At 64.8% G+C, this 46,395-nt stretch carries 54 protein-coding genes, 4 tRNA genes and 3 pseudogenes; 28 read left to right on the forward strand and 33 right to left on the reverse strand.

The features are described 5' to 3' along the window. On the reverse strand, window positions 1-227 hold a 227-nt coding region (locus QOC76_RS00650), incomplete at its 3' end, for a hypothetical protein (protein WP_526353108.1). 367 nt (window positions 228-594) lie between these two features. Here QOC76_RS00650 and QOC76_RS00655 point away from each other — a divergent pair. Both QOC76_RS00655 and QOC76_RS00660 read left to right on the forward strand, forming a co-directional pair. Continuing rightward, window positions 595-1,629, forward strand: coding sequence for a hypothetical protein (locus QOC76_RS00655; RefSeq protein WP_526353110.1), 1,035 nt, complete (start codon window positions 595-597; stop codon window positions 1,627-1,629). A gap of 209 nt (window positions 1,630-1,838) precedes the next feature. Then, the gene (locus tag QOC76_RS00660) at window positions 1,839-2,027 is read left to right on the forward strand and encodes a hypothetical protein (RefSeq protein ID WP_526353112.1); all 189 of its coding nucleotides are present in this window, start codon (window positions 1,839-1,841) and stop codon (window positions 2,025-2,027) included. Between the two features lie 109 nt (window positions 2,028-2,136). Here the strand turns inward: QOC76_RS00660 and QOC76_RS00665 are convergent, their stop codons facing one another. Both QOC76_RS00665 and QOC76_RS00670 read right to left on the reverse strand, forming a co-directional pair. Continuing rightward, window positions 2,137-2,727, reverse strand: coding sequence for an STAS domain-containing protein (locus tag QOC76_RS00665; RefSeq protein ID WP_526353114.1), 591 nt, complete (start codon window positions 2,725-2,727; stop codon window positions 2,137-2,139). 132 nt (window positions 2,728-2,859) lie between these two features. After that, complete coding sequence (locus QOC76_RS00670) at window positions 2,860-3,864, reverse strand: helix-turn-helix transcriptional regulator (RefSeq protein ID WP_526353116.1); 1,005 nt, start codon at window positions 3,862-3,864, stop codon at window positions 2,860-2,862. Between the two features lie 411 nt (window positions 3,865-4,275). Here QOC76_RS00670 and QOC76_RS00675 point away from each other — a divergent pair, with 411 nt between their 5' ends. Beyond that, window positions 4,276-4,965 (forward strand): ANTAR domain-containing protein, encoded by a 690-nt coding sequence (locus QOC76_RS00675; RefSeq protein WP_526353118.1) that lies wholly within the window; start codon window positions 4,276-4,278, stop codon window positions 4,963-4,965. A 10-nt stretch (window positions 4,966-4,975) separates the two neighbouring features. Then, complete coding sequence (locus QOC76_RS00680; RefSeq protein WP_526353120.1) at window positions 4,976-7,003, forward strand: erythromycin esterase family protein; 2,028 nt, start codon at window positions 4,976-4,978, stop codon at window positions 7,001-7,003. 140 nt (window positions 7,004-7,143) lie between these two features. On the opposite strand, the gene QOC76_RS00685 is transcribed toward QOC76_RS00680, so the two are convergent. Continuing rightward, window positions 7,144-7,941: a YoaK family protein gene (locus QOC76_RS00685; RefSeq protein ID WP_526353122.1), complete on the reverse strand. Its 798-nt coding sequence runs from the start codon at window positions 7,939-7,941 to the stop codon at window positions 7,144-7,146. A gap of 399 nt (window positions 7,942-8,340) precedes the next feature. On the opposite strand from QOC76_RS00685, the gene QOC76_RS00690 reads away from it, so the two are divergent. Further along, entirely contained in the window at window positions 8,341-9,156 is an 816-nt protein-coding gene (locus tag QOC76_RS00690) for a COG4705 family protein (protein WP_526353124.1), read from the forward strand. Window positions 9,157-9,294: 138 nt separating this feature from the next. Here QOC76_RS00690 and QOC76_RS00695 read toward each other — a convergent pair whose 3' ends face one another. The 4 genes from QOC76_RS00695 to QOC76_RS00710 all read right to left on the reverse strand — a co-directional run bounded on the left by QOC76_RS00695 (window position 9,295) and on the right by QOC76_RS00710 (window position 13,418). After that, a complete protein-coding gene (locus QOC76_RS00695) occupies window positions 9,295-11,454 on the reverse strand; it encodes an FUSC family protein (RefSeq protein WP_526353126.1) in 2,160 nt (719 codons plus the stop codon). A 501-nt stretch (window positions 11,455-11,955) separates the two neighbouring features. Further along, on the reverse strand, window positions 11,956-12,171 hold the full coding sequence (locus tag QOC76_RS00700; RefSeq protein ID WP_526353128.1) for a hypothetical protein: 216 nt from the start codon (window positions 12,169-12,171) through the stop codon (window positions 11,956-11,958). 543 nt (window positions 12,172-12,714) lie between these two features. Next, on the reverse strand, window positions 12,715-12,954 hold the full coding sequence (locus tag QOC76_RS00705) for a hypothetical protein (protein ID WP_526353130.1): 240 nt from the start codon (window positions 12,952-12,954) through the stop codon (window positions 12,715-12,717). A 185-nt stretch (window positions 12,955-13,139) separates the two neighbouring features. Then, entirely contained in the window at window positions 13,140-13,418 is a 279-nt protein-coding gene (locus QOC76_RS00710) for a hypothetical protein (RefSeq protein WP_526353132.1), read from the reverse strand. Window positions 13,419-13,787: 369 nt separating this feature from the next. On the opposite strand from QOC76_RS00710, the pseudogene QOC76_RS00715 reads away from it, so the two are divergent. Further along, window positions 13,788-13,931: pseudogene (locus QOC76_RS00715) on the forward strand (hypothetical protein); the annotation flags it as partial. Window positions 13,932-14,250: 319 nt separating this feature from the next. Here the strand turns inward: QOC76_RS00715 and QOC76_RS00720 are convergent. After that, window positions 14,251-14,322, reverse strand: a tRNA-Val gene (locus QOC76_RS00720). A 358-nt stretch (window positions 14,323-14,680) separates the two neighbouring features. Here QOC76_RS00720 and QOC76_RS00725 point away from each other — a divergent pair. The 6 genes from QOC76_RS00725 to QOC76_RS00750 all read left to right on the forward strand — a co-directional run bounded on the left by QOC76_RS00725 (window position 14,681) and on the right by QOC76_RS00750 (window position 16,740). After that, window positions 14,681-14,753 (forward strand) — tRNA-Gly (locus QOC76_RS00725). 27 nt (window positions 14,754-14,780) lie between these two features. Next, window positions 14,781-14,854, forward strand: a tRNA-Cys gene (locus QOC76_RS00730). 5 nt (window positions 14,855-14,859) lie between these two features. After that, window positions 14,860-14,931 (forward strand) — tRNA-Val (locus QOC76_RS00735). 297 nt (window positions 14,932-15,228) lie between these two features. Continuing rightward, window positions 15,229-15,354 (forward strand): hypothetical protein, encoded by a 126-nt coding sequence (locus tag QOC76_RS00740; RefSeq protein WP_526353134.1) that lies wholly within the window; start codon window positions 15,229-15,231, stop codon window positions 15,352-15,354. Then, window positions 15,351-15,716, forward strand: a complete 366-nt coding sequence (locus tag QOC76_RS00745; protein ID WP_526353136.1) for a hypothetical protein — start codon at window positions 15,351-15,353, stop codon at window positions 15,714-15,716. Before QOC76_RS00740 ends, QOC76_RS00745 begins: the two co-directional genes overlap by 4 nt. 829 nt (window positions 15,717-16,545) lie before the next feature. Next, window positions 16,546-16,740, forward strand: a complete 195-nt coding sequence (locus tag QOC76_RS00750) for a hypothetical protein (protein WP_526353138.1) — start codon at window positions 16,546-16,548, stop codon at window positions 16,738-16,740. 333 nt (window positions 16,741-17,073) lie between these two features. Here the strand turns inward: QOC76_RS00750 and QOC76_RS00755 are convergent, their stop codons facing one another. From QOC76_RS00755 to QOC76_RS00815, 13 genes and pseudogenes are all read right to left on the reverse strand, one after another. Further along, the gene (locus tag QOC76_RS00755; protein ID WP_526353140.1) at window positions 17,074-17,415 is read right to left on the reverse strand and encodes an HNH endonuclease signature motif containing protein; all 342 of its coding nucleotides are present in this window, start codon (window positions 17,413-17,415) and stop codon (window positions 17,074-17,076) included. 15 nt (window positions 17,416-17,430) lie between these two features. After that, window positions 17,431-17,487: pseudogene (locus QOC76_RS00760) on the reverse strand (hypothetical protein); the annotation flags it as partial. A gap of 164 nt (window positions 17,488-17,651) precedes the next feature. Then, the gene (locus tag QOC76_RS00765; protein ID WP_526353142.1) at window positions 17,652-17,822 is read right to left on the reverse strand and encodes a hypothetical protein; all 171 of its coding nucleotides are present in this window, start codon (window positions 17,820-17,822) and stop codon (window positions 17,652-17,654) included. Window positions 17,823-17,884: 62 nt separating this feature from the next. Next, window positions 17,885-18,733, reverse strand: a complete 849-nt coding sequence (locus QOC76_RS00770) for a phage major capsid protein (protein WP_526353144.1) — start codon at window positions 18,731-18,733, stop codon at window positions 17,885-17,887. A gap of 149 nt (window positions 18,734-18,882) precedes the next feature. Then, window positions 18,883-19,005 (reverse strand): hypothetical protein, encoded by a 123-nt coding sequence (locus tag QOC76_RS00775; RefSeq protein WP_526353146.1) that lies wholly within the window; start codon window positions 19,003-19,005, stop codon window positions 18,883-18,885. Next, window positions 19,002-19,286, reverse strand: a complete 285-nt coding sequence (locus QOC76_RS00780; protein ID WP_526353148.1) for a hypothetical protein — start codon at window positions 19,284-19,286, stop codon at window positions 19,002-19,004. Before QOC76_RS00780 ends, QOC76_RS00775 begins: the two co-directional genes overlap by 4 nt. Continuing rightward, window positions 19,283-19,426, reverse strand: coding sequence for a hypothetical protein (locus tag QOC76_RS00785; RefSeq protein WP_526353150.1), 144 nt, complete (start codon window positions 19,424-19,426; stop codon window positions 19,283-19,285). The genes QOC76_RS00780 and QOC76_RS00785 overlap by 4 nt, the downstream gene beginning before the upstream one ends. Beyond that, complete coding sequence (locus tag QOC76_RS00790) at window positions 19,423-19,995, reverse strand: DUF3631 domain-containing protein (RefSeq protein ID WP_526353152.1); 573 nt, start codon at window positions 19,993-19,995, stop codon at window positions 19,423-19,425. Before QOC76_RS00790 ends, QOC76_RS00785 begins: the two co-directional genes overlap by 4 nt. Beyond that, the gene (locus QOC76_RS00795; protein WP_526353154.1) at window positions 19,931-20,794 is read right to left on the reverse strand and encodes a DUF3631 domain-containing protein; all 864 of its coding nucleotides are present in this window, start codon (window positions 20,792-20,794) and stop codon (window positions 19,931-19,933) included. The genes QOC76_RS00790 and QOC76_RS00795 overlap by 65 nt, the downstream gene beginning before the upstream one ends. 78 nt (window positions 20,795-20,872) lie before the next feature. Continuing rightward, window positions 20,873-21,079, reverse strand: a complete 207-nt coding sequence (locus QOC76_RS00800; RefSeq protein WP_526353156.1) for an excisionase family DNA-binding protein — start codon at window positions 21,077-21,079, stop codon at window positions 20,873-20,875. Between the two features lie 247 nt (window positions 21,080-21,326). Beyond that, window positions 21,327-21,860: pseudogene (locus QOC76_RS00805) on the reverse strand (site-specific integrase); the annotation flags it as partial. A 510-nt stretch (window positions 21,861-22,370) separates the two neighbouring features. Beyond that, window positions 22,371-22,589, reverse strand: a complete 219-nt coding sequence (locus QOC76_RS00810) for a hypothetical protein (protein ID WP_526353158.1) — start codon at window positions 22,587-22,589, stop codon at window positions 22,371-22,373. A 126-nt stretch (window positions 22,590-22,715) separates the two neighbouring features. Continuing rightward, window positions 22,716-22,979, reverse strand: a complete 264-nt coding sequence (locus QOC76_RS00815; protein WP_526353208.1) for an HNH endonuclease signature motif containing protein — start codon at window positions 22,977-22,979, stop codon at window positions 22,716-22,718. A gap of 512 nt (window positions 22,980-23,491) precedes the next feature. Here QOC76_RS00815 and QOC76_RS00820 point away from each other — a divergent pair. Continuing rightward, complete coding sequence (locus tag QOC76_RS00820) at window positions 23,492-23,764, forward strand: WGxxGxxG family protein (RefSeq protein ID WP_526353160.1); 273 nt, start codon at window positions 23,492-23,494, stop codon at window positions 23,762-23,764. A gap of 644 nt (window positions 23,765-24,408) precedes the next feature. Here QOC76_RS00820 and QOC76_RS00825 read toward each other — a convergent pair. Next, on the reverse strand, window positions 24,409-24,771 hold the full coding sequence (locus QOC76_RS00825) for a hypothetical protein (protein WP_526353162.1): 363 nt from the start codon (window positions 24,769-24,771) through the stop codon (window positions 24,409-24,411). 625 nt (window positions 24,772-25,396) lie between these two features. Here QOC76_RS00825 and QOC76_RS00830 point away from each other — a divergent pair. Continuing rightward, window positions 25,397-26,122 carry an ANTAR domain-containing protein gene (locus tag QOC76_RS00830; RefSeq protein ID WP_526353164.1) on the forward strand — a complete coding sequence of 242 codons (726 nt, stop codon included), beginning with the start codon at window positions 25,397-25,399 and terminating at the stop codon, window positions 26,120-26,122. 30 nt (window positions 26,123-26,152) lie between these two features. On the opposite strand, the gene QOC76_RS00835 is transcribed toward QOC76_RS00830, so the two are convergent. The 3 genes from QOC76_RS00835 to QOC76_RS00845 form a co-directional block, all read right to left on the reverse strand. After that, window positions 26,153-26,326, reverse strand: coding sequence for a hypothetical protein (locus QOC76_RS00835; RefSeq protein ID WP_526353166.1), 174 nt, complete (start codon window positions 26,324-26,326; stop codon window positions 26,153-26,155). Window positions 26,327-26,552: 226 nt separating this feature from the next. Beyond that, entirely contained in the window at window positions 26,553-26,912 is a 360-nt protein-coding gene (locus tag QOC76_RS00840; RefSeq protein ID WP_526353168.1) for a hypothetical protein, read from the reverse strand. Window positions 26,913-27,366: 454 nt separating this feature from the next. Continuing rightward, a complete protein-coding gene (locus QOC76_RS00845) occupies window positions 27,367-27,492 on the reverse strand; it encodes a hypothetical protein (RefSeq protein WP_526353170.1) in 126 nt (41 codons plus the stop codon). Window positions 27,493-27,571: 79 nt separating this feature from the next. Between QOC76_RS00845 and QOC76_RS00850 the strand changes: the two genes are divergently transcribed. Beyond that, window positions 27,572-27,763: a hypothetical protein gene (locus QOC76_RS00850; RefSeq protein WP_526353172.1), complete on the forward strand. Its 192-nt coding sequence runs from the start codon at window positions 27,572-27,574 to the stop codon at window positions 27,761-27,763. A gap of 431 nt (window positions 27,764-28,194) precedes the next feature. On the opposite strand, the gene QOC76_RS00855 is transcribed toward QOC76_RS00850, so the two are convergent. After that, the gene (locus QOC76_RS00855; protein WP_526353174.1) at window positions 28,195-28,527 is read right to left on the reverse strand and encodes a helix-turn-helix transcriptional regulator; all 333 of its coding nucleotides are present in this window, start codon (window positions 28,525-28,527) and stop codon (window positions 28,195-28,197) included. 141 nt (window positions 28,528-28,668) lie between these two features. On the opposite strand from QOC76_RS00855, the gene QOC76_RS00860 reads away from it, so the two are divergent. The 7 genes from QOC76_RS00860 to QOC76_RS00890 all read left to right on the forward strand — a co-directional run bounded on the left by QOC76_RS00860 (window position 28,669) and on the right by QOC76_RS00890 (window position 32,586). After that, window positions 28,669-29,148: an SRPBCC family protein gene (locus tag QOC76_RS00860; protein ID WP_526353176.1), complete on the forward strand. Its 480-nt coding sequence runs from the start codon at window positions 28,669-28,671 to the stop codon at window positions 29,146-29,148. Between the two features lie 50 nt (window positions 29,149-29,198). Continuing rightward, window positions 29,199-29,927, forward strand: a complete 729-nt coding sequence (locus QOC76_RS00865) for a Clp protease N-terminal domain-containing protein (RefSeq protein ID WP_526353178.1) — start codon at window positions 29,199-29,201, stop codon at window positions 29,925-29,927. 41 nt (window positions 29,928-29,968) lie between these two features. Further along, window positions 29,969-30,445 (forward strand): RNA polymerase sigma factor, encoded by a 477-nt coding sequence (locus QOC76_RS00870; protein WP_526353180.1) that lies wholly within the window; start codon window positions 29,969-29,971, stop codon window positions 30,443-30,445. Next, window positions 30,442-31,041 carry a methylated-DNA--[protein]-cysteine S-methyltransferase gene (locus tag QOC76_RS00875; RefSeq protein WP_526353182.1) on the forward strand — a complete coding sequence of 200 codons (600 nt, stop codon included), beginning with the start codon at window positions 30,442-30,444 and terminating at the stop codon, window positions 31,039-31,041. Before QOC76_RS00870 ends, QOC76_RS00875 begins: the two co-directional genes overlap by 4 nt. Before the next feature lie 28 nt (window positions 31,042-31,069). Next, window positions 31,070-31,489: a PPOX class F420-dependent oxidoreductase gene (locus tag QOC76_RS00880; RefSeq protein WP_526353184.1), complete on the forward strand. Its 420-nt coding sequence runs from the start codon at window positions 31,070-31,072 to the stop codon at window positions 31,487-31,489. Between the two features lie 67 nt (window positions 31,490-31,556). Next, a complete protein-coding gene (locus tag QOC76_RS00885) occupies window positions 31,557-32,048 on the forward strand; it encodes a hypothetical protein (protein ID WP_526353186.1) in 492 nt (163 codons plus the stop codon). A gap of 7 nt (window positions 32,049-32,055) precedes the next feature. Further along, window positions 32,056-32,586 carry a GNAT family N-acetyltransferase gene (locus QOC76_RS00890; protein WP_526353188.1) on the forward strand — a complete coding sequence of 177 codons (531 nt, stop codon included), beginning with the start codon at window positions 32,056-32,058 and terminating at the stop codon, window positions 32,584-32,586. Here the strand turns inward: QOC76_RS00890 and zapE are convergent. After that, complete coding sequence (gene zapE, locus QOC76_RS00895) at window positions 32,562-33,635, reverse strand: cell division protein ZapE (protein ID WP_526353190.1); 1,074 nt, start codon at window positions 33,633-33,635, stop codon at window positions 32,562-32,564. The genes QOC76_RS00890 and zapE overlap by 25 nt on opposite strands. Window positions 33,636-33,669: 34 nt before the next feature. Here zapE and QOC76_RS00900 point away from each other — a divergent pair, with 34 nt between their 5' ends. From QOC76_RS00900 to msrB, 4 genes are all read left to right on the forward strand, one after another. Further along, window positions 33,670-34,443, forward strand: coding sequence for a pyrimidine reductase family protein (locus QOC76_RS00900; protein WP_526353192.1), 774 nt, complete (start codon window positions 33,670-33,672; stop codon window positions 34,441-34,443). A gap of 25 nt (window positions 34,444-34,468) precedes the next feature. Next, window positions 34,469-36,037, forward strand: coding sequence for an alpha/beta hydrolase (locus QOC76_RS00905; protein ID WP_526353194.1), 1,569 nt, complete (start codon window positions 34,469-34,471; stop codon window positions 36,035-36,037). A 20-nt stretch (window positions 36,038-36,057) separates the two neighbouring features. Beyond that, on the forward strand, window positions 36,058-37,383 hold the full coding sequence (aftC, locus tag QOC76_RS00910; protein ID WP_526353196.1) for an arabinofuranan 3-O-arabinosyltransferase: 1,326 nt from the start codon (window positions 36,058-36,060) through the stop codon (window positions 37,381-37,383). A 61-nt stretch (window positions 37,384-37,444) separates the two neighbouring features. After that, window positions 37,445-37,861 carry a peptide-methionine (R)-S-oxide reductase MsrB gene (gene msrB, locus QOC76_RS00915; RefSeq protein WP_526353198.1) on the forward strand — a complete coding sequence of 139 codons (417 nt, stop codon included), beginning with the start codon at window positions 37,445-37,447 and terminating at the stop codon, window positions 37,859-37,861. Here the strand turns inward: msrB and QOC76_RS00920 are convergent. From QOC76_RS00920 to hemE, 4 genes are all read right to left on the reverse strand, one after another. Beyond that, on the reverse strand, window positions 37,821-40,196 hold the full coding sequence (locus tag QOC76_RS00920; protein WP_526353200.1) for a putative bifunctional diguanylate cyclase/phosphodiesterase: 2,376 nt from the start codon (window positions 40,194-40,196) through the stop codon (window positions 37,821-37,823). The genes msrB and QOC76_RS00920 overlap by 41 nt on opposite strands. Window positions 40,197-40,391: 195 nt before the next feature. Continuing rightward, on the reverse strand, window positions 40,392-41,087 hold the full coding sequence (gene hemQ, locus QOC76_RS00925) for a hydrogen peroxide-dependent heme synthase (protein ID WP_526353202.1): 696 nt from the start codon (window positions 41,085-41,087) through the stop codon (window positions 40,392-40,394). Window positions 41,088-41,092: 5 nt separating this feature from the next. Continuing rightward, window positions 41,093-42,457 (reverse strand): protoporphyrinogen oxidase, encoded by a 1,365-nt coding sequence (locus QOC76_RS00930; RefSeq protein WP_526353204.1) that lies wholly within the window; start codon window positions 42,455-42,457, stop codon window positions 41,093-41,095. After that, entirely contained in the window at window positions 42,454-43,515 is a 1,062-nt protein-coding gene (gene hemE, locus QOC76_RS00935; protein WP_526353210.1) for a uroporphyrinogen decarboxylase, read from the reverse strand. Before hemE ends, QOC76_RS00930 begins: the two co-directional genes overlap by 4 nt. 71 nt (window positions 43,516-43,586) lie before the next feature. Here hemE and QOC76_RS00940 point away from each other — a divergent pair, with 71 nt between their 5' ends. Further along, window positions 43,587-44,207 carry a DUF3000 family protein gene (locus tag QOC76_RS00940; RefSeq protein WP_526353212.1) on the forward strand — a complete coding sequence of 207 codons (621 nt, stop codon included), beginning with the start codon at window positions 43,587-43,589 and terminating at the stop codon, window positions 44,205-44,207. A gap of 1 nt (window position 44,208) precedes the next feature. Continuing rightward, window positions 44,209-45,471, forward strand: coding sequence for an HRDC domain-containing protein (locus tag QOC76_RS00945; protein WP_526353206.1), 1,263 nt, complete (start codon window positions 44,209-44,211; stop codon window positions 45,469-45,471). Here QOC76_RS00945 and QOC76_RS00950 read toward each other — a convergent pair. After that, the gene (locus tag QOC76_RS00950; RefSeq protein ID WP_526353214.1) at window positions 45,455-46,360 is read right to left on the reverse strand and encodes an alpha/beta fold hydrolase; all 906 of its coding nucleotides are present in this window, start codon (window positions 46,358-46,360) and stop codon (window positions 45,455-45,457) included. The two genes, QOC76_RS00945 and QOC76_RS00950, sit on opposite strands and share 17 nt — an antisense overlap. Window positions 46,361-46,395: the final 35 nt, after the last annotated feature.

Genomic DNA, 46,395 nt, shown 5'->3' on the forward strand with positions numbered 1-46,395 from the left:
GCGCAGAAACACGCCTCCACCCGACACGGCGACACCGTGCCCACCGCCTCGGCAGCCACCCGCAAAATCTCCGTCGCGTCGCGGTCATCCCACTCAATCCGCGACAACGCAGCCAAATTCGACGACAACGCTTCCGCCGCCACCACCCCGTCACCCACACCAGCCGAAACGCCGCTCACACCAACCCCCACCCCGAAAACCGACCCCGACAGCAGCCAAACCGCCACACCACGACGAAGTCTCCGGCATGTCCGGACACGGACCGATATGACCTGGCGGCGGGCGCGCGTTACCACGGGCCACCGGATGGGACATCCCACGCCGCCGACTCATTGCACTACTCGAATTCGCCGTCACTACACACCCCGCACTGCCGTTACCGGCGGTACACAACCATCATCCCACTGCGGACATGGAGATAGCACCCGAAACGACATCGCCGATTCGCCGATCCGCAACGCGACTTGTTGATCGCGGAACAGCGGCGTCCACCGCATCAGCCTGTGCAGACATGTGTCTCCATCGTCCGTTTGAGTGGCGACCCAAAGGGTATGTCGGGCCGGTGGTATCGCATGCCACTGTCAGGAGTCGGCATTGAGCGGACCGGGTCGCACATGCACGGTATTGCTCATCGCCGATCCCGGTGTGCCGGAACGACTGGCCCACTACATAGCCGATTCGCTGCCGGACGAACTCGCCGACCGGCCGAGTTCACCGGTGCGGTGGGAAACCTCCGTTCGGATCGAGCCCTATCTACGTGATGAACAAGCGTCCCTTTCCGAGGTCATTGAATCCGTCGAGCCGTCGAAGGAGGACGCCGACGTCGTCATCTATATGACTGACTTGCCCCGTCGAGACAACACCTTGCCAGTTATCGCCGAAGTCAGCGTGGAGCACCGTTTCGGACTCATCTCCGTTGCCGGCGTCGGCGCCGCGTTTGTCGCGCGCCGCGTGCTTGGCCTGGTCGTACTGGTCATGGCTGTGGTGACGAAACAACCTGAACTTCGACCACGAAGTGCCGCCCGGTTACCCTCGGCAGAGGGCAGCGAAGGAGTCCGCTTCTTCGCCCCACGGGGCTTTCGGCGGCTTCGTCTGCTGGCCGGAATGGTGCGTGCGAATCGGCCGTGGCGGTTGGTGGTTGGACTCTCGAAGGTGCTCGTGGTTGCGCTCGGATCCGGAGCGCTGGGGCTCGCAACCGACACAATTTGGCTGTTCGCCGACACGATGGGACCTTGGCGAATGTGCGCGACCACCATCCTGTCCATCGGAGCAATGGTCGCCTGGCTGATCCTTGATCACGAACTCTGGGAGCGTCCAAAGTCCTCCGCCGAACGCGTCCGGTCAACGCTCTACAACACGGCCACCTTGGTCACGTTGACCATCGGCGTCACTGTGCTTCACGTGGCGCTGTTCCTGTCAATGCTGTTTGCGGCCGGCATCACGCTGATGCCAAAAGTGTTCGCTCAAACACTCGGTCATCCGGTATCTGTTGCCGACTATCTGTCGCTTGCGTGGTTGGTTGCCTCCATCGCTACTGTCGGCGGGGCACTGGGATCCGGACTCGAGGACGACGACGGTGTCAAAGCGGCCGCCTACGGCGTCCGGCAACGTCAGCGGTTCGATGAGTAGCGTCAACAAGACCGTCCCGACGCATGTTCGTTAGACGACGGTTTTCGCTTGAACGGATCGCGGTGCGAAGGCACTTCATCTGTCTCCCAAGGACGATTCGGACGCTGCTTAGTCGTGCCTGCGGGCCGACGACTGCGGCCGGATCGTGCGGCAAGGTACCGAAGGGGCGGGATCGCCGCTCCACAACGGTCTTGGGAAGGAATCTCACCATGACGACACAGGCTGGGCTGGAGAAGAAAGAACGGGATTTTCTGGCGCAGTGCGTAGGTGATGCCTACACGATGCTAGATCTGCTCCCGGGAGTGGATCCGAACGGTCCGGCTTTGGTGTGGCTGGCGGATCAATTCCTGATTCTGCGTCGGGGTGACTGCCCGCCTGCGCATGCGATGACACTGTGATTAGCCTCGCTAAAGTGCGCGCGGCCGCCCGAACCGGCGACGCGGCCCCGGTTCGGAGTAGCTGCTGAAGCTGCGAGGGCGGGAGCCGCCTCCTGAGTCGAACCGCTAGCTACCAGATTTGGTCAGAACCACCCGGACACGGTGCGCGGTCACGGGGGTGTTGCAGCGCTTCGGTGATCGACGAGAAGGTTTGGAACGTCTTCGTCAACTCAACAAGCTTCGGGCAAGTTCGGACTGCGCCCTTCGGCGGGACCACCAAGCAGAATCGGATATCGTCTTCGTCCGCTAGCTCGGCAACTGAATGCAACGCGTCGATGCCATCCGAATCTATCTCGACGGTGTTGGACAGGTTTATCACGAGCAACTCGGGCGTGCCCGTTAGCTGGCCGGCCAGAGTCCTCCGGAGACTGTCGGCAGCATCGCCGCGCAAGTCTCCGCAAACGTGTACGACGGTGGTGTTAGCCGACGACCGCTCCCATTCGATACGGATGTTCCAGGGCTTCTGCGGATCATCGCCGTTTGTCACGTGTCCTTCAGCAAACCGATTCACTTCAGCAGTGAATCGGTTTGCCAAGCCCTGCGATATCCGCGGAGCGGCCAAAACCCATCCATTTTGCGACGGCTCCCGACCATCGGCGCCACTGCAACCGCGGCCAATCCGATCCCGCATGACCAAAACGATCAGCAGGTCGAGTCGCAACCTTCGTGGGTACCTCCGATGAGCAGCTGTAGTCCTCGGCTACGAGCCTGGATACCGGCACTCCGGACCGGCGGGTCGCACGCAAGTTGGATGCATCGAAGCGGACCGGGTGTTTCGGAATTCATCCCTCTGTCACTGAGGCGCTTCCGCGCTCCCGGTGAGCTCGTTTTTAAGCGTTTCCGATGGGCTTTCGCCGAATACTTGGCGATATTGCTCGGCGAAACGACTCAAATGCAGGAATCCCCAGTGACTTGCGACGGCGGTGACCGTGAGCTCGTTCGGGCCATGGGCTGCTAGTTCGGCGTGCGCCTTGTGCAGCCTTAGCCGACGCAGATACGTCATCGGCGGTGGCTGACCGGACCGCTGAAAAGCCTTCTGTAACGCCCTGGCGCTCACCCCGGTGGCGCGGGCGAGGTGGGCGGTGGCCCAGGGTGTTTCGGGATGTGCGTGCATCAAATCGATCGCACGTCTGACCACCGCTGTGCCTGCGCAAGCTTCCTCCTCGGCGAGCGCCTCGGCATAGTTGTGCGGCTGTATGAGCAGCAGGCCCTGGAGCAACAGGTGCTGCAGATTGTCGATGGCCAGTCGATGAGCCAGGATCCCGTCGTCTTGCCCAGCCTCGCGCGCCAGCAGGCGGACCAACCCAAACCAGTCGCTGGCTGCTCGGGCACTTAAGCTCAAGCTGCGGGCAAAGGTGATTCGTTTCCGCACCGGCCGGTTCAACATCGTTTCCAGCTGGCGCTGCATCTGTTCTTCGGTGATCTTGATGCAGATCTCGCGGCAATCGCCAGACCAATTGAGATCGACCGGCATACCCGGCGTGAACACCGCGGCCGAACCGGCCGTGGTCTTTTCCAACCGGCCGTCTCGCCACGAATTCAATGCGGTGCCCGACAATGGTGCCTCGACGTAGTAGGCAGGTACGTCATCTCCGCGGATGCAGACATCCGTGCCGAAATGAAGGTAGCCCGCTGTCAACATCGGAAATTCTTCAGCCTTTAAGTCCATATCCAGCGAATTGGATCCGGCGGGCCGGAGTTTCACCGGCAGATACACGCGCGACAGGACCTCGGTCGCCTCATCGACATCGGTCGTCTGAATACGCGGCGACGCGTCAAAGATGTCCTCTATGGGCATGGCAACCGCTGACTATAGTCGCTTCAAAATCCCTCGGAGTGTAATCACGACCGGTCGTGGGTAGAGGGTGGCCACGCACTGCCGCCCGGGAAATGCCGGCTGAGCATCACAGCGCCAATCCCCCGGGTCGCTAGCGGCAGAACGATCGGCCACCGAGACGAATACGACGGGATCGAACGACTACCAGCCGGCTGCCGCACGGCGTGAGGGCAATGTGCGTAAGTCGGATTGTGGCGCGCTGAACGAGTGACTGCGGCGTCGAGGACGGTCGTGCTGTCAGGACGAATGAGGTTTGCGATTTCTGACCCTCGGGGTGCTCGCGACAACGGCTTCAGATTGCCAGACTCTTGGTCGGGGAGTCAGGGGTGAGGGGTCGGCATGCAGCAATCAGTCGAGGTAGCGGATCAACTGGTGCACGGCGAAACCGGCATTCATGTCGCGATCGCACACTTAATCCAAAACGTGCGCGCGGGAGTCGACGTGTATCCGGGCGCGATATGGGCGCTAACGACTGCAGCTGCACTGAAGCTGCCAGCGGTGGACTACGCCAGCATCATGCTCGTCGGACAGGGAACCGTCGTTCGTACTCTCGCCTCGACCGACGGCTACCCCCGGTACCTCAACAAGCTGCAGCAGCGCTACTGGGAGGGTCCCGGTTTGGACGCGGCGTGCGAACACCAGGCGCGTCGTGTCGACGACCTCGACGGTGAGAAGCGGTGGCCGAACTTCAGTGACGAGGCCGCAGCCATCACACCCATCCGCTCAATTTTGTCCGTGCCGCTGTTCAGCCGCCATCGCTCCAAGACGGCGCTGAACCTGTATGCAGTTCAGCCTTATGCGTTCGGGGCCGAAGGTGAATTGATTGGTCTGGCGTTCGCCAGCGACGCTGAAGCCGTCCTAGAGGTTTGTCGCCGCGAGAAGCGATACCGCAAGGCCGTCAGCAACCGCGAGCTAATCGGACAGGCTAAAGGAATCCTGATGGAGCGTCTCGCCATTGACCCCGTCACGGCGTTCTCGGTGCTGGCTCAGCTATCCAAGGACTGTCGGCAACCAGTGTCGGCCGTCGCAAGAGGACTGGTGAGTAAGGGGTCGGAAGGTTGATTCGGAAACGATGACTCAAACAACGACGCCTCCACGGCGCCGGGTGTTCCGCGATCGCCGCGAGGCCGGCCGCGTGCTCGCCCGGCTGTTGCACGCATACCGCGGCAGGTCCGACGTCGTGGTGCTGGGGTTGCCTCGGGGCGGCATCCCGGTCGCTTGGGAGGTGGCCGCGGCGCTCGGCGTCCCGCTGGACGCTTTCGTCGTCCGCAAGCTGGGAGCCCCCGGACGTGAGGAACTCGCGGTGGGAGCGATGGCGCTCGGCGGTCGCGTCGTGGTCAACGACGACGTGCTGCGGGGCTTGAGCATCACGCCGGACCAACTACGCGTAGTCGCCGAGCGCGAGGGGCGGGAGTTGGTTCGACGCGAGGCGTCCTACCGCGGTGGCCGGCCACCGGCGGACGTGACCGGCAAGACGGTGATTCTTGTCGACGACGGACTGGCCACCGGAGCGAGCATGCTGGCCGCGGTGCAGGCGCTTCGTGAAAGGGAGCCCGCGCAGATCGTTATCGCGGTACCGGCGGCTCCGGAGTCCACGTGGCGGGAGTTCGCTGGACTCGTCGACGACGTCGTATGCGCGTCGATGCCCCACCCGTTCCTCGCGGTCGGCGAATCCTACTGGGAATTCAGCCAAGTCAGCGACGAGGAGGTGCGCGAGCTGCTCGAGACCCCGACGACTCCCGCCCCGCCGACGGCAGTTGTAGAAAGCCCGGCCGATCAGGTTCGCCGCATCGCCGTTGACGCACCCGACGGCATTCCGCCGCTTCAGGTGCTGGATGAGCTCATAGGCGACGCCCGGGTGGTACTTATCGGCGAGAGTTCGCACGGCACGCACGAGTTCTACAAGGCCCGCGCCGAGATCACGAAATGGTTGATCGACCGCAAGGGGTTCCTCGGAGTCGCGGCGGAAGCGGATTGGCCCGACGCGTACAGGGTGAATCGCTTCGTACGCGGCATCGGTCAGGACGAGACGGCCGAGGAGGCGTTGCGGGGATTTGAGCGTTTTCCGACCTGGATGTGGCGCAACACCGTCGTTCGCGACTTCGCCGATTGGTTGCGTGACCGCAATAGCCGGGTGGTGGCGCGGCGGCAGGCGGGTTTTTACGGTCTGGACCTCTATAGCATGCATCGGTCGATGCAAGCTGTGATCACCTACCTGCAGAAGGTGGACCCTGAGGCGGCGGCCCGTGCCCGTCAACGCTATTCGTGCTTCGACCATGCGTCCGCAGCCGACGACGGACAGGCGTACGGATTCGCTGCGGCGTTCGGTGCGGGCCAGTCGTGCGAGCAGCAGGCCGTCGAGCAATTGATGGAGTTCCAGCAGAACTCGGTGGATTACGCGCGCCGCAACGGGCTGCTCGCCGAGGACGAAGCGTTCTACGCCGAGCGTAACGCGCACCTCGTTCGCGACGCCGAGGGCTACTACCGCGCGATGTTCAGCGGTCGAGTCAACTCCTGGAACCTGCGCGACCAGCACATGGCCGACACCCTGGACGCCTTGCTCGAGCACCTGGATCACGAGGATGCTAGGCAATCCCGAATCGTGGTGTGGGCGCACAACTCTCACGTCGGCGACGCCCGTGCCACCGAGGTCTACGCGGACGGCCAAACCACGTTGGGCGCATTGGCGCGCGATCTCTACCCCGGCAAGACGCGCCTGATGGGTTTCAGCACCTACACCGGAACCGTGACAGCGGCCAGCGAATGGGGCGGGATCGCAGAGCGCAAGATCGTCCGACCCGGCCTGCCCAACAGCGTCGAGGAACTGTTCCACGAAACCGACAAGGACGTGTTCTACGTGAAGATGCGCGACGACGGCCGACCAACCGTCGAGCCACTGGATGATATCTGGCTTGGGCGTGCGATCGGGGTGATCTATCTACCCGCGACAGAACGGCAGAGCCACTACTTCCACGTGCGGCCGGCCGACCAATTTGACGCGATGATCCACATCGACAACACGCGCGCCCTCGAGCCCCTCGAGTTGACCAGTGAGTGGACCGCCGGCGAGCTGCACGAGACGTATCCGACGGGCCTCTAGCGCGCGCAAGCTACGGCGCGTTGCAGCTGTCACCGGCTCCGACCGGTCTGGCGTTTCTGTTGCTGTGCCGATCATTTCGACGCCGCGACCAGCTCCCGGGCGCAGGTGTGAGGCACCCGGCGGGACAGTTCAATTTTGGTTCACGCGATTCGCCGCGCACTATGCATGGACCGTCCCATCAGGAGCACCAGGATGGTGAGCACGAGCGGCAGCACGGGGGCGTAGCTGCGCGCGTGCAGGAATAACAATCCGCCCGCGACGGCGCCTACGATCAACCCCAGGAGCACGCCGGCTAGGCGGGGCATCTCGGCCCGTGACCGGGATCCTGTGAAGGTGCCCACAAATGCGACGAGGGTAAAGGTCCCCGCTGTCGTGAATATCCCCTGCACGCCGAGCGATCGAACCGCCGCGGTCTGGATACCCATTGCGAGCGACAACAGGGCGATGAACACGTAGGCAATTTGGGCCGAGGGGTGGTCGGTCGTTGCCAACCACCCGATAAGGAAGAAGGCCTCGGCGACCGCCACGAGACCTAACAAGACCGTCATTGCGGGCGGCCACAATCCGGGTTCTTGGGTACGCCGCGATGTAAACCGCAGGCCGAGGTAGGCGCCCAGGGCGTACATGGACAGCGCGACAAGCACGGGTATTACATCGGGGCCCTCAGTCTCCGCTATCCCGAATCCCAGGAACACAATGTTTCCGGTCATGAACGCGGAGAAGATCTTTCCCAGGCCGAAATAACTGATGGCGTCGACCGCTCCGGAAGCGACCGTCAGCGCTACGAGGAGCACGTCGCGCACGGATTGGCGGTCCGGACTGCTGGCTCCGGAGGTGGTTGACGCGAGCAGGTCTGATTCGTCTTGACGAATTCTTTTAATGTCTAACCGGACCGGCGATGTAGGCGTCACCTCCCCGCCGCGGGCTTTGCTGGCCATGACAACAGTTTGCCGTCTCGGCGTCGAAACGTCGTCACGGCTGTCCCGCATCTGCAGGCCCCGCCAGCCGGAGCGTCACATACCTGCCAGCGTGGGTGGCAACGCTTGCTAATCGGAACCGGCTCTGTACTCCTTTCGAAGAGCCAATTCCTGCAACGCAGCTCTTGAACAGTCGCGAACTGGTGCGAACCAGTCGGATTTCACGGTGGCAGGCAGATGAGGTTCTGGCTCACGGGGGGCCGGAAGTCGTGTCACCGGTGATGGCATCGGTTTGGTGCAACGGAATTCTGAAAGTACCTGCCGTGGCCGAACGGTGGTGTGGACCCCTGCCTGGTTGGACCGCCCGAGGCGCTCCAGCGCCAAACCTGAATCGCCCCATCCGGCGAGCGAGAGGAAAGCATGACGGTCGATAACGAAGTTCGCAGACGACACGAGCCTGTCGCGGCGAAGGTGCCCGAGATAACGGCGACGTTCTGGGTCATCAAGCTGCTGACGACCGCGATGGGTGAAGCAGCATCCGACTACCTGCTCAGCACGATGGGCTTCGTCGGCCTCGGCCTTGGCGCAGCAGGTTTCGCATTCACCCTGTGGGTTCAGTTTCGGACACGACGGTACAACGCCTTCACCTACTGGGCGGCAGTGATGATGATCGCCGTGTTCGGCACCATGGCCGCCGACACCCTCCACCACCAGCTCGGCGTCTCCTTCGGGACGTCCACCCTGGTCTGCGCCCTCGCGGTCGCGGCCACCTTGTGGGCGTGGTATCGCGTTGAGCACACACTGTCTATACACAGCATCACCACACGACGCCGCGAGGTGTTCTATTGGCTGACAGTGTCGTTTACGTTTGCCCTCGGAACCGCCGCCGGCGACCTCACGGCCAGCCAACTGCACTTCGGATTCGTCGGATCGATTGTGCTGTTCGCCGTCGTCATGGCCGTTCCGGCGTTGGGCTGGTGGCGCTTTCGCCTCAACAGCGTCGTCACATTCTGGTGGGCATACCTCATCACCCGGCCGCTTGGTGCCTCTGTCGCGGATTGGCTGAGTAAGCCGATCAAGTCCGGAGGCCTCGCCTACGGCGACGGACCTGTCGCCGCCGTTCTGCTAGCCGTGGCCCTCGTCTTGATCACCTTCGCGGCCATCAGGCGCCCCACCACGGTGGGTGCTTGGCCGGCGAAATCGCCGACTGAATCGGCTCCTACATTCGAACAATGACGCCGACGATCACCGCGCAGTGGGCGGCCCAGGTGCCGGAATTGCGGGCGCGGACTGGCTTCGCCGACGCGTTTCTGCCGGGCGCCAGCGCCCGGGTTCCGGCCGAGCTCCACAACTGGTTGGCGGTGGGCGCCAGACTCATTGAAGTGCGCGTGCGGCAGCGACCGTGGTCGGCGCCGGGTAGATCAGCTCGAGCTCGCCAAGGTTGGCCGCGATTGTCACGAGAGGCAGCGCCGAGTTGACCGCCGCCTCGTCGCCGGTGGACTCCGCGCGCAGCGCGAGCACGAATTCGTCAGTGATCGGACCTCTGGTCTGAGCGGTGATACCGGCAAGTCGGGCCCCGACGGCGTCGGCGTGGGCTTCCAGAACAGCGCGTGCACGCGGATACGTCGACTGCGGCGGCGGGACTTTGATATCAGCGATGATGTCTGCCGTGCTACGCAATCGGACCGTGCGATTGGCCGCCCGTACCACCGGGGAGCGCATGTCGGCTTCGATGCCGGTCTCGGAAAGATAGTGGCGCACAGCGTCGTCGACGGTTCGGCCGACCACCAAGGCGTCGTGGCTCAGAGCAGCGACGTTGTCATCGGTGTCCTCCGAAGCGCCGCGCGTGGCGCGTAACACAGCGGCTCGCAGATAGCGCGAACCGATATCGAGCGCGGCGTCGATGACGGCGTATACCGACGTGGTAGCCCCCCTGGGCCAGAGCAGCAGCGACGCCACCACGGCCACCGCCGCGCCCGCCGTGATGTCTTCGATTCGCAGCACACCCAGCCGCCAACCTGTCGGAGCGATCAGGTTGAGGATGATCAGCACGGTCATCGTGAACGCGGCCTGACCGGCGGCGAACGAGGCCACCCGCGGAACGTAGGCCGCCCCGAAAACCGCTATCGGAAGCAGCGTCCAAAGAACTTCGGGCTTGACACCGACAACTGCGATCAGGGCGGCGCCCAGTGTGACCCCGATAGCGGTACCGGTCACGGCCCGAACAACTTTCGTCCCGGTAGTCAACGCGCTGCTGCCCATCACCACCATCGCGCCGAGCACGACCCAGAATCCGTGCTGCACCGGAAACAAGTGAGTAGCTGCCACAGCCAACGCGAGTCCCACCCCGGTGCGGACCGCATTGCGTGCCGCCACCGACCGGGTCGCGACAAATCCAATGGGGATCGTCCGAACGGCAACGGTTTCCGGGAGCAACCGGTCAGCCGCCCCGGTGGGCGCTAGGCGCAGGCCGAGCGCTCGCGCCCATACCGGGCGCGCGTCGGCCGCCGCGGCGGCGGCGATGACGCGTCCGATCAGGCCAATGGTGGTCGCGATGGTCCGACGGAACAGCAGCGCACGGCCGACAGCGACTGCCGAGGCGTCGGCATACTCGTTGAGTACGGCGCCAATGTCTTCGCGGTATCGCCCGCGCGCCACCACGCGGAGCTCCGTCAGCGCGACGTCCAGTCCGGCATGGTCCACCGCGCGCTCGGAGACGCGGGAAGCATCGAGCACGCGCGCACAACAATGCAACACGGTGACGGCGGGCTCCGTCATTTCTGCAAGGGCAGCGCCGGTGTTCTCGTCGACTCGGTCGGCGACCCACTCCAGATCGTCGACCACCCGCACGAGGGCCCGGCTGCCGGCCGTCAAGCCGACCGGGCGGAAGTCGGCGTCGAAGAAGTTGGCCCGCAGCGCATCCATCGCCCGCGACATATCCGCCGCCGACCCGACGCACTGGAGGCGGTCGGCCAGCGCACCGCACACCTGCGCCGCGTGCCGGCGCAGCTCGCTGTGGTGGCGGGGCGGAAGAAAGAACAGCGCGGCCGGCACGCAGACGACCAGGGCGATTGCCCATCCCAACAGCCGTTCGCCGATGGGTCCGATCGGCGTGCAGACCGGCAGCACGAAGGCCAACAGCGTCACCCGCTGTCCGGCGGCGATCGTCGCGCTCAGAACACCGGCCAGCGTCACCGCCACACCGAGAATTAACATGAGCGTTATCGCCAACCACGGCATAGGAGCCACGAGTGTGCCGAGCGTTATCAGAACGGCCCCATTGAGTCCCACGCCGCAGTGGGCCAGCGCACGGCCCTGCCGGTTCCCCGGAAAGTCGACCAACACCAACAACCAGAACGCGCCGATGATCGTGAACAACGGTGCCTGCGAGCCGCCCACGACGAAAAAACTCACCGCGGCCGCCAGCGGAACGACGACTGCCGCGCGGACAGCACGGCGCAGCGCATCGCCCTCGGGATCGCGCGTTCGCAGTCGCGCGACCGCTCCGCGAATCAAATCGGCCGGCGTCAGCATGACCGGTTGGTAGAAGGTGATGGCAATGGGCTCCAGTCTCCGGAAGCATCCGGCGTGGACGGTCGTTTCGATGCAGTCACCGAGGTCCTTGTCGACGTGCGGTAGTACTTCTGAAGGCCCGTTGCCGAAGCGCGTCGGTCACGCCGTTGAGCAGTTGGCACGAGAGGTCGTCGACAAACAGGTCACGAGCTTGGCCGTCCATCACCAGCGGACCAACGCGCGGGCATGCAGAATTTGACGATCTCCATTCTGGCCGTTCGGCGAACCCCGTCGTCACTGCTCACCCCCAAATCAATTCTCCCGCCAGCCGTATTGTGCTCACGTTCATCTGGGGCTGGGCATCGAAAACGGCGTAATTGGACGACACAGCCGAATCGTCGGCGCACTGCGTAACCCCTCGCCGCACTCGCGGATCGGGCTGCTGGTCGGCAGCACCGACAGCCAGCCGAGAAGCGCAAATTCAGGCTGGCGGGAGTACAGGTCGACGCGACAGTCGCCGCGTCAAAGCAGGAACGCTTCTCCGCCGTAGGGGTAGTAGCTGACGGGCGGAGGGGCGTCGTTGATCTGCGCATTGCCCGGTGACTGGCAGATGGTTCCCGATCCGTCCGCGGAGCACGACTGCCCGGTATCGGCCGCGGCAATTGGCGCGGCGAGAATCGCTACCGCCGCAGCCGCCGTTCCGACTAGCGGTGTGATGTAAGTCAGTTTGATGCGCATGGTGTCCTCACTCGACGACTGGTCATTCTCTGGCTAAATTCCACGATGGCCTTTGGTCGAGCGCTTGTCGGCCCTGCTGACCCCCATTGACGTACCCACTGACTGGAACTTCTTCCTATCGGCTAGCAGCCGGCACCCAAGTGCGTTGACCGCCTTGCCCCACAGCGGTTCACATGAACTCTGGTCCTGATCCGCGTTGCCGTCACGTCGAGCAGCGTCATCGAAGGGTACTTAAAGGGTTGTGGTGAGGTGTCGGCGGTTGACGATGAATCCAGCGATGGCCGCTTGCGGCGTTTGCGGATCGTCCCGGCACTCTGCGGTCGGCGTCGCCATTGTTCTGGCGCTATGCGCCTATCTGGTCCGTGTCCGACGCCAACGGATACTTGGCCGCCGCCCACGTCCACGACGAATGACGCCTCGCCGCGGGGTCCATATGGTCGGAATCTCGTGACCCCGGCAGCGAGAGCTGCTTGCGCACGACCAGAATGAATCCTTCGGACGACAATGGGTTTCTGTCGGCGCATAGGGCTGTCTGAGAGACGCTTAGGTGCCGCCACCTGCGTACGGGAAGTAATCGACCTGCGGAGGCGCGTCGTTGACCTGCACATTGCCGGGCGCCTGGCATTCGCTTTGCGTACCGCCCAAGTTGGTGCAGGACTGTTGAACCTGAGTGGGATCACTCGGAGCCGTCGGTGCGGCGGCGGCCAGAGGCGCAGCGGCGATGGCTACCGCGACAGCTCCAGTCGCCAAAAGCGGTGCGACGTAGCGTAATCCGAGTTGCATGGCTGCTCTCCTTCGATGGCTAGGTGATGTGTATGAATTCCAGAATCGCGACCCGGCAACGGCCTGTCGTCGCAGCTGGCACCACTCAATGCTTCCCGCCAGCGGGAATGCTCTGAGCGGTCATCGCCGAGGGCACCGGCGTGCCAGCAATTGCCAGACCGGCGCCCCCGCAGGGTCATTGACCGTTATCGGTGGCCGCCGCCCTCGTGGAATCCGCCGCCGTAGCCGCCGAGCAGAAAAGCGTCGCCGCCGTAGGGGTAGAAGCTGACGGGCGGAGGCGAGTCGTTGATCTCGTCGTTGCCCGGCGATTGACAAACCGTTCCCGAAGCGCTTGGGCTGCAGGACTGCTGAGCCGCACCCGGCCCAGCAGGGGGCCGCGGCGGCGGCAATCGGTGCGACAGTGATCGCAATGCCCGTAGTTGCCGCACCCACAACGGTGTCATATAACTCAGTTTCAATCGCATGGTTCACTCCTGGGATGATTGGTTGCGTCCGTCCCTGTTTGAAGGTCGTCCTCCGCCGAATCAATGTCGTAGGTGCTGACATCCATCTGCGCCGCCCGCCAACCCGAATATGCGTCTACCCGCCAGCAGGCACCCGCGGCGGTGCGCCGCTTCGGCCCTACGCACCGGACAGCACCAAAAAACAATGGCGGACGCGATATTGGTGATACCACTTCCGCCATCATCATTGATCCCTATCTGCTCAGCCCCACGAGTGCCAGCCCAGCCGTAGTGATTGCCGCGGAATCCGCCGTCGTCGCCGTGAAAGCTGCCGCCGTGGAAGGCGGCGGGTACGACCTGGCCTCTCGTCGCCGCTGTGGACGGGGCGGCCAACAGAGCCACTACTTCAACGTGCGGCCGGCCGACCAATTTGACGCGATGATTGACATCGACAACACGTGCGCCCTCGAGCCGCTCGAGCTGACCAGTGAGTGGACCGCCGGCGAGCTACACGAGACGTATCCGATGGGCCTCAAGCGCTGGAGCTGCGGCGCCTGCAGTTGTCACCGGCTACGACCGGTCTGGCGTTTATGCTGCGGTGCCGATCATTTCGACGCCTCGACCAGCTCCCTGGCGCAGAGCGCCGCGGCCTACCCTCTCGGCCACGAACCAACACATACGCCCGAGCGTTGGCCGGCGACGTCGAGCGCCAACAGCGGCACCCATAGCCTGCGGCGGCCAACTCGGTAGACCGCGGCATCGGCGGAATAGTGGGACAGACATGTGCCGACGAGCGACTCAATTGCTGCCGACTCAGTGGCGAGGAAGCAATCTGATGTGCGTGGATTCTCAGTGGTCCCGACTGGGATCGAACCAGTGACCTTCCGCGTGTGAGGCGGACGCTCTCCCCCTGAGCTACGAGACCGGGGACGACGTCGAAGGTTAGCACGGAGCGGCGCAGGCGAGAGAACTCAGCCACCTCGAGGTTTTCGTCCAGCAGACACACCAAGATCACGTAACGTGCGGCATGAAACGCGTCGATTTCGCTGATGGTGCTGCTCGCAGGTCTCGTAGTGGCCGCGAGCGCACCGGGAGACCTTGCCGTCGCCCGGTGCGCTCGAGCCAGGTCCGATCCGGAAGTCCGGTAGGCCTCTTGGTAGATGATCTGTCGGGGACCTGCGTCGCGGCGCCCTGCTCAGCCGGTCGTTGAAGGGATTTGTGTGGCTACGCTGCAGTGGACTATCGTCGTCCTTCGCGACGGGCGACGAACTCGTTCGTGGCGCGCGGATGTAGCGCAGTTGGTAGCGCATCACCTTGCCAAGGTGAGGGTCGCGGGTTCGAATCCCGTCATCCGCTCGAAGGTGCAGTCGCATCAACCCCAGCGGTGGAGTGGCCGAGTGGTGAGGCAACGGCCTGCAAAGCCGTGCACACGGGTTCGATTCCCGTCTCCACCTCCAAGTAGGCGCGATTAGCTCAGCGGGAGAGCGCTTCCCTGACACGGAAGAGGTCACTGGTTCAATCCCAGTATCGCGCACAAGTTAGTTTGCAGTTCAGGCCCGGTTTTACCGGGCCTTCGCTGTATCCGCGCAATAAACGCGCAATAGCGGTCGGTGAGGGGGCACTTCACCGAGAGGGATGCGAAATGACGCAGACGTTCGACCCAACCGACTACTCGCAGCCACCGGCTGGCGCCGTATCTGTCGACTAGTGGAAAGGTGACGGCCCCGACCGGGGCCGCTACTTCGAGCACGCCACCATCGACATCGGTGACGCCACACTCACCATCCACGGCATCCAGTACGCCCGCGGCACAACCGGCCGCAGCATCCGGATGCGGCTCGACGACGCCATCCAGTCCTACGGAGACGATTTGACGACGCGGGACGCGCGCCGGTTGGCGGCGATGCTTCAGAACCTCGCCGACACATGCGAAATCCTGGACGGAGTCGAGCGATGACCGATCTGCACATTGAGCGCCGCGAGCTGCCCGCCATCCCGGACATGGACCACGGGCCGGTCGACCGTATCGACACCTACGCCGTGGTCACTTCAGGGCACATTCGCGGTGAAGTGGAACGGTTCTGCTACTGGCACCCGAAGGATGAGAATCCGCTCGACGTGGTATTTGAAGTACGGATCTGGGGACTGCCGGAGCACTTCGGAACCGCCGACGTGGCGGTGTCGCATCCGTCCTCGTTGCATGCAGTGGCCGCTGTGTGCGCGCAGCTTGCTGCTCTGTTGGAGGAGGCGCAGACGCGGCCTGATTTGGTGCGTGGATTCTTCCTTGGAGGGAACCGAACGGACATATCGACCGTCTGACCCCTATCGTCTCCCCAATCGGCCCGCCACCAATCACGGTGGCGGGCCGACTCATTTGTCGGTGCGAGCCGATGATCGCCTTAGCCAGGGCGACCGCTCCGCTCGAAGGACGTGTTTGGTCAGGGCTCCCCCATTGTTGGGTGGCTTAAGGCCAATGCCTATGCGGGGCTTGGAAGCCCTACGGGGTCACCGCTCACTGTTGGCTACGGGACTTTCGTTTGGGGGGTCGCCGTGAAGGCGGCGTTATGGCCCGGATACGAGCCCGCCCCGGCAATGTCGGTCACGCCCCAAGTGCCTACTTCGTCAATGTCGGTCATGCTCGTATCGCTGCCGTCAAGCGCGGCTGTGCAGGCACCCTCCGAGGGGTTGACAACCTGTCCCCACTCTGGCCAAAGAGTCGAGGTACTCCCCGGACTGGGAATCCCGTCCAAGATGCACCCTTCGTCGGCAGACGCCACACCCGCAAACGCCCCAAAACCGGCCAAGCTCAACGCCAGGCCGCCTGCTACCAGCATGTTCTTCGTCCTTGTAGCAAACACTTGCGTGTCCCTCCTAGCTGGGAATTAACCCCCGTCCAGCACACAGCGGGTGGTGAACGGTGAGCAGTTACGTCATAACACAAAGCACCCGTGCGCTGGCGAAAATTGACATACTCGTCAAGGTCTATTCTGTCCCCCGGCCTCAGCTGTACCGGCCGGGCCGTTCGCCTCCCACAGGTGGCGGGCGGAGTCACTTCGATGGCACATCGGTCTCAATGGCACATCGGTCGGTCTCTATACGGCGGTGTCAAACCGGCGTACGTTCCACGTATGAGCGCAGGTCAGGCATCATGACGGCCGTTCTGATTCTGGTTGTCGCACTGGCGATCTTGGCGGTGGTGGTCGCGGTGATGGTGCGGATTGACCGTGCGAACCGTCGCCTGCTCGATCGTCGACGCGAAGCCTGGAAAGCTGAGGGCGGCGTAGGACCCGCCCCTGGCGAGTACATGGGCAGCGGCAGCGGCGATGCCGGCATCCAGTTCTGAAGGCCCAGGACTGGGCGCCAGTCATCGGTCCTGTAGGCGCGCGCCTACACGCGCCGTTCCCCCCGCCTGTGCGCACGATACGACTTCATCCGGCACGCATCCGAACACCACCGCCGCTCCCGCCCCGACTCGCTCTCACGCACCCTTATCCCGCACCAACCGCACGGGATAGTCCGCAGCGACCACGACGCGCGACGCGACCTCACCAGCTCAAACTCCCTGAGCGGGGCCGGAACCCGGCGTGCGGTTGAATAGTCCCAGACCCGTACAGACCCCTTTCTGCCGTACCGATTAGGCTTCCGCTGGCCCCGGTCCGGGGGTGGTGGCACCGGGTCATCGAACGAGTCCTGGATGTGGTTCGGGTGTGCGCTTGCTGGTGGTTCGTCGGCGGTTGCGGGCGGCGTCGGCACGGCCACGGTACTCATTGCACGGCCGGCAAGCAGCTCTGCAGTTTGTCGGGTCGAGGGCCAGTTGCGGTGCCTGCGACACCGGGACGATGTGATCAACGGTGTCGGCGTGGCCGAGGCAGACGCTTGGGTGTTGTATCTGGCATCGGTAGTGGTCGCGGTTGAGGACTTTGATTCGGACGGCGCGCCATGCTCGAGTGCTGGTGAGTTTGGATGATGCGGTGCGGTTGGCGGGATTGTCCCAACCTTGGCGTTCCGACTGTTCCAAATTGAACGGTTGACGACGGTGTTGGTCGCAGTGGGCGGTGGGGCGGATGAGTGTGGTGCATCCGGGGTGTGGGCAGTGCCTTGGTGCTTAGGCATCGGTGGTCCCTTCGGTTGTGGTGCGGCGGCAGGGGCGCAGCTACCCGCTCGGGCTCCGGTATCAGGGGAGCTGTCATGGCGGGTGCTTGCCTGGCCGAAAGGAGATAATCACCGGGTTGAACGCCCTGCCGCCGCTGGTCTCTACTTCTTCTCGCTGGTCGGTTCTGCCTTGGTCTTGGCGGGGGTGTCCACGACCACGGACACCCATCCGTGGCGTTCCCAGTACTCGGCGGTGTCGGCGGGCACGTCGGTGAGTGTGCCGCTGCGTTGCTCCCCGTCATGAAACACGAGGTGCGGTTCGACGACTGTCACTGTGACGGAATCGCCTGTGGCCCTCTTTGATTGAGTGCGCTTGCTGCGTGTCGTCATCGTCATTATGTGGTCACGATCTTGACGACGGCGGCCGGGTTCGGGAAGCCGAAGCCTGCCCGCAGAATTGCCCTTACTGCGACTCTATCGGAAGTGAACAGCACAGATCGGTCGCTCTCGACCTGTGCGTCCTGCCGGATGACGAAGTACCCGAATCGCTTAGGGATGGCCCACACCACGTTGTTCGTCGTCGACACGTACGGACTTGTGATTAGCGGTATGCCGAGTATCTGCCGCTGTCCGGGCATGGTCGGGTCGGCGCCGAGTAACGGCATGTTCGATGCACCTGCCGAATACGCTTTGACCTTCGCCAAAGTCATTGCGGTGGAGGGGCTCGTGACGAATGCGGTGATCTCGCCGTTGTGCAGCGCGCTCTGATAAATGGCGTCGGAGAACGGGTCCACGTTGCTGTAGGCGGTGGCGGGACCACTGACGGAGGTCACACCCGAGACACCCGGTAGCCCGCCGGGGCCGTTCGTTGTGGTCGCGGTGAAGAGTGCCTGATCCACCTTGCGAGTGAGGTCGCGGACGATGCCGTCGCCCACGGCCTGCGCGGCGGCCGGCGTGCTGTCATTCGCCAATTCCGAGGAGATGATGCTGAGAGCTGCCAGCTTGGACGGAGTGATGTCGAGCTCGTCGAGCATGGCGTCCGAGGCAGATATTTCGGCGCCCTCCGCCGTCCATGACGCGGCGGGGTCGGCGGTCACCAGCGGCACCCTGTAGGTGTGCGTCGCGATCGGAATAGTCGTGAGAACCTGCCCCGCAACGCTTAGTTGGCTGAGCGGCTGGACGATGAGTTCGCCGACCTGACTCGGTGTCAAAATCGGCGTGAAAGTGCTTGTGGTTGATGCCATTAAACAAACTCCAATATGTGAGCGCGCCAATAGCGCAACGGATTTACATATTCATCCGCAACTCACCGGGAGTTGTGCGGTCGGGCCGCGGGCCCCACTTCGGTTGACGTCGGTCCGGTCCTACCGTCTGCCCGGCGTCAGCATCCATTCTAGCCCTGGAGAACGTCAGACCAGCCGCTGCCACGCATCGGCGCCGGCGGCGAGAACTGCCCGGCGTCCACGGGTGCGCGCCGGGTGCGCTCGTTGTCCGGGTGGCCCAGTGCTGCGGTCATGATGTTGTTTCTCCTTCGGTGGTTGTTGCTGAGCTGGTGGCGTCGTCGTAACTCTTGATCGCGGCGCGCAACCGACTGATGTCACAGGCGTCCAGCGAGTAGGGGCCGAGCTCGAGGTGCCAGCCGCCGCCCTGGTCGTGCACGAGGCGCAGAGGCATCGCGACCCATGAGTCGTTTTCCTCGATGTACGGTTCGACGGCGCCGAAGCTGTCCATGATGAACCGGCCAAGGCTGTTGTTGGCGTACAGGCGTGGTGCGTCGAGTACGGGAAAGTCGGTCATGCGGGTTTCCTTTCGGTGGTGCTCTCCATGGGTTCGGCCTCGGCGCCGCGGCGCGTGAGGGCGAGGAGTTCGTGGCTGACGTACACGGCTTTCAGGCCGCCCTTGAGGTGGACGATTTCGGGGATCAACGGGTCAGTCATCGGGCGACCTTCCGCGTTGCTGTGCAGTCGTCGCGGTGCTCGCCGTTTGTGGTGTAGTAGGTGCCGCACCCAGGACAGAATCCGTTCCTCAGTTCGCCTTTCGGTACGCTTTCCGCCGGGGGGTCGTCTGAAGGCGTCAGACCCGTCAGAAATGGTGCTCTAGCTGGACTTTCGTTCTGACGGGTCATTTCCGTCTGACGGGTCAGAGTGTCAGACGGTTTTCGGGTGTCAGACGGATTTGGCTGCTCACCATCAGTTTCTGACGGGTCTGACGGGGTCTGACGCAGGTATCGCTCAAAAACGTCCGAAAGCGCCTCGCGGCTGTACCCGCGGACATTGCCCGCAGGGTTACGGCCCGGCTTCACGCCAAAGTCCTTCAACCGGAATGCGAGTTTGCTGGGGTTGTAATCGAAGTCGTCCCACGGGGAATCCTCGATGCGGCGCAGTTCCGCGACGAGATCGCCGGAAGACAGGAACGGGGCGTGGAAGTCGTCGAACACTCGCTTAATGTCGGCGAGCAGCTTCACCGCGATCGACTGTTCCTCGTCGGCGTCGTCTGCTTGATCCACCAGCGCCTTGCAGGCCGCGCGGACAGTTGTCGGCCAGTGCCCGCCAGCTGCCGTCGGCGACAGCGACCAACGGCTCCCAGGTGTCGGCCGCCCGGTCCTCAACGGGCATCTCTGGCTCTGCCTTCGCCAACACCTCGAGTTGTTCTGCTGCCCATGCCGCCAGCCGCTCCCGAATCTTCGCGCGGATCGGGCCGTCGCGGCGGGACCGGAATTGCGACACCTTCTCGTCCGCTGTGCGTCGACGCATCCCAGTGTTGATTGCGCGATCTGTGATGGTGTCGGGCATGGTGCCGATTCCGGCGATTGCAGCCATTGTTAAGGTCGAGAACTCTGTCGGCACTTGGCTTGGGCCGACGCAGCGCAGCGCGGGCCGGCCACGTTGATGCCCGGCGTTGAGGAGGGCCCGCAGGTCTTCATTCTGCTCGGCCGTTTTCTTGCTGCCGAAGATGGTGTCGGCCTCGTCGATGATCAACGTGGGCGGCTGCGTGTCACCGATTGACCGGAAGATCGCCGCCACAGTGGCGTTCACACTCACAAGTGGTCGGTGGCATGTGCCGCTGATGATGTCGAGCAGCCGCGACTTGCCGCACCGCTTCTCAGGGCTGGTGACGACGAGCCGCGGCGCACACTCAAAAGCGGGCAGCGTGTGAGTTGTGGCGATCCACAACGCGACCGCTGATGCGGCGTGGTCGTCGGCGAATACTACGTAGCGAGTGAGGACCGCACGTAGGTCGTCGAGCAACTTGTCGCCGTGGCCGTCCATCTCATCGTCACGCGCAAATACTGGATCGTCGAACATGCCGCCGCTCATGAGGAGGTTGGGTGAGGTTCTTCGAGGCGGCTCCGTTGGCGGCGGGGCCGTTTCTTTTTGTTTTCATCAGGCCGCACCGCCGAAAGGCTGCATCGCGGCGTCGAGCTCGTTCAGGTCGACGCGGACCAGGCGATTACCGCTACGGTAACCAGTCAGCCGGCCATCAGCGATCATCTGCCGAATGGTGCGGTCAGTGACGCCAATGTACGTCGCAGCTTCTTTGAGTTTGGCGTAGCGCCGTTGCACAACAGGATGAATTGACTTGGTAGCCAACGGGAATCACACTCCAGCAATAAAGCCTGACGGCTCTTCTTGCTCGGCTCCCGTGACGGGGCTCTCTGCCATCCGGGCAGAACTGGACTCACCGTTAGCGACGATTCAGCGCGAAACTCCAGGCAGGATCAGTCCTATGACAGTGACTGCCGCGCTACCCCGTCGTTAGCTACACCGATGGTGCCACAGAATTCGTCAGTTGCCGCGTAAGCACGCTTAGTTCCGCGTGTCGGGCGCAGCTTCAGAGTTACCGATTCGCTGCCAGTTTCGACAGCAGCGCGGCTATCTCCCGGTCGCGCCCCTTCGCAGCGTGCTGGTAGCGCAGCGCAGCCTGTGGTGTCGAATGCCCAAGGCGCGCCATCAGTTCGGCCAGACTGGCACCCGTCGCAGCTGCTAGCACTGCACCCGAGTGCCGCAGATCATGAACCCTTAGGTCATCACGCTTCGCTTTCGCTTTGGCTTTACCGAATATCCGGTGCATCGCAGACGGGGAAAGATGGCGCTCGGGATCGCCGACCGAGGGAAAGAGCAGCGCGTTCTGGACTTTGAGCACGTGGTCGGCTAGGTGCTTCTCGATGACGGGCAGTAGATGCGGAGGGATGGCGATGTCGCGTATGCCTGCGTCGGATTTCGGTGTCGTGACCTTGAATCCGTCACCAGCGCGGATGACGGCTCGGCGTATGCGGACTACTTCGTCGTCCAAGTCGACGTCTTTGCGGCGCAGTTCGGTGAGTTCTCCGTATCTCATGGCGAGCCATGCAGCCATCAGGACGAATGCTTGGCAGGTCAATTAGTCGTGAACATCAACTCTTCTGACCCCGCAGCCCAGTTCGTGCAGAAGTCCCAACAATTGAACGTCACGATCACCTAGAGGGCCGGTTGACCCTGTGGGGGCTGGTGTCGGGCCTCGTGCAGTCGACTGCCTATCGCGTCGCGTCACCGCTGAAATACCAATGCCGCCTGAAGCGTTGTGCGCTTAACGCCCTCGCGTGTGGGCCCGGTACGACTTCATTCGGCACGCATCCGAACACCAACGCCGCTCCCGACCCGACTCGCTCTCACGCACCCTTTTCCCGCACCAACCGCACGGGATAGTGCGCAGCGACCAAGACGCGCGACGGCTCCTCACCAGTCCAAACCCCTCGAACCAGGCCGGATGAAAGTGTGCGGTTGAAATGTCCCAGAGTCGTACGGAACCTTTCCGCCGTACCGATTCGGCAGAAATGCCCACGGCCCCCGGGGTGGTGGCACCCGGTCCACCGAGTAGTCCTGGATATAGCTCGCGGGTGTATTAGAAGCCCTTGGGTTTCTTTGCCTTCACGGGCGGGGTCGCGAGCGTGGTCTGCGGTGTCAGCACCGGTGTCGACGAGGTGGTGGTAGCCCCGGTAGACATGGTTCCCGTTGCGGTCGTTGTCTGTTCTTGGCCGATTGCTTCGACTAGTGCGCCGATAGCCACGATGCCGCACGCCGCTATCGCTGCGACTCGCCACTTGAGCGTTTGGCTTTCCATTTTTATCCCCTTGTTCAGGTCCTTCGCTGGTTCGCCCCCTGACGAACCGGTGCTTTGTTATTAGGTCCCGACCCACATAGGGTTGTACGCTCCGACCGCTGAAATACCGCTGAGAACGCAGGTGCATCAACACAGTCCTGGGTGCAGTGGTGTGGGTCGTTGTGTGCGGCGTCGTCGTCGGGCTGCTGCTCCTTCGGCTGATGCCTTGCGGGCGTTGCATGGCGCGCAGCTGCTCGCACAGTTGGCAGGGTCTAGCTCGGCTCCGCCGTTGGCCACGTTATTGATGTGGTCGACCTCGGTTGCATGACCAGTGCATGCGGGACCGCGGAGTTGGCATCGGTAGTGGTCGCGGTTGAGTACTTCGAGCCTCAGTCGTTTCCATGCTGCGATGTTGGTGACGCTGCTACTGCGGGTTCGCTGCTGGCCAAGACTTCGATGCGTGCTCGGCGCAGTACTTGGTGTGAGTGATCAACGTCGTGCATCCGTTGTGTGGGAGTGCCGTGGTGCTTTGGGCATCGGCGGTCCTTCGGATTTGGTAGTGCGGCGGCCGGGGCGCAGCTACACGCTCGAGCTTCGTATCTCAGCTGTCGTGGCGGTGCTTGCCCAGCCGAAAGGAGATAACACCGGGTTGCACGCCGTGGCCGCCGCTGGCCTACTTCTCGCCGGTCGGTTTGGGTTCTACGGATAGCGGATGCGACGGCGGGTGACAGCGACCCGCCACCTGCTTGTGACATGTGTCGCAGTTAATGCTCCTAGGTTTCAGAGCCCTTTCATTGGGCATCTACCTTTTGCGAGTTGAGGGCTGAGCGCAGAAGTAACGCTGTGGCCCCAGACAGACTAGAGATCACTGGTCCGCACACCCCTTCACTGGTCGCCATCGACCAATATCTCCAGGAGCAAACATGCGCAAAACACTAGGCATCACCTTGACCACCGCCGCCCTTCTGTTCGGTGGCGCAGGCGTGGCGACTGCCGCACCCAGCACGCCGATGCCGTCATCGACCACGACGACATTGGCCGACGACGCCACCACCGACCACGACAGTGACAAGACGGGTCTGTGGGGGCTCGTTGGCCTGCTCGGCCTGCTGGGCCTTACCGGCCTGAAGCGGCGCAACGACCCCGCGGCGGTCGCTCCCGGGGCGCCCGGCTACGGAACAGCACCTCGCGCGTAACAGGTCTAAAAAAGCGCGGCAGGAGGTCGGCCCGTCATCCTCAAGGGGTTGCGGGCCGACTCTCGTCGGGAGTTGGTGGCCACCAGTGTTTCTCCCCGGTCATGTGAAGACTAATGACCTACCTACTCTCTGAAGTGCGTTTGCTGCCGGTCCGACGGGGTGTTTCAAAGGCGCCCCGGGGAAGAGGGCGCGAACGTGGTCGACCGTTCGCGCACCAAAGGTATCGCTGGTGCTGCCCCGCGAGTCGTGCCCATCGGCCGCCCGTGCGCAAAGGTCGTCGTATTCGATCTTGGGTATCACCGTGATCCCGTGTTGTGCCAGAACGATCTTGGCCTGATTGAGGGTCAGCTGTGCCATGAATCAGCCCGCCAGTCCGGTGATCTTGCGAATGGCACCGGGCACCGGGATTGCGAATGCCGGGACGGCATAGGACTGGATGAGCCCCTTGCACGCTTCGCGTATCGGAGGTTTTGTCGATGCGCCCACCACAACCGCGACGTCGCGAAACGAGTCCTGCTTGTCGGGCTCAATAACTGCTGTCGATGAGTTATCGGGAACGGGAACCGACTCCGGCTAGCCGCCGGGCGACACATACAGTTCGGCCCGCCACCTGCTGGTGACGGGCCGACTGATGGCTAGTGGATTCAGTTTATTGCGGTTGCGACCGGCACGTTGCGGACCACCGGCGACTTCTTGGGCGTCTGGGTCACGGGGGCCAGGACGCCGCCAGTCTGTGGCTGCTGCGCGCCGACGCCGCCGGCCTTGAGGCTGACCGTGATCGTTCCACCGCTGCACGAGACGGTCTTCCCGTCGACCAAGACAGACTGGCCGTCGTCGATCGGGATGTCGTAACCGTCCTTGTCGGTGTAGTGGCATCCGCCACCGCTACCGCCACCGACGGGTTGCGCGTGAGCGATCGCCGGGGCCAAAGCAAAAGCGGCCATGGCGCCGAGGAGCGTGGCTGCGTACTTGAAGCGGGTCAGGTTGCGGGCGGTTGAATCGTTCATCATGGTTCCTCTCGTTGGGGTGTTGAGAGAAACAATGCCGATTCAGGGGGTGCTTCCGTAATGGCCCACAAGCCAGATTCCACCGTTGAAAGGAAAGGGTTTCCTTGCCGCGAGGCAAGGCGCTGATGCCGCACTATCGAGACCTGCGGCCGCATCTTTTGCGCTGTGCCAGGTGCTGCCCGGGGATACGTCGATCGCGACGACCGCAGCGTATGCCGGTGCAGCCAGATGTGCCTGTCTGGGTCGCGTGCCCGAACCGCAGCGTCCGACGCATTGTTTTTACTCGGGCCGGCTTGAACTTCGAAACGTCGCGGGCCCCGGCGTAGTCCGAATGTGACCAAGAACGCTCCGAAGTTTGCCATTTCTGCGCGCGCTGTGGGTATAAGGCTGATGTGCAGGTTCATCTTCTCCTCGAGGCCTTAGCTGGAGTCGTTGGGTTCGCGGCGGCAGCGGCGGTCGGAGTGTGCATGGTCTTTTGTGCCCGCAGCCATTTCACCCAGGTGTGGGATCACGTCCGACGTTTCCTGAACGAATAACCACGACAGCGCGCCGACCGGTGATGGAAAGCGGACGAAGGCCTCACATTCCCGACGCGGTTCGCGAACGTGGCCTTTATATTTTCTCCATGACCGACAACCCAGCTATTCGGCGACGCTCTTCATTTGTGCAGGCGTCGGAGTTTGGATCCCCCACCGGTACCGACGGGTACGTCCCGGGCCCGTTAGACAAGGCGCTGCTGGGTGGCGCGCCTCAGCGCGTGGGCACATTCGAATACCGCTATGAGACTGACACATGGTCGTGGTCGGACACAGTCGCTGAGCTGCACGGCTATGAGCCGGGCGGCTCGGTGCAGCCGACTACCGACCTCGTCTTGAGCCACAAGCATCCAGACGATGTGGCCCAGGTGAAGGGCTTACTCAAGCAGTCGGCCGCCCCCTTCAGCAGTCGCCACCGCATATATACGACGACCGGCGAAGAACGGAAGGTCGTCGTGGTCGGCGACGCCGTCTTCGGAGAGGATGACCAGATCGTAGCTACCCGCGGCTTCTACATCGATATCACCGCAGTTACCGAAGCCGAAGTCCAGGATGCGATCAGTGAAGAGCTTGAAGCGATCGTTTCCAACCGTGAAGTGATCGAGCAGGCGAAGGGCATGCTCATGGCGCTTTACGAACTCGATGCCGACGCGGCGTTCGCCGTTCTTCGCTGGCGATCACAGCAGCTCAACGTCAAGCTGCATACAGTTGCCGCCGACCTGGTTCGGGAGCTACCGCAGTTAGTTCAACTCACCTCGGAAGATCGCAGAGCGGCTGACCACTACCTGATAACAGCTCCCGCGCCAGACGCGTAAGCGCAAGACTGCAACCGAACTTCTCAGCCTTCAGCCGTTCTTGGTCAGCGACATCCGCATGGATTGTTCGTTCGGGCACACGTTTTCCAGGACGCTGCCGTTGCCATCCAGGGTGATCGTGCACGGCGAACCATTCCAGTCATAGCGTGCGACCCAAGCAGTGCCTTGCAGGTGCAAGTCGATCGCCTGGCTCGGCGTCTTCATGTGAGTACAGTCCGGACCGCAGGGGACGAAATTCAGGCTTACCGGCTTCGGATTCAGGACCTCTCCAGTGCCATCTATCAAGATGCCGTTGTAGGACCCGCTGGCGGTTCTGCGGAAGCGGGGCTGGCCAATCCGACTGCGGTGCAGGCCGTTAGAGCAGCGACGGTTATTCCGAGAGTGATCCTCATCAGTGTTCTGTGCTTGCTCATCGAGCCAAGGCCTTCGCTCATGTTGTCTTGGTCAGGCCGATAACGACTGGGGGGTTCCCGTTCGCGTATTGGAATGTGAGAACCAGGGTGTTGTCGTCGAGTGTTCGTGTGGTGTCGCCTTCGGTGCCGGTCCATGTCGCGCCTTGTCGGTGCAAATCGAATCCAGGTCCGCCCGTTTGCACGTGGGTGCAATCCTGACCGCACGGGCTCAAGGTCCAGATCGTCGTAGACCCGATCTGTTTACCGCTCGCTCCCGCATCGAGCATGGTGGCGGTGTACGGCCCCTCAGCTGGGTCTGCCGCTGCCGGGCCGGCAAAACCGACCGCAGCGCCGGCAAGGATGGCGGCTGCGGCCAGCCCCCTGGTGATGGTTGTCATCTTCTGCTCCTTCTCGATGCCCCGGACCCATCGCCGGACTGGGGCCAATACTGCTGTTTGCTGCCGCAGTGAGGCTGCGTAGTCGACTACTCCTTTCGCTTCGCGCCTTCGGGGGCGAGGCGCCCCCGGCGATGTTGACCGCCACGCTTTACCGTCGTACCCGCGTGACGCTGTCAGAGCATCAGGCTGCCGACGCCCCCCGAACTCACCCGCGCAGCGACCGATTTGATACCACAGCCACCTCGATTTCTGGTCTGCGGACCGACAATGCCGTCGTCGTTGAGTGGGCTATGACTGCAAGCGCTAAGCGCTTCTTGTGCGTGCTTCACGGCTTCGCCCTTTTCCAGGTGCGCAACCGAAGAACACGGGTACCGAACCACTCCAGTTCGACTTATCACCAAGGGATTTGCCGTAGCAATTGAATTCGCGGACGCCACCTCGTGGATCAAATTCACTATCGTTGCGCGCAGAACGCCAGCGACCGCGAGATCTTCGCTGAGACCTTCGCGTCGATGAGTTCCGAGATCGTCGACAGCCGAGACGGAATCGGCTGACAGTTCGCGAAGGGCGCTACCGGCAAGGTCGGACGCTAGGCATCTGAAAGTTCGTACGCAACGCGCGGCCGGGAAAAACCCGGCTTTCGCGGCTACTGTCTAGCCATGGGACGCGTCATAGTCATCATTGTGGGCGTTGTTGTCGCCCTCTTCGGCCTGCTGTTCGCGCTACAGGGCTTCGGGGTGGTGGGGGGCAGCCCAATGAGCAACACCGCCACTTGGTCGATCCTGGGTCCCATCATCGCGCTGGTCGGAATCGCGATCGCCGCCGGCGCGGCCCGCAGGCGCAAGTCCTAGCGGCGGTCGCCGGCTGGCGATCCGCTCGTCGAGCAACTCATCGATGAGCGCAGTCGACGGCCTTCCGCCGAGACGGCGGATCGACGAGCTCACGGCAGCCAGAAGTGACAGCTGGCGATCGATGGCGCTGACGTCGCGGTGTTTCACTACTCCCCAATCACCGGTAACCCGGATGCGGCAATCGATCGTAGGCGCCGAAACGTCGCTTCGCCGGTATTGGATCCGGCGTGCCGACGACATATCCGCGTCCCCATGCCGATCCTGCGACATTCCAAGTCCTGCAAGGCGCTTACGGACGCGACAACACTAGCGTCTACTACTTCGACCGGCCGATCGCCAACGCGCGCCTGTCGCCGTTCCGAGCGCTCGACGGCCCGAGTGCAAACGACTCCTCGCGGGTCGATTCGTCAATATCACTCGCGCAGTAGCGCTTACGCCGGATAGGCCCGCAACGTGTCGCTCGGCGCGGTGCCGAACGCCGCCTTATAGGCCAGGCTGAAGCGGCCGGCGTGGCTGAACCCCCATCGACCCGCGATCGCCGTGACGGTGTCATTGGTCGGGTCGGCGGCTTTCAGATCGCGATGCGCCCGATCGAGACGCACGCGCCGCAGGTACTCCAACGGAGTCGTGCCCAGATTCCGGCGGAACGCGTATTGAACCGACCGCGGTGACACGTTCACGGCCGCTGCGATGTCCTCCAGACCGATGTCGGCGTCCGCGTTGTCCTGAATGAAGGCGACCGCATTCCGCAAGATGGGCGGCATCCCCCGCCCGTTTATGTGACCAGCCACTACCCGCGCACTCCCCTGTTCGGTTGGTCAAACAAAACGTTGTGGTGCGTATACCCGATGCCAACCCGCCGAAAACAAGCGCGGCAAAGCCCTGTCGCCTGACAGGATCAACCCATGACCGAACGCATGGAGGTCCAGCGCACCATCGCTGCGCCGGCCGCCGATATCTTCGCCGTACTGTGCGACCCGCACGGCCACGTCGCCATCGACGCATCCGGCATGCTGCAGGACGCCGACGGCGAGCCCGCCAAGGCCGCCGGGGACTGCTTCGTCATCCACATGGATCGCGAGTCCCTCAACGACTTTCCGATGGGCAAATACGACGTGACAGTCGAGATCCGCGATTTCGAGATGGACCGGCTCATCGCGTGGACGATCCTCGGCCAGATCCGCCCGCAGATCGGCCATGTCTACGGGTACCGCCTCCAGCCGGCCGAAGCCGCCGGGACCGTCGTCACCTCGTTTTACGACTGGTCGGACATCGATCCCGAGTGGCGCAAGGCCAACATCTTCCCCGTCATTCCCGAAACCGCGCTGCGAGCGACGCTGGGCATCCTCGACCGCACCGTGCGGCGCGGCTATCCGCGCGGATAGCGTCAACGGTGGGTTGACGATTGACATAACGTCAACCTAGAGTTGACGGCATGACCGAGCCGGCCAAGATCGCCCACCCCGTCCGCCTCGATGACCTCATCGACGTCATCAAGACAGTGCACGCCGAACCTCTCGAACAACTCACCGACGCGGTATTGGCGGCCGAGTCCCTCGGGGAGATCGCCGACCATTTGATCGGCCACTTCGTCGACCAGGCCCGACGCTCGGGAGCGTCATGGACCGATATCGGCAAATCCATGGGCGTCAGCAAACAGGCCGCGCAGAAACGATTCGTGCCCAAGGTGCCCGACTTCGAATCCGCAACCCTCGATCCCAACGCCGGGTTCGGCCGGTTCACCCCGCGCGCACGCAATGTCGTGGTCGTCGCTCAGAACAAGGCGCAGAAGGCCGGCAATCACGAGATCACCCCGAACCATCTGCTGCTCGCGCTCTTCGACGATCCGGACGGGCTCGCGGCCAAACTTCTTGCCGGGCAGGGCATCGATGGCGACACCGTCGCGGATGCCGTCACATTGCCGCCGCGCGCAGACGGTGAGATGCCGACCCTGATCCCGTTCAACGGGCCTGCGAAAAAAGCGCTCGAACTGACCTTCCGGCAGGCACTTCGATTGGGCCACAACTACGTCGGGACCGAGCACATCGCGCTCGCACTCTACGAAGACGAAGACGACGACGGCCCGCTGCACCGGCTTGGCGTCGACCGAAACCGCTTCGAGAGCGAGCTCGTCACCGCGCTGGAGCAGTTCACCAAGAACTGATCTCACACACATACTCGCCGCGGCGTCTTCATGATGTGAGGGTGCGACCGTTCGAAGACGTGGTAGCCGAGCACGGTGCGACCGTGCTGCGGGTGTGCCGCGCGGTCGTCGGCCCCCTCGACGCCGAGGACGCGTGGTCGGAGACCTTCCTATCGGCGCTGCGGGCCTATCCCGAACTGCCCGCCGACGCGAACGTCGAGGCGTGGCTGGTCACCATCGCGCACCGGCGCGCTCTCGACGTCGGCCGCGCACGAACCCGTCGCGCGATCCCGGTCGAATCTCCGCCGGACCGTCCGTCGGCGCGCGCCGATCCCGCCGCCCGCTATCCGGACCTGTGGGCGGCGCTGCAACGCCTGCCCGACAAGCAGCGTCTGGCAGTGGCCTACCACCACATCGCCGGGCTGCCGTTCGCCGAGATCGCCGTCCTGCTCGGCAACTCCCCCGACGCCGCCCGCCGTGCCGCCGCCGACGGCATAAAGACTCTCCGCAGACTCTATCCCGAGGACGAAACAGCATGAGCATCAACCTTTTCGACGATTTGCACTCCGACGACGAGACGCTGGCCCGGCTTCATCAACGGCTCGAACAGGACGCCGCGACCGACGAACTTCTCGACGTCGCCTACCGCACCGTCGACAGCCCCGTCGGCACCCTGCTACTTGCCGCTACCGCCGTCGGGTTGGTCCGCGTCGCCTACGACGTCGAAGACCACGACGCGGTGCTGACGAAGCTGGCCGCCGCGGTGAGCCCACGGGTGCTGCGTGCGCCGGCCCGGTTGGACGCCACCGCCCGTCAACTCGACGAGTACTTCGCCAAGCGGCGCACCGCCTTCGATGTGCCGGTCGATCTCCGACTCGCCGAGGGCTTCCGCCGCAGTGTCATCGAGCACCTGCGCGACATCGACTACGGCCGCCGCCAGAGTTACGCCGAGGTGGCCGCCGCCGTCGGCAGTCCCCGCGCTGTGCGCGCCGTCGGCACCGCGTGCGCCCATAACCCGTTGCCCGTCGTGATCCCGTGTCACCGCGTGGTTCGCTCCGACGGGTCGACGGGCCAGTACGTCGGGGGGGCCGCGGCCAAGTCGGCGCTGCTCGGCCTGGAGACCACCGGGGAATGAAACGGTTCGTGCGGCGGTAGAACAACGCATGAAGCTCAACGACGCGGCACGTGAATTCATCGGCGAGGGCGTTGACGCCACGCTTGTGACGATCAATCCCGACGGCAGTCCGCAGGCGACGGTCGTGTGGGTGGCGTTGGAGTCGACGCCCGGCGGCGACGAACTCGTCTCGGCACATCTGGCCGAGTACCGCAAGACCCGCAACGTGCGCCGTGATCCGCGTGTTGCGGTAACCATCGTCAGGCCCACCCCTGGTGAGCAGGCGCCCTACCTCGCCGTCAGCGGGACGGCACGCATCACCGAGGGCGGCGCTCCCGAACTGCTCAAGAAGCTGGCGAAGGTGATGCTCGGCTCCGACGAGCACTTTCCGCCGCCGAATTCGCCGCCGGGACTGCTCACCCGTATCCGGATCGACAAGGTGGGCGGAAACGGCCCCTGGACCGCCTGACGGCCAACCCTCTGTCCGCCGTGGCGGCCATGTGCCATCATGCGAGACGACACGGAGGGGATTTCACATGCGTCGCTGGTTGGTCCTGCTGTTCTCCGCTTTGACCATGTCCGGTGCCGTGCTGGCCGGGCCTGCTTCTGCGGTTGATGCACCGATCGGCCGCCTCGGTGAAACGCTTCGCGTCGAACTCATGGGCGTCGTCGCCGACGTGACCGTGCACGACGTCCTGCCCTCCGATGTCCCGCCGGGATTCGGGTATCCGCCGCGTGCACCGCGCTATCAGGTGTACCGCGCCAACGTCACGATCCACGTCGTCGAGACACCCGCCCCGTACGCGGTCGGCATCGCCTTCTCGTTCAAGGGCGTCACCCCGACAGGGGATGCGTACGAGCCGCGGAACTCCGACGCTCCCGACGCGCTGCAGTCCACCATGCTGAACGCGCCCGCCGGAGCGACGGTCAACGGCGGCGTGTGGTGGGACTGCTACCGCGACCTGGTGTCCAACGTGGTGCTCGTCGACAGGAAGACCGGCTTTCACCTCGCCCAGTGGAACGTGTAGGGGGCCGGTGACGCTCGAAGTCGCCGCCGCCGCCGCCGCGGACCTACCCGAACTCGCCGACGTCGCCGCCCAAACCTTTCCGTTGGCGTGCCCGCCGTCGGTGACGCACGAGAACATTGCTGCGTTCATCGCCGAGAACCTGACACAGGAACACTTCGCCGGCTACCTGACCGATGGCGATCGACTGGTCCTCGTCGCGCGTCGGGACGGCCGAATGATCGGATACGCCGTGCTGATTCGCGGTGTCCCCGACGACGACGATGTCAACCGAGCGGTCACCGCCCGGCCGGCAGTGGAGATCTCCAAGATGTACGTGCTGTCCGACGATCACGGTGCCGGCGCCTCCGCCGCGCTGATGTTCGAGGCGATTCGGCTGGCGCAGGAACTCGACGCCAAAAGTGTGTGGCTTGGCGTCAATCAACGAAACCAACGTGCACAGCGCTTCTACGCCAAGCACGGCTTCACGATCAACGGCACCAAGACATTCCGGCTCGGCACCCGCATCGAGAATGACTACGTGATGGTGCGCCCGGTCTGACCGGCCGTCGTCAGGGCGAGCAGCCGCGACGTGGCCCGCAGGTACTTCTTGCGGAATCCGCCCGCCAACATCTCCTCGCCGAAGACGGTGTCGAGCTTCGATCCCGACGCCACCACCGGGACACCCGCGTCGTAGAGGCGATCGGTGAGCGATACCAGCCGCAGCGCGACGTTCTGGTCGTCGATCTGGTGCACGCCGGTGAGGAACACCTCCGAAACGCCTTCGATCAACGTCAGGTATCGCGACGGATGCATCGTTGCCAAGTGCGCACAGAGATCGTCGAAGTCGTCGAGGGTGGCACCGGGCACCTCTGCGGCGCGGGCGGTGACCTCCGTGTCCGACAGTGGCTCCGGCGCCGGCGGCAGGTCGCGGTGACGGTAGTCCGGCCCTTCGATGCGCACGGTCTTGAAAATCGCTGCGAGCGTGTTGATTTCGCGCAAGAAATCCTGCGCGGCGAACCGGCCCTCCCCCAGCTGTTCGGGCAGCGTGTTCGACGTGGCGGCGATTGAAACGCCGCGTTCGACCAGTTGCGAGAGCAGCCGTGAGATCAGCGTGGTGTTGCCGGGGTCGTCCAGCTCGAACTCGTCGATGCACACCACCGCGTAGTCGGCCAGCAGGTCGATGCATTCGACGAAACCGAAGACGCTTGCCAGCTGCGTGAGTTCACCGAACGTCGCGAACGCCGTAGGCGCCGACGACGCGGCCGAGATCCGGTAGTAGCTCGACGCCAGCAGGTGGGTCTTGCCGACGCCGAAGCCGCCGTCGAGGTAGAGCCCGACGCCCGGCAGCACCTCGCGCTTGCCGAACAACTTCTTCCTGCCCGCCCGCCGCGCCACCGCGTCGTCGCAGAACTGCATGCACGACTGCACTGCCGCCGACTGCGACGGCTCGGCCGGATCCGGCTGATAGCTCTCGAAGCTCACGTCGGCGAATGTCGGCGGCGGGTGAAGCTGGGCGATCAACCGCTCCGAGGTGACGCGTGGATGCCGATCGACGAGACGTCCGACACCACCGGCAGAACTGCTCCTCCCGTGCGCGGCGGACTGCATGCACGAACTCTAGCGACGTGCTGAGATCGTGCCCATGCCCGACGACGCTGCTGGGGTCCGATACACCGTGCTCGATTCCACCGACTCAGTCGACGAGAGCCGGTTATCGGACTTCTATGCCTATCCCGACAACCTGCAGTCGTGTTGGCTGCGCGGCAACATGATCGCCAGCGTCGACGGCGGTGCGACCGCCGACGGCAAATCGGGAAGTCTGGCCGGGCCCGGCGACCGCGCGGTGTTCGCGGAGATGCGCCAGCTCGCCGATGTCATCCTGGTCGGTGCGGGCACCGTCCGTAGCGAGAACTATTCGGGCGCACAGTTGAGCCCCGCGCAGCGCCAGGCCAGGCAGCGCCGGGGCCAGGCCGAGCTGCCGCCCATCGCCGTCGTCACGAACAGAGCCGCGCTCGACCACGACGCCAGAATCTTCACCCGCACGGAGGTGGCCCCGCTCATCCTCACCTCCGCCGAGGCGGTCGCCGACGCCCAGAGCAGGCTGGGATCGGTCGCCGAGATCATCGACGCATCCGGTCCCTATCCGGATGGGGTCGACGCCGCAACCGTTCTGAAGATCCTTGCCGAGCGCCGGCTTCTGCGGGTACTCGCCGAGGGCGGCCCGCAGTTCCTCGGCTCGCTGATCGAACAAGACCTGCTCGACGAGTTGTGCCTGACGGTCGCGCCGCTACTGGTCGGCGGGGGTGCCCGGCGCATCGCCACCGGCCCCGGTCAGGTGCACACCCGGATGCGACGCAGCCACCTGCTCACCGACGAGGCGGGCTATCTGTACACACGCTACGTCCGAGGGGCCTGACAGCCTGATCAGTACTGTGGTGGCCATGCATCGGCGTCACCTGGTCCGTGCCCTGTGCACATCGACCGTCGTTGTGTCGGCCTTGCTGACCGGATGCGCGCCCCTGCTGGCCGCCGATCCGCGCTACGCCACCGACTCGGGCGCGCGACCTCAGGGGCAGCCGACCACAAACAACAAGGCTGGCGGTCCGCCCCCGATAGAGGCCCCCAAGAACGACCTGTCCTGGCGCAACTGCACCTCACAGGTGTTCAGCGACTCGGCCGTCAACCCTCTTCCCGGCGTCACGCTGGATTGCGCCACCTACGACGCCGACCTCGACCCGATCAACGGCGCCACCGGATCGGTGAGCATCGGCGTGGTGCGTGCGCGGTCGGTGCAGACGCCCGAAGACGCCGGACCGCTGGTGATGACAACCGGCTCCGACCTGCCCACCTCGGTGCAGCTGCCGATCTGGCTGTCGCGGGCGGGCGCCGACGTGCTCAAGAGCCATCCGATCGTCGCGGTCGACCGGCGTGGTATGGGCATGTCCAGCCCGATCGACTGCCGCGACCTGTTCGACCGTCAGGAAATGCTCGACCAGGCGCAGTTCCAGTCCGGCGACGATCCCGTCGCCAACCTCGCCGCGATCACCATGACGGCCACCACCAGCTGCACTGACAGCATCGCCCCCGGCGACTCGGCGTACGACAACTCGCACGCCGCCGAGGACATCGAACGGCTGCGCAGCACCTGGGACGTGCCGTCCATCGCGCTGCTCGGCATCGGCAACGGCGCACAGGTGGCGCTGGCCTATGCGGGCTCGCATCCCGGCAAGGTGGCGCGGCTGGTGCTCGACTCACCGCTGCCGCTCGGTATCGCCGCCGAGGCCGCGACCGAACAGCGCGTCAAGGGTGAGCAGACCGCGCTCGACGCGTTCGCGTCGCAATGCGCGGCCACCAATTGCCCTCTTGGGTCGGATCCGAAGGCCGCCGTCGACGCCCTGCTCGCCGACGCGCGGTCAGGCAACGGGCCCGGCGGAGCGTCGGTTTCCACCGTCGCCGACGCGATCGCCACCGCACTGGCCTACCCGCGTGGCGACCGCACGGCCGCAACCAACAGCTTGGCCTCCGCGGTGGCGACGGCGCGCAGCGGCGACGCCAACCAGATGAACAACCTGATCAACCAGGCCGACAACCTGCGCCAGACCGACGGCCAATTCGTCAACTCGTGCAGCGACGCGCTGAACCGCCCTACCCCCGACCGCGTCCGCGAACTCGTCGTCGCATGGCCCAAGCTCTACCCGCAATTCGGCGCCGTCGGCGCGCTCAGCATGGTCAAGTGCCTGAACTGGCCGAGCGGATCGGCGCCGCAGGACCCGAAGAACCTCAAGATCCCCGTGCTGCTGATGGGCGTGCAGAACGACCCGATCGTCGGCAACGAAGGCGTCGCGCAGGCCGCCGCCACCATCATCAACGCAGGCACCTCGAGCAAGCGCGTGATCTGGCAGGGCATCGGGCACGGGGCCAGCATCTACTCCGAATGTGCGCTGGCGCCCGTCAACGGCTACCTGGACAGCGGCAACCTGCCACCCACCGACACTTACTGCCCCGCCTAGTCCTGCCGCCACAACGCTCGGTGTACGGTTCGCTGGTGGCGGCACCAGACTCCATTCGTACCGGCCTTCTGCACCTCTTCCGACCGCGCACGTCCCCACCCAGCGTGGCGACGGTGCTGCGATCGGCGCTCTGGCCGATCGCTGTGATGTCGATCATCCACCGCAGCTACGTGCTCGCCAGCAATGGCTACATCACCGACGACTTCGGGCCGGTGTACCGCGCCGTGAGCAACCTGCGGCGCGGCTGGGACATCTACAACGAACACTTCAACTACGTCGACCCGCACTATCTGTATCCACCGGGCGGCACATTGCTGATGGCTCCCTTCGGCTACATGCCCGTGTTCGCGTCGCACAACTGGTTCGTCGCGGTCAACACAGTGGCCATGATCGTCGCCGCATGCCTGATGGTGCGATTGTTCGGCTTCGCGCTGACGTCGGTGGCGCTACCTGCCCTGCTCGTGGCCATGTTCTTCACCGAGTCCGTCACCAACACAATCGTGTTCACCAACATCAATGGCTGCGTCTTACTGGCGGAGGTGCTTTTCTTTCGGTGGCTGCTGTCCGGAAAGGTCAGCGATCAGTGGTGGGCGGGCGCGGCGATCGGCCTGTCGCTGACGGTCAAACCGGTGCTGGCGGTGCTGCTGCTGCTTCCGCTGCTGAACCGGCAGTGGCGGGTGTTCGTGACCGCGATCGGCGTCCCGCTGCTGTTCAACCTTGCCGCGGTGGCGATCCCGGTCGCCTCGCTTCGCGTGGCCGACCCGGTGAACTTCGTGAAGCGCACGGTGCCCTACATCCTGGGCACCCGCGACTACTTCAACAGTTCCATCCAGGGCAACGGCACCTATTACGGCCTGCCGACATGGATGATCCTGCTGCTGCGGATCGTGTTCACGGTCCTGGCCGTCGTCAGCCTCTGGCTGCTCTACCGGTACTACAGAACGCGCGATCCGCTGTTCTGGATGCTGACGTCGTCGGGGGTCCTGCTCACCGCGTCGTGGTTGGTGCTGTCCCTTGCGCAGGGCTACTACTCGATGATGCTGTTCCCGTTCCTGATGACGGTCGTGCTGCCCAACTCGGTGCTGCGCAACTGGCCCGCATGGCTGGCGACCTATGGCTTCTTGACAATGGACCGCTGGCTGATGTGGCGCTGGCCGACCACCGGGCGCTTTCTGGAGTACATGAAGATCACCTACGGCTGGTCACTGATGCTCGTCGTGGTGTTCTGCGTGCTGTATTTCCGCTACCTGGACGCCAAAGCCCAGGGCAGGCTCGAAACGGGTATCGACCCGCCATGGCTGACGGACACCAGACCCGACGAATCCAGGTCTGTCCGCTCGGGATGACACCGGTAGCCGCAGATTCGTGCGCGAGATCGTCGCGGCGTAACTGCGCTAGCGTGGACACATGACCTCTCCGCAGCCCAGGGTGGAACTCACCGATGACGAGTGGCGCAAGAAGCTCAACCCCGCCGAATATGCGGTGCTGCGCGAAGCAGGCACCGAGCGGCCCTTCACCGGTGAGTACACCGACACCAAGGCCGAAGGCGTCTACGAATGCCGGGCCTGCGGCGCCGAGTTGTTCCGCAGCACCGAGAAGTTCGAATCCCATTGCGGCTGGCCATCTTTCTACGACCCGGCCAATACCGACGCGGTCATCCTGCGGGAGGACGATTCACTGGGCATGAAGCGCGTCGAGGTGCTGTGCGCCAACTGCCACAGCCATCTCGGCCACGTGTTCGAGGGCGAGGGCTACTCGACGCCCACCGATCAGCGCTACTGCATCAACTCGATTTCGCTACGACTGGCGCCTGCGGGCCCGTAGCGCCCAGCTTCTCGAACTCGACCTGCGTACCGCGTTTCGGCTGGCCTGCCGCCAGCATGTTCATCATCGCCGCGGCACTCACCGGCGGGCTGTAGTAGTACCCCTGAGCCACATCGCAGCCGAACTCCCGAAGTCGCTCCGCGGTCTCTGCGTTCTCCACACCCTCGGCGACCGTCGTCACTCCGAGGACGTGGGCGAGGTCGACGACGCCACGCACAACGGCGGCGGCGCGGGCGTCGACACGGATCGGCGCGATGAAGTGCCTGTCGAGTTTGACCTCGTCGATGGCAAGTTCGCGCAGATACCACAGGGCCGAGTAGCCGCTGCCGAAATCGTCGATGGCGATCCGAATTCCTCTCTGCCGCAACCTTTCCAACACTGACCGCGTGCGGTCGATGTTGTCGAGGAGGAAGTCTTCGGTGATCTCGATCGTCAGACCTTCGGGGCTCAGCCTGCGCATAGCGAGGGCGGAGGCGATATGGGTGGGCAGATCCAGGTCCCCCAGCGACGGTGCGAACACGTTCACCGCGATCGGAACGCCAATGCCCATGCCCTGCCATTCCGCGGCATCGTCGAGGGCCTGCGTCAGCACGATGTCGGTCACCGCCCGCATCAGGCCGCGCTTGCGAACCAGCGGCAGGAAGTGGGCCGGGCCGAGCAGTCCGCGCTTCGGGTGAGGCCAACGGACCAGGGCTTCGACCCCGACGACGTCTCCGGTGCGCAAGTCGAACTTCGGTTGGTAGAAGACGGTCAGGTCGCCGTGGTCGATGGCGTGCCGAAGCTCGCCGAGAAGCCGCACCGCCGCACCGCGCTCCGTGTGCTCGCTCTTCTCGGTCGGCAACTCGATCTCGTTCGGATCGGACAGCGCCATGTCTGCGGTGAAAGTATGCAGGCCACCGGATTTCGACCGTTTGGCCGAGTACATCGCCACGTCGGCCTGTTTGAGCAGTAAATCCGCGGACAGATCCGGATTGGCCGACGACGCAACGGCGAGCCCGACGCTGGGCCGCATCAACAGCTGTTGCCCGTCGATCAGGAAAGGCTCCTCGAACGCGGCGACCACGCGATGCGCAACCAGGCGCGACAGCTCCGGCAGGCCCTCCATCAACACGGCGAACTCGTCGCCACCCACCCGCGCCACCGTGTCGGAGGTCCGCACACAGCCGAGCAGCCTCTCCGCGGCCTGGATCAGCAGGGCGTCGCCCGCGGGATGTCCGAGGCTGTCGTTGACCAACTTGAAATCGTCGAGATCCATCGACAGCACCGCCACCGACTGGCTGTCGTTCTCGTGCAGCTGCACCGCATGCATCAGCCGGTCGTTGAACAGGTCGCGGTTGGCCAGGCCCGTGAGCGTGTCACGCAAAGCCTGGTCGGCCACCATCTTCAGGAGCCGCTGATTCTGCCGCACCACCGTGTACTGCCTCGCCAGCACCGCGCTCATCAGCAGTGTCGACGATACGAAAATGGGTCCCAGACCGGGCGTCGGTAGATACGCGGGAGTGCACACCAGGGCGGCGATGGCGACCGGCACGTAGAGCAGCCACATCGACATTCGGGACGGTACCTGCTGCACCACCACCTCGGTCTCCGGAGAGCCACGACTGTTCAGAGCGGCCATCCCGAAGGTCAGAAACGCCGCCGCCCACCCGATATCGATGATGTGGCCGCTGGAATACGCCCCCTGGGCGGTGAGATACACAAACGCACTGTCGGACAACGCCATCAGCACAACGCCGCCGGTCAGCAGCGCCAGCGTCGAGCGCCTGCCGGTGCGAGCCCGGGTCAGCACGATGGCCGCGACGGTGAGGATCGCGATATCGGCGACCGGGTAGGCCAGCGAGAGACCCAGCGCGAATCGGCTCGTGTTGCCTGCGTCGTAAACGGTCCTCAGCACCAGCACCCAGGAGATCTCGAACAGTGCGCCGGCGACGATCAGCCCGTCGAGCACGTAGCGGATCCGGGAATGGCCCAAATAGCCGACGGGCAGAAGGATCATCGCGACGCCGGCGCCGATGGGGAAGAGCAGATAACCGGCATCCGCAAGCGAAGGGAACGGAGGCTGGTGCAGCATCTGCTCGTACACGATCCAGAGCGCCTCGCCGACGGCCCATCCCGTCAACCCGGCCGTCATGCAGATCCAGGCCTTCCGCTGCCTGCCCTCGGCAGACCGGGCGGCGAGTGCGCCGCAAACCGCGGCGACGATCACCAGGACGAGCAGGCCGAACCGCGAGACCGCGAGGGCCACCGACGGACCGCCCCATTGCCCGAGGAGAGTGCCCGCGAAGGCAATTCCGACAGCAACAGCGCCAACCCCCGCCCACGCTGTTCTCGACACGCTCTCACGCTAGCAACAAATTTCAGTAGGCGAAACCGCTAACAGCAAACTCGTATGATCATTTGCCCATCTACGGGCCATCGGCCGTTTTTGCACTCGCAAGCAGACAGTTCACGCTAACGACTGTTGCCGGAATTGACGACTACGTTGGATTCATACCGCCGCGATGGATGCTAGCAAATTCTTTGGAGCGGTTCACGGCAGCTTGGCGACCAACTCCTCGACGCCAACGCGGGGGCCGGTGAAAAACGGCGTCTCTTCGCGCACGTGCCGACGGGCATCGGTGGCGCGCAGATCACGCATCAGGTCGACGATGCGGTGCAGTTCCGGTGCTTCGAACGCGAGGATCCACTCGTAGTCGCCCAGCGCGAACGCGGGCACGGTGTTGGCCCTGACGTCCTTGTAGCCGCGGGCGGCCATGCCATGTTCGGCCAGCATGCGGCGGCGCTCGTCGTCGGGCAGCAGGTACCAGTCCAGCGACCGGACGAACGGATAGACGCAGATGTAGGCGCCCGGCTCCTCACCGGCCAGGAACGCGGGGATATGACTTTTGTTGAACTCTGCTGGGCGGTGCAGCGCAACCGAACTCCACACCGGCCGAGACGCCCGGCCCAGCGCCGTGCTGCGGCGGAAATCGGAGTAGGTGGCCTGCAGCGACTCCACCCGGTCCGCATGCGTCCAGATCATGAAGTCGGCATCGGCACGCATGCCCGCGACGTCATAGAGGCCGCGGACCACGACCCCGTTGTCCTCCTGCTGTTTGAGGAACGACGCGGTCTCATCCACGATCGCCGTCCGATCGTCGCCGAGGGCACCCGGCTCCGCGGCGAAGACAGAGAACATCAGGTAGCGCAGCGTCGAGTTGAGTTCGTCGTAATCCAGGCGGGCCATGACCCCTAGTTTTCCACGCGCGTCGTGACCAGAGACGCCGCCGCCCGGGTGGCCGCGGCGATGCAGGCGGGCACCCCGATGCCGTCCAGGTAAGCGCCCGCCACCGCCAGCGATGACGGAAGGCCCGCGCGCAGTTCGGCCACCAGGCGTCCGTGCCCGGGTCCGTACTGCGGCATCGCGTCGATCCACCGGTGCACCCGGCAGTCGAACGGCTCATTGGTGACACCGAAAACGACCGCGAGATCGTCGGCCGCCCACGACAGCAGGTCGTCGTCACCGACACGGTGGGCCCAGTCCTGGGTGGAATCGCCGAACCGACCGAACGACAGCCGTACCAGCTCCACGTTGCCTCGCGATCCCCACTTACGCGACGACAGCGTGATCGCCTTGGCATGCAGGCGTTCTGAGGCGGTCACGAGCACACCCGAACGGTCCGGCAGCGGGGTGCCGCCGGGCAGTGCCAGCGCGACCAGCGCGGTCGACGCCACCCTGATCTGTTTGGCCGCGGCGGCCGTGCGAGGCGCGACGGCAGCGACGATCGTCGCCAACCGGGGCGCAGGGACCGCCAGCAGTACCGCGTCGGCGTGCCAGTGGCCGCCCTCGTCGTCGATCAATTGCCAGCCGCTCCCCCGGCTCTCGAGCCGGTCGACGCCCACCTGCGCCCACCTGAAGTCGGCACGCCGGATCAACTCGTCGAGCAGCACGGCATAACCGCCGTCGAGCGCGCCGAACACGGAACCCTCCGTGGCCGGCGGCAGCGCCTCCCTGACGGCGTCGGTCAGATTCCGGGCGCCGCGGTCGAGCACCGCGGCCAGAGTCGGTACCGCCGACCTCAGCCCGATGGAGGCGGCCGACCCCGCGTAGACGCCTGCCAACAACGGGTCGACCGAACGGGTCACCACCTGTGCGCCGAACCGGTCGCCGACGAGTTCGGCTACCGCGGGATCGGCCCCGGGCCGCCAGTTCAGCGGCCTCGCCGGCTCATCGAACATCTGCCGGATCGTGGTGTCGTCGACCAGTCCGGCCATCGACGACGGGTCGGACGGAATGCCGTTGAGCGTGCCGCGGGGCAGTTCATGCAGGCGCCCCTGGCTGTAGATCAATGGCCGCGCGCCCGTGGTGCCGATCTGCCTGCCTGCGAGGCCCAGCTCGGCGAGCAGCGCAGGCACCTCGGGGCGGCGGGCGACGAAAGCCTCGGCGCCGATGTCGATGGGCTGGCCGCCGAGCTGCTCGGTGCGCAACACTCCGCCGAGCCGGTCGGCGGGCTCGAACACCGTGATGTCCGCGTCGTCTCCAAGGGTGACGCGGAGCCGGTAAGCGGCGACGAGCCCCGAAATACCGCCGCCGACAACGCAATAGGATGCGCTCACAGCGAGTGCACCAACGCAACCACGTCGGTGATGATGCCTGGGTCGGTCGCGGGCAGCACACCATGACCGAGGTTGAACACGTGGCCCGCCGCGCCCGCGTCGACCGCACGACGGCCGTCCTCGACCACCGCGCGTGCCGCGCGCTCGGCCACCGCAATGCCTGCCATCAGCACCACCGGATCGAGGTTGCCCTGCAGGGCGGTGCCTGCCGCCACCCGGGCCGCGGCGTCGGTCAGCGAGGTACGCCAGTCCACGCCGACCACCGGGCTGGCGGCGGGCGCCACGGCCTCCGACATCGCGCCGAGCAGTTCGGCCGTGCCCACACCGAAGTGCGTCATCGGCACCCCGGCATCGGCAAGCGCCTCGAACACCCGCGTGCTGTGCGGCAGCACGTGGGTGCGGTAGTCGGCCAGCGACAGCGTCCCGGCCCAGGAGTCGAACATCTGGATGGCGTCGACGCCCGCGTCCACCTGCACCCGCAGGAACGCGGTGGTGACGTCCGTCAGCGCCGTCATCAGCGCATGCCAGGTGTCGGGTTCGCCGAGCATCATCGCCTTGGTGCGCTCGTGGTGGCGGCTCGGACCGCCCTCGACAAGGTAGGACGCCAGCGTGAAAGGCGCACCCGCGAAGCCGATCAACGGAACGTCGCCCAGCTCGGCGACCAACTGCCGCACGGCCTCGGAAACGGGCGCGACCTGCTCGGCCTCCAGCGGTTTCACACCGGCGACGTCCGCGGCGGTGCGGATCGGGTGCTCGATGACCGGCCCGACGTCGGGCACGATGTCCAGCTCGATGCCCGACGCCCGAAGCGGTACGACGATGTCGGAGAACAGGATGGCGGCGTCCACGCCGTGCCTGCGCACCGGCTGTAACGTGATTTCGGTGATCAGCTCTGCGTCGAAGCAGGCCTGCATCATCGTGTTCTTCGCGCGCAAGGCACGGTACTCGGGCAGCGAACGGCCCGCCTGCCGCATGAACCACACGGGAACCCGGCTTGGCTTACGGCCACCGGCGGCGGCCAGGTACGGCGACTCCGGCAGGTCACGACGGCTATTCATCGACATCAATGCTGCCATGACAGCCAGACTGCGGGCAGTTCGGCGCCCCTCCTCGACCAGATACGGCGCGCCTGCGTACAGCCCTGCTCAAATGGTCTACCGTCAAGTCGGTGACCACCGCCGAACCGGCTCAGTTCCGGGAAGCGGTCGCGGCGATGAACGCCACTACCGTGCGACCGGAAATCGAGCTCGGCCCGATCCGGCCGCCGCAGCGTCTGGCGCCGTTCAGCTACGCCCTCGGCGCCGAGGTGCGTCATCCCGACTCCGCCATCGTGCCCGAGCAGTCCGAGGGGGACGCTTTCGGACGACTGATCCTGCTGCACGACCCAGAGGGCGCAGAAGCCTGGGACGGCACCATGCGGTTGGTCGCCTACGTCCAGGCGGACCTGGACTCCAGCGAGGCGGTCGACCCGCTGCTGCCCGAGGTCGCCTGGAGCTGGCTGGTCGACGCGCTGGAGGCGAACACCGAGCATGTCACCGCTCTCGGCGGCACCGTCACCGCCACCACATCGGTGCGCTACGGCGACATCTCCGGCCCGCCTCGGGCCCATCAGTTGGAGCTGCGCGCATCCTGGACCGCGACGACGCTGGAGCTGGGGCCGCATGTGGCCGCCTTCTGCGTAGTGCTCGAGCACGCCGCAGGTCTGCCGCCTGCCGGTGTGACCGATCTGAAGTCGCGCACGCGCGCTTGAGATGACCGAAGCCGACTCCGGCGGAGCCGAGCCAGAGGACACCGCAGAACCCGAAGCGACGCCGCTGCCGGCGCCTGCCGACGGAGTGCCACGACTGTCGGTCACGGCGTATGAAATACAAGAAGCGGCAACGCTTCTGGCGTCCGGACACGGGCCGTTCGCGGTCGACGCCGAACGGGCGTCGGGGTTTCGCTACTCGAACCGGGCGTACCTGGTGCAGATTCGCCGCGAGGGTGCGGGCACGGTGCTGATCGATCCGGTCAACCACGGTGCCGACACGCCCACGACGCTGGCGCCGGTGGCGGAGGTGCTTTCCACCGACGAGTGGGTGCTGCACGCCGCCGACCAGGACCTGCCGTGCCTCGCCGAAATCGGCATGCGGCCGACGAAGCTCTACGACACCGAACTGGCGGGCCGGCTGGCCGGCTACGACCGGGTGAACCTGGCGACGATGGTGGCGCGGCTGCTGGGCCTCGGCCTGAAGAAGGGGCACGGCGCCGCCGACTGGTCCAAGCGGCCGCTGCCGCCGGAGTGGCTGAACTACGCCGCCCTCGACGTGGAGGTACTCCTCGAACTGCGGGGCGCCATCGCGGGCGTCCTCGAGGAGCAGGGCAAGTCCGAATGGGCCGCCCAGGAGTTCGAGTTCCTGCGCACCTTCGAAGGGGCACCGACGCGACGGGACCGTTGGCGCCGCACCTCGGGCATCCACAAGGTGCGCGACCGCCGCGCGATGGCCGCCGTGCGCGAGCTGTGGACCACGCGAGACCACATCGCCCGCAGGCGGGATATCGCACCGGGCCGCATCCTGCCCGATTCGGCGATCATCAGCGCTGCCACCGCCGACCCCAAGACCGTCGAGGAGCTCACCGCACTGCCCGTCTTCGGCGGGTCCAAACAGCGGCGCAGCGCTTCGGTCTGGTTGGACGCGTTGAGCCGGGCCCATGACGACAAGAGCCAGCCGGAGGTCTCCGAGCCACAGAACGGCCCCCCGCCTGCGTCACGGTGGGCCCGTCGCAAACCCGAGGCCGCGGCGCGGCTCGAGGCGGCCCGCGCCGGCCTCGCCGCACTGTCCGAGCGGGTGTCGGTGCCCACAGAGAACCTGGTCACCCCGGAGGTGGTACGCCGATTGTGCTGGGACTGGCAGCCGTCGGCCGACACCGAGGCGGCCGTCGAGGAGTTTCTGCGCGATGCCCAGGCCAGGCCGTGGCAACGCGAACTGGTGGTGCCAGTGCTGGCCGCGGCGCTGACTACCCCTGCCCAGTGACCCGGTCGGCGTGATCGAGGAAGTGCCTCAGCACCGCTTCGGGTGCCTCGATCTGGGGCCAGTGCCCGATCGCGTCATCGAGCATGACGACATCCGCGTCGGGAATGACTTCGAGATAGCGCTGGGCCATATGCCTGCCGGAGTTCGGGTCGGCGGGTCCGTCGATCAACCGCATCGGCACGGCGGTCTCGCGCATGGCTCGCACCCACCGGTTGCGGTGTGTGTAGCGGTCGCTGATGAACCGCCCGACTTTGTGGGTCACGCGCTTGCCGTCGTTGAAACCGAGGATTTCGTGGAACTGGTCGACCATCTTCGCCGAGGGCTTGGTGTCGGCCCCGAACAGCTCGTCGAGAGTGCGGTCGACCAGACGCCGGGACAGCGGGCTGCCCTGCAGCGGACTCATGATGTCGCCCAGCGGGGTTCGTGACATCGCCTTCTGCATCAGCCGCGGCGTGTAGCTCTCGTTGAACAGGCCGCCGTTGAGCCAGGTGACCGACTCGATGCGCAGAGATCCGTACACCTGCTCGGACAATTCGTGGCGCGCCAGCATCTCCTGACCGACCGAGTCCCCGAGGTCGTGCGCCAGGATGTGCGCGGAGGCGACACCGAGGTGAGCCAGCAGCGCCTCGTGCATGTCGGCGTGGTCGTGGACGGTGTACTGGTAGGCGACCGGCTTGTCGGAGAAGCCCATCCCCAGCATGTCCGGCGCTATCACGGTGAACCGCTCGACGAGTGTGTCCCATATCGGCGCCCAGTCCCATGAATTGAACGGGTAGCCGTGGATCAGCAGCAGGATCGGGCCGCTGCCCGCCGTCCGGTAGAAGACGTCGAAGCCCAGATAGTCGAAGTACCGCCCGGCTTCCTTCCAACGCTCGAGCTCACCGTCCATGAGCAGCAGTCTTCCATGACGTGCGAAACCTCCCC

Source organism: Mycobacterium sp. (assembly GCF_032159565.1).
Lineage (GTDB): Bacteria > Actinomycetota > Actinomycetes > Mycobacteriales > Mycobacteriaceae > Mycobacterium.

Bases quoted from the DNA above. Each gene is read 5' to 3' on its own strand.
- QOC76_RS00695 (WP_526353126.1), bottom strand. From the start codon at position 11,454: ATGCTGACGCCGGCCGATTTGATTCGCGGAGCGGTCGCGCGACTGCGA.
- QOC76_RS00905 (WP_526353194.1), top strand. From the start codon at position 34,469: ATGCATCGGCGTCACCTGGTCCGTGCCCTGTGCACATCGACCGTCGTT.
- msrB (WP_526353198.1), top strand. From the start codon at position 37,445: ATGACCTCTCCGCAGCCCAGGGTGGAACTCACCGATGACGAGTGGCGC.
- QOC76_RS00945 (WP_526353206.1), top strand. From the start codon at position 44,209: ATGACCGAAGCCGACTCCGGCGGAGCCGAGCCAGAGGACACCGCAGAA.
- QOC76_RS00875 (WP_526353182.1), top strand. From the start codon at position 30,442: ATGAGCATCAACCTTTTCGACGATTTGCACTCCGACGACGAGACGCTG.
- QOC76_RS00825 (WP_526353162.1), bottom strand. From the start codon at position 24,771: ATGAACGATTCAACCGCCCGCAACCTGACCCGCTTCAAGTACGCAGCC.
- QOC76_RS00880 (WP_526353184.1), top strand. From the start codon at position 31,070: ATGAAGCTCAACGACGCGGCACGTGAATTCATCGGCGAGGGCGTTGAC.
- QOC76_RS00745 (WP_526353136.1), top strand. From the start codon at position 15,351: ATGACCGATCTGCACATTGAGCGCCGCGAGCTGCCCGCCATCCCGGAC.
- QOC76_RS00670 (WP_526353116.1), bottom strand. From the start codon at position 3,864: ATGCCCATAGAGGACATCTTTGACGCGTCGCCGCGTATTCAGACGACC.
- QOC76_RS00770 (WP_526353144.1), bottom strand. From the start codon at position 18,733: ATGGCATCAACCACAAGCACTTTCACGCCGATTTTGACACCGAGTCAG.
- QOC76_RS00780 (WP_526353148.1), bottom strand. From the start codon at position 19,286: ATGACCGACTTTCCCGTACTCGACGCACCACGCCTGTACGCCAACAAC.
- QOC76_RS00710 (WP_526353132.1), bottom strand. From the start codon at position 13,418: ATGCGATTGAAACTGAGTTATATGACACCGTTGTGGGTGCGGCAACTA.
- QOC76_RS00685 (WP_526353122.1), bottom strand. From the start codon at position 7,941: ATGGCCAGCAAAGCCCGCGGCGGGGAGGTGACGCCTACATCGCCGGTC.
- QOC76_RS00740 (WP_526353134.1), top strand. From the start codon at position 15,229: ATGCGGCTCGACGACGCCATCCAGTCCTACGGAGACGATTTGACGACG.
- QOC76_RS00855 (WP_526353174.1), bottom strand. From the start codon at position 28,527: ATGCCGCCCATCTTGCGGAATGCGGTCGCCTTCATTCAGGACAACGCG.
- hemQ (WP_526353202.1), bottom strand. From the start codon at position 41,087: ATGGCCCGCCTGGATTACGACGAACTCAACTCGACGCTGCGCTACCTG.
- QOC76_RS00885 (WP_526353186.1), top strand. From the start codon at position 31,557: ATGCGTCGCTGGTTGGTCCTGCTGTTCTCCGCTTTGACCATGTCCGGT.
- QOC76_RS00810 (WP_526353158.1), bottom strand. From the start codon at position 22,589: ATGGAAAGCCAAACGCTCAAGTGGCGAGTCGCAGCGATAGCGGCGTGC.
- QOC76_RS00830 (WP_526353164.1), top strand. From the start codon at position 25,397: ATGACCGACAACCCAGCTATTCGGCGACGCTCTTCATTTGTGCAGGCG.
- QOC76_RS00690 (WP_526353124.1), top strand. From the start codon at position 8,341: ATGACGGTCGATAACGAAGTTCGCAGACGACACGAGCCTGTCGCGGCG.
- QOC76_RS00775 (WP_526353146.1), bottom strand. From the start codon at position 19,005: ATGACCGCAGCACTGGGCCACCCGGACAACGAGCGCACCCGGCGCGCA.
- QOC76_RS00705 (WP_526353130.1), bottom strand. From the start codon at position 12,954: ATGCAACTCGGATTACGCTACGTCGCACCGCTTTTGGCGACTGGAGCT.
- QOC76_RS00865 (WP_526353178.1), top strand. From the start codon at position 29,199: ATGACCGAGCCGGCCAAGATCGCCCACCCCGTCCGCCTCGATGACCTC.
- QOC76_RS00700 (WP_526353128.1), bottom strand. From the start codon at position 12,171: ATGCGCATCAAACTGACTTACATCACACCGCTAGTCGGAACGGCGGCT.
- QOC76_RS00850 (WP_526353172.1), top strand. From the start codon at position 27,572: ATGGGACGCGTCATAGTCATCATTGTGGGCGTTGTTGTCGCCCTCTTC.
- QOC76_RS00860 (WP_526353176.1), top strand. From the start codon at position 28,669: ATGACCGAACGCATGGAGGTCCAGCGCACCATCGCTGCGCCGGCCGCC.
- hemE (WP_526353210.1), bottom strand. From the start codon at position 43,515: ATGAATAGCCGTCGTGACCTGCCGGAGTCGCCGTACCTGGCCGCCGCC.
- QOC76_RS00900 (WP_526353192.1), top strand. From the start codon at position 33,670: ATGCCCGACGACGCTGCTGGGGTCCGATACACCGTGCTCGATTCCACC.
- QOC76_RS00835 (WP_526353166.1), bottom strand. From the start codon at position 26,326: ATGAAGACGCCGAGCCAGGCGATCGACTTGCACCTGCAAGGCACTGCT.
- zapE (WP_526353190.1), bottom strand. From the start codon at position 33,635: ATGCAGTCCGCCGCGCACGGGAGGAGCAGTTCTGCCGGTGGTGTCGGA.
- QOC76_RS00840 (WP_526353168.1), bottom strand. From the start codon at position 26,912: ATGACAACCATCACCAGGGGGCTGGCCGCAGCCGCCATCCTTGCCGGC.
- QOC76_RS00750 (WP_526353138.1), top strand. From the start codon at position 16,546: ATGACGGCCGTTCTGATTCTGGTTGTCGCACTGGCGATCTTGGCGGTG.
- QOC76_RS00950 (WP_526353214.1), bottom strand. From the start codon at position 46,360: ATGGACGGTGAGCTCGAGCGTTGGAAGGAAGCCGGGCGGTACTTCGAC.
- QOC76_RS00660 (WP_526353112.1), top strand. From the start codon at position 1,839: ATGACGACACAGGCTGGGCTGGAGAAGAAAGAACGGGATTTTCTGGCG.
- QOC76_RS00795 (WP_526353154.1), bottom strand. From the start codon at position 20,794: ATGTTCGACGATCCAGTATTTGCGCGTGACGATGAGATGGACGGCCAC.
- QOC76_RS00820 (WP_526353160.1), top strand. From the start codon at position 23,492: ATGCGCAAAACACTAGGCATCACCTTGACCACCGCCGCCCTTCTGTTC.
- QOC76_RS00785 (WP_526353150.1), bottom strand. From the start codon at position 19,426: ATGACTGACCCGTTGATCCCCGAAATCGTCCACCTCAAGGGCGGCCTG.
- QOC76_RS00680 (WP_526353120.1), top strand. From the start codon at position 4,976: ATGACTCAAACAACGACGCCTCCACGGCGCCGGGTGTTCCGCGATCGC.